General features: G+C 46.7%; 52 protein-coding genes, 1 pseudogene, 1 CRISPR repeat array and 2 riboswitches (1 of these 56 running past the window's edge). Of the genes and pseudogenes, 46 read left to right on the top strand and 7 right to left on the bottom strand.

Features of this window, described 5'->3' with window-relative positions:
- From H583_RS0124085 to H583_RS0124010, 15 genes are all read left to right on the top strand, one after another.
- A protein-coding gene (locus H583_RS0124085) for a carbohydrate ABC transporter permease (protein WP_081667572.1) crosses the window boundary here: on the top strand, nucleotides 1-780 show its 3' portion. Its footprint begins 54 nt before the window's first position; the window shows 780 of its 834 coding nt (coding positions 55-834); its start codon lies off the left edge, out of view; it ends in the stop codon at nucleotides 778-780.
- Nucleotides 764-1,618, top strand: a complete 855-nt coding sequence (locus H583_RS0124080) for a carbohydrate ABC transporter permease (protein WP_028562718.1) — start codon at nucleotides 764-766, stop codon at nucleotides 1,616-1,618. The genes H583_RS0124085 and H583_RS0124080 overlap by 17 nt, the downstream gene beginning before the upstream one ends.
- Before the next feature lie 18 nt (nucleotides 1,619-1,636).
- Entirely contained in the window at nucleotides 1,637-2,992 is a 1,356-nt protein-coding gene (locus H583_RS0124075) for an FAD-dependent oxidoreductase (RefSeq protein ID WP_036710894.1), read from the top strand.
- 245 nt (nucleotides 2,993-3,237) lie between these two features.
- Nucleotides 3,238-4,065 carry a hypothetical protein gene (locus tag H583_RS0124070; protein WP_028562716.1) on the top strand — a complete coding sequence of 276 codons (828 nt, stop codon included), beginning with the start codon at nucleotides 3,238-3,240 and terminating at the stop codon, nucleotides 4,063-4,065.
- Nucleotides 4,066-4,226: 161 nt separating this feature from the next.
- Nucleotides 4,227-5,129, top strand: a complete 903-nt coding sequence (locus H583_RS0124065) for a GIY-YIG nuclease family protein (protein ID WP_028562715.1) — start codon at nucleotides 4,227-4,229, stop codon at nucleotides 5,127-5,129.
- A 117-nt stretch (nucleotides 5,130-5,246) separates the two neighbouring features.
- On the top strand, nucleotides 5,247-5,963 hold the full coding sequence (locus tag H583_RS0124060) for a hypothetical protein (protein WP_028562714.1): 717 nt from the start codon (nucleotides 5,247-5,249) through the stop codon (nucleotides 5,961-5,963).
- 193 nt (nucleotides 5,964-6,156) lie between these two features.
- A complete protein-coding gene (locus H583_RS0124055; RefSeq protein ID WP_028562713.1) occupies nucleotides 6,157-7,125 on the top strand; it encodes an ABC transporter permease in 969 nt (322 codons plus the stop codon).
- A gap of 244 nt (nucleotides 7,126-7,369) precedes the next feature.
- Nucleotides 7,370-8,248: a carbohydrate ABC transporter permease gene (locus tag H583_RS0124050; RefSeq protein WP_028562712.1), complete on the top strand. Its 879-nt coding sequence runs from the start codon at nucleotides 7,370-7,372 to the stop codon at nucleotides 8,246-8,248.
- A 163-nt stretch (nucleotides 8,249-8,411) separates the two neighbouring features.
- A complete protein-coding gene (locus H583_RS0124045) occupies nucleotides 8,412-10,040 on the top strand; it encodes an extracellular solute-binding protein (RefSeq protein WP_028562711.1) in 1,629 nt (542 codons plus the stop codon).
- 207 nt (nucleotides 10,041-10,247) lie between these two features.
- A complete protein-coding gene (locus H583_RS0124035) occupies nucleotides 10,248-12,134 on the top strand; it encodes a cache domain-containing sensor histidine kinase (protein ID WP_028562709.1) in 1,887 nt (628 codons plus the stop codon).
- A gap of 105 nt (nucleotides 12,135-12,239) precedes the next feature.
- Nucleotides 12,240-13,805, top strand: coding sequence for a response regulator (locus H583_RS0124030; RefSeq protein ID WP_028562708.1), 1,566 nt, complete (start codon nucleotides 12,240-12,242; stop codon nucleotides 13,803-13,805).
- 174 nt (nucleotides 13,806-13,979) lie between these two features.
- Nucleotides 13,980-14,621, top strand: coding sequence for a ThuA domain-containing protein (locus tag H583_RS0124025; protein ID WP_028562707.1), 642 nt, complete (start codon nucleotides 13,980-13,982; stop codon nucleotides 14,619-14,621).
- Between the two features lie 23 nt (nucleotides 14,622-14,644).
- On the top strand, nucleotides 14,645-15,445 hold the full coding sequence (locus tag H583_RS0124020; RefSeq protein WP_154665973.1) for a sugar phosphate isomerase/epimerase family protein: 801 nt from the start codon (nucleotides 14,645-14,647) through the stop codon (nucleotides 15,443-15,445).
- 12 nt (nucleotides 15,446-15,457) lie between these two features.
- On the top strand, nucleotides 15,458-16,447 hold the full coding sequence (locus H583_RS0124015; RefSeq protein ID WP_081667516.1) for a zinc-binding dehydrogenase: 990 nt from the start codon (nucleotides 15,458-15,460) through the stop codon (nucleotides 16,445-16,447).
- A 61-nt stretch (nucleotides 16,448-16,508) separates the two neighbouring features.
- Nucleotides 16,509-16,919, top strand: a complete 411-nt coding sequence (locus H583_RS0124010; protein WP_028562704.1) for a VOC family protein — start codon at nucleotides 16,509-16,511, stop codon at nucleotides 16,917-16,919.
- Nucleotides 16,920-17,349: 430 nt separating this feature from the next.
- Here the strand turns inward: H583_RS0124010 and H583_RS0124005 are convergent, their stop codons facing one another.
- Complete coding sequence (locus H583_RS0124005) at nucleotides 17,350-18,264, bottom strand: TetR/AcrR family transcriptional regulator (protein WP_028562703.1); 915 nt, start codon at nucleotides 18,262-18,264, stop codon at nucleotides 17,350-17,352.
- A gap of 126 nt (nucleotides 18,265-18,390) precedes the next feature.
- On the opposite strand from H583_RS0124005, the gene H583_RS0124000 reads away from it, so the two are divergent.
- Nucleotides 18,391-18,966, top strand: coding sequence for an isochorismatase family protein (locus H583_RS0124000; RefSeq protein ID WP_028562702.1), 576 nt, complete (start codon nucleotides 18,391-18,393; stop codon nucleotides 18,964-18,966).
- A gap of 258 nt (nucleotides 18,967-19,224) precedes the next feature.
- Nucleotides 19,225-20,304: a hypothetical protein gene (locus H583_RS0123995; protein WP_028562701.1), complete on the top strand. Its 1,080-nt coding sequence runs from the start codon at nucleotides 19,225-19,227 to the stop codon at nucleotides 20,302-20,304.
- A 134-nt stretch (nucleotides 20,305-20,438) separates the two neighbouring features.
- Here H583_RS0123995 and H583_RS0123990 read toward each other — a convergent pair whose 3' ends face one another.
- A complete protein-coding gene (locus H583_RS0123990; RefSeq protein ID WP_028562700.1) occupies nucleotides 20,439-21,245 on the bottom strand; it encodes a phytanoyl-CoA dioxygenase family protein in 807 nt (268 codons plus the stop codon).
- Nucleotides 21,246-21,482: 237 nt separating this feature from the next.
- On the opposite strand from H583_RS0123990, the gene H583_RS34100 reads away from it, so the two are divergent.
- The 6 genes and pseudogenes from H583_RS34100 (at nucleotide 21,483) to H583_RS0123960 (ending at nucleotide 24,651) form a co-directional block, all read left to right on the top strand.
- Nucleotides 21,483-22,313: a helix-turn-helix domain-containing protein gene (locus tag H583_RS34100; RefSeq protein WP_245585993.1), complete on the top strand. Its 831-nt coding sequence runs from the start codon at nucleotides 21,483-21,485 to the stop codon at nucleotides 22,311-22,313.
- A 207-nt stretch (nucleotides 22,314-22,520) separates the two neighbouring features.
- Nucleotides 22,521-22,664, top strand: coding sequence for a phage holin family protein (locus tag H583_RS36820; protein ID WP_154665972.1), 144 nt, complete (start codon nucleotides 22,521-22,523; stop codon nucleotides 22,662-22,664).
- A gap of 42 nt (nucleotides 22,665-22,706) precedes the next feature.
- Nucleotides 22,707-22,802: pseudogene (locus tag H583_RS38180) on the top strand (phage holin family protein); the annotation flags it as partial.
- A 64-nt stretch (nucleotides 22,803-22,866) separates the two neighbouring features.
- A complete protein-coding gene (locus H583_RS34090; RefSeq protein WP_028562698.1) occupies nucleotides 22,867-23,217 on the top strand; it encodes an N-acetylmuramoyl-L-alanine amidase in 351 nt (116 codons plus the stop codon).
- Nucleotides 23,214-23,540 carry a hypothetical protein gene (locus H583_RS35630; RefSeq protein WP_028562697.1) on the top strand — a complete coding sequence of 109 codons (327 nt, stop codon included), beginning with the start codon at nucleotides 23,214-23,216 and terminating at the stop codon, nucleotides 23,538-23,540. The genes H583_RS34090 and H583_RS35630 overlap by 4 nt, the downstream gene beginning before the upstream one ends.
- 301 nt (nucleotides 23,541-23,841) lie before the next feature.
- Complete coding sequence (locus tag H583_RS0123960) at nucleotides 23,842-24,651, top strand: aminoglycoside adenylyltransferase domain-containing protein (RefSeq protein ID WP_028562696.1); 810 nt, start codon at nucleotides 23,842-23,844, stop codon at nucleotides 24,649-24,651.
- Between the two features lie 109 nt (nucleotides 24,652-24,760).
- Here the strand turns inward: H583_RS0123960 and H583_RS0123955 are convergent, their stop codons facing one another.
- A complete protein-coding gene (locus H583_RS0123955) occupies nucleotides 24,761-25,204 on the bottom strand; it encodes a GNAT family N-acetyltransferase (protein ID WP_028562695.1) in 444 nt (147 codons plus the stop codon).
- Nucleotides 25,205-26,195: 991 nt separating this feature from the next.
- Between H583_RS0123955 and H583_RS38005 the strand changes: the two genes are divergently transcribed.
- From H583_RS38005 to H583_RS0123920, 6 genes are all read left to right on the top strand, one after another.
- Nucleotides 26,196-26,576, top strand: coding sequence for a CRISPR-associated endonuclease Cas3'' (locus H583_RS38005; RefSeq protein WP_028562694.1), 381 nt, complete (start codon nucleotides 26,196-26,198; stop codon nucleotides 26,574-26,576).
- Nucleotides 26,577-26,735: 159 nt separating this feature from the next.
- Complete coding sequence (locus tag H583_RS38000; RefSeq protein WP_028562693.1) at nucleotides 26,736-27,086, top strand: hypothetical protein; 351 nt, start codon at nucleotides 26,736-26,738, stop codon at nucleotides 27,084-27,086.
- A 15-nt stretch (nucleotides 27,087-27,101) separates the two neighbouring features.
- Nucleotides 27,102-27,569: a hypothetical protein gene (locus H583_RS37995; RefSeq protein ID WP_028562692.1), complete on the top strand. Its 468-nt coding sequence runs from the start codon at nucleotides 27,102-27,104 to the stop codon at nucleotides 27,567-27,569.
- Nucleotides 27,559-28,041, top strand: coding sequence for a hypothetical protein (locus H583_RS0123930; RefSeq protein ID WP_028562691.1), 483 nt, complete (start codon nucleotides 27,559-27,561; stop codon nucleotides 28,039-28,041). Before H583_RS37995 ends, H583_RS0123930 begins: the two co-directional genes overlap by 11 nt.
- A gap of 200 nt (nucleotides 28,042-28,241) precedes the next feature.
- Complete coding sequence (locus tag H583_RS35610; RefSeq protein ID WP_081667512.1) at nucleotides 28,242-29,153, top strand: helix-turn-helix domain-containing protein; 912 nt, start codon at nucleotides 28,242-28,244, stop codon at nucleotides 29,151-29,153.
- Nucleotides 29,154-29,247: 94 nt separating this feature from the next.
- Nucleotides 29,248-30,315 carry a phosphotransferase enzyme family protein gene (locus tag H583_RS0123920; RefSeq protein ID WP_028562689.1) on the top strand — a complete coding sequence of 356 codons (1,068 nt, stop codon included), beginning with the start codon at nucleotides 29,248-29,250 and terminating at the stop codon, nucleotides 30,313-30,315.
- Nucleotides 30,316-30,492: 177 nt separating this feature from the next.
- Here the strand turns inward: H583_RS0123920 and H583_RS0123915 are convergent, their stop codons facing one another.
- Together H583_RS0123915 and mgtA are read right to left on the bottom strand one after the other, a co-directional pair.
- Nucleotides 30,493-31,050, bottom strand: coding sequence for a CBS domain-containing protein (locus tag H583_RS0123915; protein WP_028562688.1), 558 nt, complete (start codon nucleotides 31,048-31,050; stop codon nucleotides 30,493-30,495).
- 75 nt (nucleotides 31,051-31,125) lie between these two features.
- Nucleotides 31,126-33,768 (bottom strand): magnesium-translocating P-type ATPase, encoded by a 2,643-nt coding sequence (gene mgtA, locus H583_RS0123910; RefSeq protein ID WP_028562687.1) that lies wholly within the window; start codon nucleotides 33,766-33,768, stop codon nucleotides 31,126-31,128.
- 362 nt (nucleotides 33,769-34,130) lie between these two features.
- Nucleotides 34,131-34,303: riboswitch (M-box (ykoK) riboswitch) on the bottom strand.
- 263 nt (nucleotides 34,304-34,566) lie between these two features.
- Nucleotides 34,567-34,745, top strand: a riboswitch (M-box (ykoK) riboswitch).
- A gap of 393 nt (nucleotides 34,746-35,138) precedes the next feature.
- On the opposite strand from mgtA, the gene H583_RS0123905 reads away from it, so the two are divergent.
- The 6 genes from H583_RS0123905 to H583_RS0123880 all read left to right on the top strand — a co-directional run bounded on the left by H583_RS0123905 (nucleotide 35,139) and on the right by H583_RS0123880 (nucleotide 39,712).
- Nucleotides 35,139-35,840, top strand: coding sequence for an MgtC/SapB family protein (locus H583_RS0123905; RefSeq protein ID WP_028562686.1), 702 nt, complete (start codon nucleotides 35,139-35,141; stop codon nucleotides 35,838-35,840).
- Between the two features lie 41 nt (nucleotides 35,841-35,881).
- Nucleotides 35,882-36,661: a magnesium transporter MgtE N-terminal domain-containing protein gene (locus tag H583_RS34075; RefSeq protein ID WP_036710990.1), complete on the top strand. Its 780-nt coding sequence runs from the start codon at nucleotides 35,882-35,884 to the stop codon at nucleotides 36,659-36,661.
- 185 nt (nucleotides 36,662-36,846) lie between these two features.
- The gene (locus H583_RS0123895; protein ID WP_028562685.1) at nucleotides 36,847-37,248 is read left to right on the top strand and encodes an RrF2 family transcriptional regulator; all 402 of its coding nucleotides are present in this window, start codon (nucleotides 36,847-36,849) and stop codon (nucleotides 37,246-37,248) included.
- A gap of 94 nt (nucleotides 37,249-37,342) precedes the next feature.
- The gene (locus H583_RS34070) at nucleotides 37,343-37,621 is read left to right on the top strand and encodes an MBL fold metallo-hydrolase (protein ID WP_051236921.1); all 279 of its coding nucleotides are present in this window, start codon (nucleotides 37,343-37,345) and stop codon (nucleotides 37,619-37,621) included.
- A gap of 25 nt (nucleotides 37,622-37,646) precedes the next feature.
- A complete protein-coding gene (locus H583_RS0123885; protein WP_036710890.1) occupies nucleotides 37,647-38,750 on the top strand; it encodes an AbrB family transcriptional regulator in 1,104 nt (367 codons plus the stop codon).
- Nucleotides 38,751-39,043: 293 nt separating this feature from the next.
- A complete protein-coding gene (locus tag H583_RS0123880) occupies nucleotides 39,044-39,712 on the top strand; it encodes a hypothetical protein (protein WP_051236919.1) in 669 nt (222 codons plus the stop codon).
- Nucleotides 39,713-39,815: 103 nt separating this feature from the next.
- Here H583_RS0123880 and H583_RS0123875 read toward each other — a convergent pair whose 3' ends face one another.
- A complete protein-coding gene (locus H583_RS0123875) occupies nucleotides 39,816-40,397 on the bottom strand; it encodes a TetR family transcriptional regulator (protein WP_028562682.1) in 582 nt (193 codons plus the stop codon).
- A gap of 169 nt (nucleotides 40,398-40,566) precedes the next feature.
- Between H583_RS0123875 and H583_RS0123870 the strand changes: the two genes are divergently transcribed.
- From H583_RS0123870 to H583_RS0123845, 6 genes are all read left to right on the top strand, one after another.
- Complete coding sequence (locus H583_RS0123870) at nucleotides 40,567-41,199, top strand: histidine phosphatase family protein (protein WP_028562681.1); 633 nt, start codon at nucleotides 40,567-40,569, stop codon at nucleotides 41,197-41,199.
- A 303-nt stretch (nucleotides 41,200-41,502) separates the two neighbouring features.
- On the top strand, nucleotides 41,503-42,396 hold the full coding sequence (locus H583_RS0123865; protein WP_028562680.1) for an ABC transporter permease: 894 nt from the start codon (nucleotides 41,503-41,505) through the stop codon (nucleotides 42,394-42,396).
- A gap of 1 nt (nucleotide 42,397) precedes the next feature.
- A complete protein-coding gene (locus H583_RS0123860; RefSeq protein WP_036710880.1) occupies nucleotides 42,398-43,297 on the top strand; it encodes a carbohydrate ABC transporter permease in 900 nt (299 codons plus the stop codon).
- 121 nt (nucleotides 43,298-43,418) lie between these two features.
- A complete protein-coding gene (locus H583_RS0123855) occupies nucleotides 43,419-45,065 on the top strand; it encodes a type 2 periplasmic-binding domain-containing protein (RefSeq protein ID WP_028562678.1) in 1,647 nt (548 codons plus the stop codon).
- A 184-nt stretch (nucleotides 45,066-45,249) separates the two neighbouring features.
- Nucleotides 45,250-47,040, top strand: a complete 1,791-nt coding sequence (locus H583_RS0123850) for a sensor histidine kinase (protein ID WP_028562677.1) — start codon at nucleotides 45,250-45,252, stop codon at nucleotides 47,038-47,040.
- Nucleotides 47,037-48,650 carry a response regulator gene (locus H583_RS0123845; protein WP_051236917.1) on the top strand — a complete coding sequence of 538 codons (1,614 nt, stop codon included), beginning with the start codon at nucleotides 47,037-47,039 and terminating at the stop codon, nucleotides 48,648-48,650. The genes H583_RS0123850 and H583_RS0123845 overlap by 4 nt, the downstream gene beginning before the upstream one ends.
- Before the next feature lie 176 nt (nucleotides 48,651-48,826).
- On the opposite strand, the gene H583_RS0123840 is transcribed toward H583_RS0123845, so the two are convergent.
- Nucleotides 48,827-49,729, bottom strand: a complete 903-nt coding sequence (locus H583_RS0123840) for an ABC transporter substrate-binding protein (protein ID WP_028562675.1) — start codon at nucleotides 49,727-49,729, stop codon at nucleotides 48,827-48,829.
- Between the two features lie 410 nt (nucleotides 49,730-50,139).
- Between H583_RS0123840 and H583_RS0123835 the strand changes: the two genes are divergently transcribed.
- The 5 genes from H583_RS0123835 to H583_RS0123810 all read left to right on the top strand — a co-directional run bounded on the left by H583_RS0123835 (nucleotide 50,140) and on the right by H583_RS0123810 (nucleotide 57,518).
- Nucleotides 50,140-51,597, top strand: a complete 1,458-nt coding sequence (locus H583_RS0123835) for an aromatic amino acid lyase (RefSeq protein WP_028562674.1) — start codon at nucleotides 50,140-50,142, stop codon at nucleotides 51,595-51,597.
- Between the two features lie 12 nt (nucleotides 51,598-51,609).
- The gene (locus H583_RS0123830) at nucleotides 51,610-52,944 is read left to right on the top strand and encodes an aromatic amino acid ammonia-lyase (protein WP_028562673.1); all 1,335 of its coding nucleotides are present in this window, start codon (nucleotides 51,610-51,612) and stop codon (nucleotides 52,942-52,944) included.
- Nucleotides 52,945-53,186: 242 nt separating this feature from the next.
- A complete protein-coding gene (locus H583_RS0123825; protein ID WP_036710986.1) occupies nucleotides 53,187-54,200 on the top strand; it encodes an ABC transporter substrate-binding protein in 1,014 nt (337 codons plus the stop codon).
- Between the two features lie 115 nt (nucleotides 54,201-54,315).
- Nucleotides 54,316-55,440: an AraC family transcriptional regulator gene (locus H583_RS0123820; RefSeq protein WP_028562671.1), complete on the top strand. Its 1,125-nt coding sequence runs from the start codon at nucleotides 54,316-54,318 to the stop codon at nucleotides 55,438-55,440.
- Between the two features lie 579 nt (nucleotides 55,441-56,019).
- Nucleotides 56,020-56,315: direct repeats of the CRISPR family, unit length 32 nt; unit sequence GTTTCAATCCACGCACTCACGTAGAGTGCGAC.
- Between the two features lie 82 nt (nucleotides 56,316-56,397).
- Nucleotides 56,398-57,518, top strand: a protein-coding gene (locus tag H583_RS0123810; RefSeq protein ID WP_154665970.1) for an IS3 family transposase whose coding sequence is annotated in 2 segments (ribosomal slippage) — nucleotides 56,398-56,647 and nucleotides 56,647-57,518 — 1,122 coding nt in all. Because the reading frame shifts where the segments join, the coding sequence is not laid out codon by codon here.
- The last annotated feature ends 153 nt before the right edge of the window (nucleotides 57,519-57,671 follow it).

Raw genomic sequence — 57,671 nt, 5'->3', positions numbered from 1 at the left:
ATGAGCTTGACGGACTGGCCGCTGCTGGGTGAATACCGTTTTATCGGCTTGGATAATTACCGGCATATTTTATCTGATGCTATGTTTTGGAAGGTTTTCGGCAATACCGTTTATTTCACGGCCGGACTTGTCCCGTTCAATATCGTATTAGCCTTGCTGCTGGCACTGCTGTTGTCCAAAAGCATGCGCGGAATCGGATTGTTCCGTACCGCGATATTCGTACCGGTGATGACCTCCCTGATCGTGTGGGCCATTGTGTGGAAGTATATGTTTGCCACCGATTCCGGACTGATTAACCAGGTGCTGCTGCTGCTGGATATTAAGGGCCCGGCATGGCTCTACAACAAGGACTTGGCTATGCCGGCAGTTATTGTAACCAGTGTATTGAAAAATGTCGGCCTGAACATGATACTGTTCATTGCGGCGATCCAGCAAGTACCGCGTTCCCTGTATGAAGCCGCAACGCTTGATGGGGCAGGAAAAGCAAAGACGTTTTTCAACGTCACTTTGCCCATGATTACGCCTACCGTGTTTTTGACCGTTGTCATGACTGTCATTGGGTCCCTGAAGGTTTTTGGCCAAATTTATGTCATGACGCAGGGCGGACCGAACAATAGCACGAAGGTGCTGGTTTATTATATATGGGAAAAGGCGTTCAAAATGTTTCAACTCGGCTATGCATCATCGCTTGCATTCGTCCTGTTTGTTGTTGTGCTCGTATTGACCTTGCTGCAATGGCAGCTCCGAAAGAGGTGGGTGTTTAATGAAGGCGACGCATAAGCCGTCTTTTCGCATGACTTCCGGTGCTGTCGGCACATATAGCGTGCTCACGATCATTTCGTTTATTATGATTGTGCCGTTCCTGTGGATGATTTCCACTTCGTTCAAGGAACCGCAGAATATCTTTACGTACCCGCCTCAATTTATACCGGCCACATTCCGGTTTCAGAATTATATTGACGTATTTAATTTGATTCCATTTCACCGGTTTTATTTTAATAGTGTTTATATTGCCTTGCTGGTCGTGCTCGGAACGGTGTTTTTTGCCTCATTGTCCGGCTATGCTTTTGCAAAGATCCCGTTTAAAGGACGGAATGCGGTCTTCCTGGTGCTGCTCAGCGCCATGATGATTCCGCATGAAGTAACGGCCATTCCCATGTTTTTATTCATGCGGGAGCTGAACTGGATTAATACGCATTTGCCGCTCATTTTGCTGCCGATCTTCGGGGCTGGCGGAATATTCGGCATCTTCGTCATGCGGCAGTTTTTCATCACCGTTCCGGTTGAACTGGAGGAAGCGGCCATGATAGACGGCTGCAGCCGGTTCAGAATCTATGCGCAGATCATGCTGCCGATCGCAAAGCCGGGGCTGGCGACCCTAACTATCTTCACCTTTGTTACGGTGTGGAACGAGTTTTTTGATCCGTTAATTTTTATTAATTCCCGTGAGCTGATGACATTGCCGCTCGGTCTGTCGTTATTTACGGATGAAGTCGGAACGGCTTGGCACTACCTGATGAGTGCAACGGTAATGGCAACTGTACCGCTGTTAATCGTGTTCTTCCTGGCACAGAGGCAGTTTATTGAGGGTGTGGCCATGACCGGATTAAAAGAATAGGGAAGAGGAGTGATCGGATTGAGCAGAAGTAGTCACGCTAAAATCGTGGAAGCAGATGTTGTCATTGTAGGAGGCGGACCGGCGGGCATAACGGCAGCGATTGCCGCCGGAAGACAGGGCGTGCGGACCATTCTAGTTGAGCGGTACGGCTTTGTTGGCGGCATGTCAACTGCTGCAATGGTCTATCCTTGGATGACGTTCCATACTGACTCTGGTGAACAGGTAATTAAGGGCATCGCGCAGGAAATTGTAGACCGGTTGCAGGAGCGGGGCGGATCGCCGGGACATCTGCGGGATACGGTCGGATTTGTGCATACCCTTACACCTTACCACCCGGAAGTCTATCAGGTGGTGGCAACCGATATGCTGCGGGAAGCAGGTGTCAAGCTGCTCTTGCACAGCTTCGTGGATGGGGTGGAGATGACGGACAATACGATCTGTGCTGTACGGATTACCAATAAGTCCGGCCGGACAGAACTCAGGGCAAAAGTGTTCGTGGATACAAGCGGCGATGCGGACGTGGCCCACTTATCCGGGGCAGAAACGGTGCAGGGTCGTGACGGTGACCGGCAGTCGCAGCCGATGACCATGAAGTTCAGAATGCGCGGTGTCGATCTGGCCAAGGTGAAGGATTATATGCAGCAGCACCCGGAAGACTTTTATGAGAAAACGCCGGTTGATCAGCTTTCGGACATTCCGCTGACCGGGGTAAGCGGCTTCTACTCGCATTGGAAAAAGGCCAATGTGCCGGTCAATCGCGATCAGGTGCTGTTCTTCACAGGACCGGCTGAGGATGAAGTGCTGATCAACTGCACCAGAGTACAGGGGCTTGATGCGACGAATGCAGAGGATTTGACCCGTGCCGAGCAGGAGGGGCGCAAGCAGGTGCTCATGATAGCCGAATTTTTGCAGCGTGATGTACCGGGCTTCGAAAAGGCATCGATTTCGGCAGTTGCCCCGCAAATTGGGATTCGGGAATCCCGGCGCATCGTCGGCCATTATGCGCTGGCCAAGGAGGATGTCATTGCCGGCCGCAAGTTTGACGATGTCATTGCCAGAAGCGGATATCCGATTGACATCCATGATCCGTCAGGCAAAGGAGTTGTGGCCGCCTTTATTGCAGGAGACGGGGCTTATGACATTCCATACCGGTGTCTCATTTCCTGCAATGTACGCAACCTTCTGGCAGCAGGACGATGCATCTCGACTACGCATGAAGCGCTGGCCACGACCCGTCTGACACCAAGCTGCATGGCTACAGGCCAGGCGGCCGGAACGGCGGCTGCCTTGTCGGTGCTCCTGGAGGCTGAGCCGCTTCTTGTGCCGGTTGACCGGCTGCAGGAGGAACTGCGCAAAGAGAAGGCTGCGATTTAGCAGCCATGGTTGAAGCCGACTCTCGTGAAGGGGGTCGGTTTTTTTGTATCAAACTCAAATAGAAATGATAATGAAAAGACTCTAAGACACTTGGATGAACAGGATGAATTAATAGAAGCGAGCAGACCGTTAGAATGAAACTATTCAATAAAGTAAGTCTATGAATAAATAAACACGCCATGTACACCTGTCGGACACATCTTAATTATATACTCTGAGTATCAAATGACTTGGAGGAATTAATCATGACAAACACAAGCATGAAAAAAGCCGCAATTATTTTGAGTGCCACCGTTGTTCTAACTGCATTTTCGGGTCAAGCCTGGGCTGAGCAAGGCACAAAAGGTACAAATACAGCACCGGCTGTTTCAGTAGCGAAGTCAGCTAGCAAAAATCCTTATTATGTTGCCGGGATTGATGATCCGGCAGTATTCACAACCTATTTTGCAAAATTACAGAAAGCTGTCGAGGATAACAAACCAAAAGAAGTAGCTGATCTGGTTTCCTATCCTATGAATCTAAATAAAGATAACAAAACATTTGTGATTCATAACAAGAATGAATTTATTAAGAAATATGATCAAATCTTCACTTCCCGTGTACGTGAACAGCTGTCAGCTCAAAAGGCTGATAAGGTGTTTGTGAACTGGAAAGGGATTATGGTTGGTGAAGGTGACTTGTGGATCGGCATACAGAACAATAAACTTGGGGTTATTGCGGTAAATATTATTAAAAATCCATATGAAGCTGCCGGTATCAAAAATGCAATAGAATTTGAGCATTTCTTTAATAAGCTCCAAAAAGACGTTAGCAAAGGCAATAAATCCGAAGTAGCAAACACCATCGCATACCCGTTGAAAGTAAACAGCAAGGGAAAAAGCATAGAAATCAAATCTAAGAAAGACTTTATTGCAAAATACGATATAATCATCACGGCTAATGTTAAGAAGAAGTTATTAGCTCAAAAAGTTGATATAGTAGTTGCCAACTGGAAAGGTGTTATGATCGGTGACGGGGCTCTATGGGTTGGACAGTTTGGAGAGCAAATTGGGGTGTTTGCTGTGAATCAGTGATTGGCAATTCCATATACAATATGTTTCGAATTACCGCCTTGTCAGGCGGTTTTTTGTATTTATAGTTTTGATGAGATGTTTGTATGATTAAAGTTCATTATCTTCCATAATATAGTATAATGATTATTAGTAAGGCATTGCTAAATTTCGGGGGAAATGAAATGAGAGGTAAATCCATAAAACTTTATATCATGAGTGAAAAAGAAAAAAATCTGAAGACCGCTGAACTTAGTAACTGGACCGGTAAAGCATATATAGGTCAAAGGAAGCATGTTCAAGTATTTCAGAATTTTGAAGAGTTAACCGCCCCAGGTATATATTTTTTAATTTCTGAAATAGAGGATTCTTATCAGAAGAAAATTTATATCGGGGAGGCGGATGAAGTAAATAAGAGAATTGCCGATCAATTTAAAAGTAAAGACTGGTGGAGCGATGTTGTTATTTTTATTAGTAAAGATACTAATTTAACAAAATCTCATGTAAGATATCTTGAAAAAGATTTGTTTGAGGTCGCTCGAAGAAGCCAGACTTCTATAAAAATTAGTAATTCGAATAATCCTCCTGGCTCTAAATTGCCGCTCTCAGATTGTGACGATATGAAAGATTTTAGTGATAATATTATATTTGTTTTAAGTCATTTAGGTATTCTAGATTTTACAAAGGCTCAGGCACTAGAAGGTCAAAAAAATAATGAAATGAAACAAGAGGAAACAATCTTCTATTTAAGCGTTCCTGGAGTAAAAGGTGAGCAATCAAGACAAGCAAAGCTGATTATCATAGAGAATAGATATAGGCTTTTAAGCGGTTCTTTTATAAGAAAGGAACATGTTAATAGTTTTTCAAGTCATAATTATGTCAAGTTGAGGAAACAACTTGAAGCAGAGGGTTATTTTAAATTTTCAGACAACGATAGTTTTTTTGAGTTAACTAAAGATATTGATTTTACAGCCCCCTCGGCAGCAGCGGCTATTGTAAGGAATAGTTCCATGAATGGAAGAAAAGAGTGGAAGTTAAAAAATGGAATAAGTTTAGATGAATATGAGAGTAGAGATGATGTGCATTAAAGAATTATTAAGAAATTAACGTTTTTCCCTACATATAACAAGGAGGAAAAGCAAATAAAAGATATAACAAACGAACTAATTTCAAAAATCGGTATTTATGGAACTGTATTATCTTTCATGTTAATAATATTGAAGTTAAAACCAATTACTATACTATCTTCAGGAATAATAGAACAAAAATTATTTTCTAAGGAGAAGAGGTTTTTAATTAAATTTCTTAAAATTATTTTAGAAATATTTTTTACGATTATAACGTTGTTGGCATTTACTGTGACTTTATTTAGTAGTAAAAATTTATACAACAATATACTTGTTATAGTTTGGGTAATTATTTTTCTTGTTTATTTGTTTACTATTTTATGGCTAGTTGAAATTAAGAAGATGAACTTTTTTGATGTATTCAAAAAAAGGTCGTCCTCTAATATCCTTTTATATGTATTACTAAGTTTGTTTTTTTTAAGTTTATATTTGTTACCTAGTTATTTTGTTGGAACTACTTTTTACGCTGAAATCGTATCGCAGGCTCTTAGTTTTTCTGAAAGACTGGGAGTTTTATTAGGGTTATCAGTTATTTATCTTGTTACGTGCACAGTATTAATTCCAATATCTCATATTGCAACAAAATTTCTTAACTTTAGGGATTTAAATCCGATTAACAAAGCAGTATTTATTAAGTTAGGGGATGAAAAGTGGTTTTTATCTCATCAGGTAGGTCAAAAAACTTATTATTTAATGGATGATCCTAATCCTGATAAGAGTAGTAAATTCAAATTTATGAAAGAAGAAGAGCTTCTAACTCAAATTTTACAAGTAGAGAATTACGAAAATGTATAAAGCCTTCAAATATTTTTAACACAGGGTCCAGCGGCTTAAGCTGGACTTTTTCTTGCTCCTATTTATTTTCCCCTCCCCCAAACCCGAAATTTTGTTACCAATAACAAAATTCCAACCCTTAACCACCCCCCAGCGTCTGCCCTATACTAATTCTACTGGCAAGCACATCAGCAGAAATGGGGGAGAAGCCGCTATGGATTTAAAGATTCGTAAGCAGAAACAACCGCACACAGAGACGCCCGCCAAAAGCAGAGGCTCAGACTTCATCCGGCGGCTAAAGCAGCAAAAGCTGTTACAACTCATGGCTTTATCCGGAATGGTCTGGCTACTAATCTTTCACTACATCCCGATGTACGGCATTATCATCTCCTTCAAAGAATTCAATATTGTCCGTTCTATCGCGCAAGCTCCGTGGGTGGGACTGGAGCATTTCCGGGCATTCTTCGAGGATGACAGCCTGCCCTACGTCATCAAGAACACACTCGGCATGAGCCTGCTCAAGCTGATTATCGGTTTTCCACTGCCGATTCTGTTCGCCTTGTTCCTGAACGAGCTGCGTTCCATCCGATTTAAAAAAGCCGTGCAGACCATCTCGTATTTGCCGCACTTTCTGTCCTGGGTCATCCTCGGCGGTATCTTGACCACCTGGCTGGCCGATGTCGGGATCATCAACAAGCTGTTGCTGGCAATCGGGGCGATCAACGAACCAATCAGCTATCTCGCAGAGCCCGGTTACTTCTGGGCCATCGTCATCAGCTCAGACATCTGGAAGGAGCTTGGATGGTCGGCGATCATCTATCTTGCTGCCATTACAAGCGTGTCGCCAGAACTGTATGAAGCTGCCACAATCGACGGGGCAGGCCGCTTTCAGAAAATGTTTTACATCACATTGCCGATGATCAAGGGTACGATCACGATCCTATTCATTCTCGCCGTCAGCGGAATTTTGAATTCCAACTTCGACCAAATTTTTGTACTGAAAAACCAGCTTAACGAAATATCCAGCAACGTTATCGACACTTATGTATATCAGGTCGGTATTTCGCAAAGCCGTTATTCCTACGCAACAGCTGTTGGTCTGGTCAAGTCCGTCATTGCGTTCATGCTTCTGCTAGGTGCGAATTCCATTACGAAGAGAATGAACAACACATCATTATTCTAAATTTGGGCCAATCAAACAAATCGTGTTTAACATGAGCGAATAGACGGAAGTCGAACAGCCAGAGTGTGAAAGGATTCTGGAGAAGCAGAGCGTTCGCCTTTGTTCCCGGATTTTCCCTTTATCTATCGTTCATTCAAGAAAAATCCGGGAACAACAGCGATCGGTACCACACGGCGGCCGCACTTGAGTTCTCGAATTCATTTGTTTAGTATCATCATCACCACAATTCCAAGGAGGGAAAGATATGAGATTGCATCACCGCTCCACAGGGCTGTTTGATTGGGCTAACATCATCGTCATGCTCATCATCTGCTTCCTGACCATCTACCCGATCTGGTACGTGCTGATCAACTCCTTCAATGAAGGAACGGATGCCATGCGGGGCGGCATTTACTGGTATCCGCGGGTTTTCAGCCTGGAAAATTATATGGCCGTCTTCGCAAATGACGGACTCATGAAGGCTTTCGGCATTACGGTCGCCAAGACCGTGCTCGGGACTTCGCTGCATGTATTTTTCACAGCAATGGTTGCTTATGCCGTATCCAGAAAGGAAGTTATCGGGCGCAAGGTATATTTGCTCATCGGTACAATAACGCTGTTCTTTAGCGGTGGGCTCATTCCGCAGTATTTGCTTATCCGTGACCTGGGGCTGCTTGATACGTTCTGGGTGTACATTTTCCCGGCCATGTTCAGCTTCTTCGATCTTATTATCTTCATGACCTTCTTCCGTGAGATTCCTTACGGTCTGGAGGAGGCCGCCAAAATTGACGGGGCGAATGATTTCAGTATTTTCGTCCGGGTAATCATTCCGGTATCGATGCCGGTTGTCGCGACGATCGCCTTGTTCCACGGGGTTTATCAATGGAATGATTATTTCTCGGGTGTCATTTACATCAATGATCCTTCGCTGCAGCCGATTCAGACTTATCTGTACCGGATTGTTGCACTATCGGGCTCCAACCAGATTGCTTCAGCGGTCCCAAGTGTAGTGACCAAGACCGTCACGTCGCAATCCATCAAGCTGGCTACGATGGTGGTGGCTACACTGCCGATTGTATTTGTCTATCCATTTCTTCAGAAATACTTCGTCAAGGGATTCATGATTGGATCTTTGAAAGAGTAGTGCTACTGGTGAAAAGTTCTAATGTGGTGCAGGTTAACCGGTTCAAAGACAGGCATCTTGCTGGAGCGGCTATTCTGGGACAGTGGCATTTAACAGTTTGATGCTTGTCCAGAACCTGGTTGATCGTATAAAATTATGTAGAAGATGAGAGGGGTTAGAAAGCATGGTACTCATCCGCAAAATCATCTCGTTATCCCTGATTCTGAGCTTGATGTTAGCTGTAGTTGGATGCGCTTCCAAAGAGGGGGAGGAAGGTTCGAAGACGAACAAAAAGACGGAGGAAGAGGTCGTTGTCGACCCGAATACGCCAGGCTGGAAATCGGATACGGAGCCGATCACATTCGACTGGTACTTGAATTTCTCCTGGTTTCAGAAGAAGTGGGGCAATGATCCGACGTCGAAATATATTACGAAGAAGACCGGCGTCAATTTGAACCTGATGGTTCCGGCGGGTAATGAGAATGAGAAGATCAATACGATGATCGCATCGGGGCAACTGCCGGATTTTATTACGCTGAACGTATCGGACGATGCGGTGAAAAAACTGATTGAAGGGGAGATGGTACTGCCGCTCAATAAGCTTGCAGAGCAGTATGACCCCTATTTCTTCAAGGTTGTCGATCCGATGAAGACGGCCTGGAATACGGAGCCGGACGGCAATTTCTACGGCTATCCGAATGCGTCCTCATCCCCGGATGATTACAAAAAATACGGCCTGCAGTTCAAATCAAACCAGACATTCCTGGTGCGTAAAGATATGTATGAAGCGATTGGCAAGCCGGATATGCGGACGCCGGAGGGTTTTCTGAATGCCCTCAAGCTAGCCAAGGAGAAGTTCCCTGAAATTGACGGACAGCCGCTTATTCCGCTTGGCCTGCATGAATTCACAGATACCGGGAACTATTCGCTGGAGAGCTTCCTGCAAAACTTCCTCGCCATTCCGCAGCAGAAGGACGGCAAAATTTACGACCGTCAGTCAGACCCGGAATATATCCGCTGGCTGAAGACGTTCCGTCAGGCGAACAGTGAAGGATTGCTGGCCAAGGATATTTTCATTGATAAAAGACCACAGATGGAGGAAAAAGTCGCCCAGGGACGCTATTTCGCCATGCTGTTCCAGGCAGCGGATATGAGCACACAGCAAAGCATCATCTACCAGAAAGACCCTTCACGCATTTATATTGCGATCGACGGGCCAGGCAACTCGAATCTGGATCAGCCGACATTGTCCGGGCCAAGCATTGGCGGGTGGACGATTACGATGATCTCCAAGGACGTCAAGGACAAGAAGCGGGCCATGGAATTTATGACCTATCTGATTAGCGAAGAAGGGCAAAAGGATTTTGCGCTCGGTGAAAAGGGCGTGACCTACGATACGATTGACGGGAAAGACCAGCTTTTGCAGAAGGTCATTGACGAGACGGAGTATGACTATGGTGCGCAATTTGCGTTCTGGATGATGGTGGATACGAATCTGTGGACAAAATGGGCTCCGCCTTCCAAAGAGCAATACAGTGTGCTGGAAGACTGGACAAAAGGCAAGTCCTACAACTTCTCGGAATTTGAGGGTCTGAATCCAAAGGGAACGTCCGAGGAAGGAATCATTTCTACCAAAATCCGTCAGCTATGGGGCAAGACTTTGCCGAAGCTTATTCTGGCTAAATCTGATCAAGAATTAGACCAGTTGCTCCAGAAGTTCCTGGATGACCGCAACAAGCTGGGCAACGATAAAGTGGTAGCTTACCAGCAGAAGAAATATGAAGAGAATGTAGCCAAATTGAATCAAAAATAATTTGTGATTCAGGTTAAACTCACAGAAATGCTGATCTCAATGCGCAGAACGCTGCTGCTGTCCATGCAAGACAGCGGCAGCCGTTTGCGCTATATGACTATCCATTGCAAAATGTCACAGCTTTGCTTCAAAGGCAAGAATATGGATGACCATAACGGTGCAAGCCGTCAATGCTTGCTTAATCTACCTTTCGGATGTGAATGACGGATGAGGAAGCGGCTGTATGAACGAATATCCAGAGTCTCGCAATATATCGGCAATATGAAGCTGCAGACCAAGCTGGTTGCATCCTATATTTTGATTATTCTCATTCCGATTATTGTATTTTCTATTTATATGTTCAATGATTCTTACCAGTCAACGATCAAAGACACGATCAAATCCAATCAGTATATGATTGAAATGGAGTACAGCAGCATGATGAACAACATCGAGCTGATGGAACGCACCGCGCAGCTCATGCTGTCTGACGATAAAGTGATGGAGTATGTGCTTGTGAAGCAGGAGATGGCTACCGAGGCATTGATGGAATTTTCCAGAACGGTCATGCCGAATTTGATCCGCCTGCAGTTCAATAACCCCAATATTGCGCATATCAGGCTGTATACGGACAATGATCAGGTTAAGGAAATCTGGCCAATCTTCCTGCATGAGTCGCGCATCGCAGATAAGCCCTGGTATGACGAGGTCATGCAGCAAAATGGAGTAGAAATATGGGAGTTTGACGCCGAGGACAAGGATGTCATGAGGAGGGCCTCTACAGATATCGATCAGAACAAAGCTAAAATCTCGCTGCTCCGCGAAATCCGCTCCTCACCGTCCGGTCATGTCGGTATTGCGCAAATCGATATGTATTTGGAGCATTTTTTTCCGAAGGCGTTCAGCAATGTCCAAGACGGGCAGTCCCAGGTGCTGTTGCTGGATCGGCATTCCCGGTTTTATTACAATAAACAGCACCCGTTTCTGGCCGACATTCCGCTGGATGAGCTGAGACAGAGCTTTCAAAACCATCTGGCAGACAGCGGCCAGTCCTACTTCGAAATTGCCTTCGATGGTGTCCCTTATATTTGCATTTACAAAAAGCTGGATTTGCTGGATACCTATCTGATTAATGTCGTATCGCTTCAAGAGCCGCTGAATAAGATCCATGCTACACGCAATATGCTTATCGTAGTGAGCGTAATGCTGATTGCCATCCTGTCCCTCATTACGTATCTGACGAGCCGGATTTTGTTCAAAAGGCTGCGCAACCTGCAAAATTCGATGAAGCGTGTCCGCAGCGGCGACTTTCAAGTGAAAATCGACGTTCATGGAGGCGGGGAGGTCGGAGAGATTGCCTACCATTTCAAAATGCTGATGAAAAAAATCAACAGCCTGATCGCAGATGCCGTCAACAAGCAGGCTGCGGCCAAGGAAGCAGAGCTTAACGCGTTGAAAAATCAGATCGATTCCCATTTTCTCTATAACACGCTGGAAAACCTGAAAATGCTTGCTGAGGTGGAAGGGCAATATGCCATCTCCGATTCCCTGACTTCACTGGGCGGAATGATGCGCTACAATCTGCAATGGACGAGCAACTACGTGCAGCTTAGCGGCGAAATCAAGCATATCCGCAATTATATTGCCATCATGAATATTCGTTACGATGACCGGATCTCGCTTCAGCTCTACGTGCCTCCGGTTTATATGGACCAGGAAATATTAAAGATGTCGCTTCAGCCCATTATCGAAAATGCCGTCCAGCACGGCCTGCAAACCACTGAGCATGGCGAGGAGCTGCCTCTTGTGCTTTCAATTAAAGTGCATGATATGCAAAATGCCACCATTATTGAAGTTATGGATAACGGGAAGGGGATAAGCGCGGAGCGGGTGCATCAGGTTAACCAGATGATTCGCATGAATGATCTTGATTTTCGCCAGGTCAGCAGGATTAGCCAGGGCACCGCATATAAGGGTAACGGGATCGGACTTCGCAATGTGAACCAGCGCGTGGAAATGAATTATGGCCCTGATTACGGCATTCAGGTTCAGAGTGTTGAGGGGCAATATACGTCAGTCAGCATTAAGCTGCCCAAGCTTTTACTTGAAATTTGAGGTGTATGTGATCACCTTGATAATGAACTTCTATTTCTACGCGAAATGATGCTGTGCCTGATAGAGATGCACAGCTGTTTACGCTTGCGGGGGGCGGTATGGAGCATGCGCAATCTTCTGATCATAGATGATGAAAAAAATATCCGGCTTGGATTAAAAGCGATGATCGAGCGTGAGTTTCCCGGAAACTATGCAATTGCCTTCGCAGCCAACGGGTTAGAGGCGCTGGAAATCATGGAGCAGCAGCACATCGATCTGATGATTACGGACATTCGTATGCCGGTCATGGATGGGATCGAGCTGATTCACCGGGTTCAGAAGCTGGCACAGCGGCCCGAAATTATGATTTTGAGCGGGCATGATGATTTTCAATATGCCAAGGAGGCGATCCGCTGTGAAGTCCGGATGTACTTGCTCAAGCCGATTGTGCGCGGAGAACTTATCGAAGCGCTGGATCATCTGGAGAAGGGGCTCAACAGAAAGGAGGAACAGTCTCAGCAGTATGAGACTTACATCCGGCAACTAAAGGAACATGCCGAAGCTCAGCTCAATTATCTGTTTCTGCAGCCGGAGATGGGAAAAGCGGAGGTGGAAGAGCAGCTTCAGGCGTTGAGTTTAAGCGGATTTCAGGATGGATATCAGATTGCTTTGCTGCGTTGGCCGGATGGAAATTTGGACCGGCATGTGCAGCAGCAGCGACTGATCTGGTTCGACTCTATGCTGTCGCAGATGGGAGAAGCTTCGTGTAAGGCAACGCTTCGCTTTTTCGGAAAGGATAAGGATCTGATCGTATTAACCGGCTGCCGCGGCCTGCTGCTCCATCTCAATTCCATCTTGCAGGATCGGGGCGGCATGCGGATTAAGGCAGGTACAAGCGAGTGGTTCAGCAGACTTGGGGACTTGAAGGCATGCTATAACCAGGCGGAGGCGGCACTTAAATATACGATTTTCCACTCCTATCCTGCTTTTGTCGCTTACAGTACCATAGCCGGCAAGCAGAGCCATTATACCCTGCCGATTCCCACCATCCAAAAAATTGCGAATATGCTTGGGACCGACCGGCACAGGGAAATCAAGCAGTATTGCCAGGCTGTATTCGACCTTCGATTTGTAGCACTGCATGATATCTCCTACATCGAAGGAATCAGCCACGCATTCAATGAGCTTGTTTTTGATCATGTGTTCAATGTGTACGGGGAGGAATCCGTAGAGATTTTGAGGCTGTATAAACGGGTTGCCAATATGTACAGTTTCTTGGATTTTCATGATTACTACCATCATGTTGAAAGCCTTCTGGAGAAGCTGAACGCGTATGTCAACACCATGAAGCTGGTGCATAATGATCACCGGGATATGAAGCTGGCGATTCAATATATGCAGGACAACTACAGCAGGGATCTGAATATGGCGATGGTCTCCAATCACGTCTCCTTGAACTATACCTATTTCAGCCAGGCATTCAAGGAGTACACGAAGGAAAGCTTTGTTCATTATTTGAAAAAAATCCGTATCGGAAAAGCCAAGGAGCTGCTCACGACGACAGAATTGAAGGTGCATGAGATAGGCGGACGCACGGGATTCGAGAATGCAAAGCACTTCCACCGTGTCTTCCGTGAGCTGGAAGGCATTTCACCCAATGAATACAGGCAGAAGGAGCGTGTATCTTTGTAATGGTCTTGTATTCCCGGATTTACAGGGAATAGGTATGGGTTGCATGGTGTTGCGTGAATGCTACCTGAAATACGGGTACCGAATATAAAATCTGCTGCCTTAAATGCGGCGCCGGATTTCTATAGAATTGAGATAATGACCGTTTAAACATTGAAAGAATGAGGGGGAGCCGGCATGAAGAAAACCGTCTATATCATACGTGATGATGTGAATCACCCGAAGGAAATTATTGATCCGGTGATGGCCCAGGTATTCGACCCGCAGCAATGGGAGGTTGTCCTTACCGACCGGGCAAGAGATTTGATAGAGAATGGTGCCACAATGGAATTGGCTGTATTTTTCACAAATGGACGCCCTGAGGGTGAGACGAACTTGACTGATGAGGAACAGCGGCAAATCGTTAGCAAGGTAAGCAGCGGCATGGGAATTATGTTCATTCATGCCGGCCTTGTGCTGATCGAGCCGGACAGCCCGTTCTATACAGAGCTGAACTCAGGGCGCTTCGTTGAGCATTCGCCTGTGCATGTTCCGGTAACCAATACGCCGGCCTTGAGCTTCAAGCACCCGATTACCGAGGGCATTGAAGCATTTGTTGCTTCCGATGAGCATTATTATTGTCAATTGGATGCTGCCCGGACAGATATTATTTTGTTCAGTACCTCCCGTTATGTAACTGCTGCAGGCGGCTGGGCGCACAAGGTGGGAGCCGGGCGTGTGGTGGCCTTGACCCCTGGTCATACAACCGACGCGCTTGCAAACCCGCAGATGATTCAGCTTATGAGAAACGGCGCAGGCTGGGCCATTGGGTTGAACTAAATTCAATTTGAGGAAGCGAAGGAGTGATCGTGCAAATGGGTTCGATGTCAGTAGCATTAGGACTATATTCGGTATACAAAGAGCTTCAGCATGATCTGGAATCGACGCTGCGCAGGGTGAAGGCGATCGGCTATGAAGGCGTCGAGTTTTACGGTGAATTCACCCGGGAGCCGGAACAGATTCGCGAGCTGCTGCGGGAGACCGGACTGACGAATTGCGGCTGGCACACCGAGTGGAAGCTGCTTCAGCCGGATACGATTACGGCCACGCTGGACTATCATAGCCGCGCCGGGACGAAGAATATTATTATTCCTGCGCTTGGCGGGCCCTGGGAGATTGGACATAAGAGCAGTGAAGACAGCGCAGATATTTGGATCAAGCATGCCAGACGTATGAATGAAATTGCAGAACAGGTAGAGAACCTTGGCTGCCGGCTGGGATACCATACACATGCCCATGAGTTCAACACCGATTTTGGCGGGGCCACACCATGGTCGATTTTATGTGAATATACGAACCGGAGCATCATTTTGGAGCTGGATACAGGAAACTGTATTGAAGGCGGGGCCGACCCTGCCCAAGTCATTGCAGATAACTCCGGCAGGACACTGCTGGTGCATGGCAAGCCGTTCTCCCGCAAGGCCGGACATGAGACGTTTATTGGAGACAGTCTTGACGAAAATGACTGGCCATCCATTCTTGAAGCATGCAGCCGTTCGGGTACCGAGTGGTTGATCGTGGAGCATGAATCCGAAAGCAAGTATGCCCAGTTCGACGGGGCGGAGCGGTGTTTTGCAGGTATAACTCAGCTTGTCATACCATAAGCGGGAGATGTCATGATGATTCTACAAAATCAGGCAGTGCAGTTTACAGAGAAAAAGCAGGCTGCGCTCGTTCCTTGCGGTTGGGATCAAGCGCCGCTTGCTGCGGACGAAATCATTGGCCGTACGCTCGTTTCACTTATATCAACCGGCTCGGAACTGGGCGCTTATATGGATTACTTCGGCGGCACGAAGTATCCGGTAGAGACCGGCTATGCAGCTATTTTGGAAGTGTTGGATACGGGGGAGCGGGTTGCCAATTTAAAACCCGGGGATCGGGTTCTTGCGCTCGCCCCTCATCAGGCTTACAGCAGAGTGAAGCAGGATGAGGTGATCCTTGTCCCGGCAGGAATGAAGCCGGAGCATGCTGTCATTGGCCGGTTTCCCGCAGTTTCTATGACTTCCATGATTCATACCCGTATACGTCCGACTGAGCCGGTCATGGTAACCGGACTTGGTGTAGTAGGGCTGATGTGTGCACAGGTTATGCAGCATTGCGGCTATACGGTTTATGCTTTTGATCCAAACGCGGTGCGCAGGGAGACTGCAAGGGCCTGCGGCTTGAGAAATGTATATGCATCCCCGGATGAAGTGCCTGATCTGAAAGGCAGAGCAGGGCTGGCCATGGAATGCTCAGGCAGGGAAGAGGCTGCCTATGCACTCATAGCGAACCTTCGGAAGGGCGGGGAATTGTACCTCATTGGCGTGCCATGGTACCGTTCCACAGAGAAATTTGCGCATGATCTGTTGCTCAGTATTTTCTATGGCTTCATACAGGTCAATTCCGGCTTCGAATGGTCGCTTCCGCGGCATCCTCGTGAGTTCCAGCCAAACAGCAATCATGGCAGCATGGCCAAGGCAATGGAGTGGATTCGTGACGGTCTCATTCAGGTGGAAGGAATTTATGGCGTCTATTCCCCGGCAGCATGCAGGGAAGTGTATGCCTCCATGGCAGACGGCACGATGAAGCATACATGCGTTATTTTCGACTGGAGGACGGTATAGTACAGTGTAGTACAGCAGTGTTTTGAGGCTTTTTACCAAACAAGCCGGGAGCGTAGATGCTATGTATACGACTAATAAAAAGCAGGGCATTCACCATGTATGCCTGAAAACAAAGGATATTACAGGTACAGTCAAATTTTATATGGAAGGTCTGGGCGCGCGGTTTGTAGTGGAATGGGGCAAGGATGGAGCTGATGATCATGCAGTGCTGGTCGATGTTGGGGACGGGGATTTCCTTGAAATCTTTGAAACGAAAGAACAGCATAGCGACGGTATCTGGCAGCATCTTGCTATCCGTACGGCAGATATCGAGGAATCGGTACGCCGCGCGGCGGAAGCTGGCGCCAAGACGCTTGGAAGTCCGCGTGATGCGGACATTCCGGCGCGTTCCGGCGAGATTGTCAGCATGCGCTTTTGCTTCATGAGAGCGCCAGGCGGCGAATTGATTGAGTTCATTCAGGATAAGAATTAGGAGACTGGCTCGATGAGCCCGTTTTTTTTCGATTTACCTTGCATAGTCCGGAATTCGATTGTCCGTTTACATAGGCACGAATCACTTCCCGTGTTAATTGTACGACCATGGGGTCAGCAAGTATTTCACTAATCGGCCTGAACTGAATGCCTGTTACCTCCTGATTTTCCTCATTTTCAAAGGCGTATAGTGGTGCATAAAATTTAATTTTGATACTTGTGAAATTAAAATTGACTCTATGCTGCTATTTGTTAGGACATGCGGCAAAAGTCACTAGCGAAGAGATGAAGGGTTTCTGGAGAAGCGGAGCGTTTGCCTTTAAAGTCCGATTTTTACACTTGGCAAATAATAAAAAAAGAAAATCGGAATTTAACAGCAATCGGAAGAAACCCTTCATCTCGGAGCCTTCAGCTCTGGGATGCTTCACATTTTATGCCTTGCTGTCCAGATGGTCCAGAGGACTGAACACCACCGTCTTCAATTGTGCAACTAATCCTCTTAGCTCACGCTCCTGACCCAAATAAGACAAGTAAGCATTCACGACCGCGGATGAAAACACTGGCTTTGCAAGTTCCGCTTCCAGTAATCCGGCAAGCTCCTGTAATTGCTGACGATGGCTTTCTCCCGCAGGCAGGGAGGAAATTTCATGGCCAATATCGCGAATTAGCCGGATAATGACGGTTCCTCTCCCCAGTGCTTCACCGCTTAGCATCGTATTCATATAAGCATCAAATACAGACGGCGGCAGAAGCTGAATGACACTGCCCGAATTCATCATATGTCCGGCAAGGACATCAAGCTTTTCTACGATGAAGCAAGCTGTCTCCCGCACCGACAAGGCCCCGATCCCATTAATGAGCCAGCGCATACATTCCTTAAGTATAGCTCTGTACAGGACCACGAGGTCTGGGAGATGTGGTCCAATGTCAGGACCGTATGTATGACGGAGAAGATCGCGATGCAGCATCAACAGGCGGCCTCTGACCTGCATGCGAAGCGCATGGAAACGTTCATTTTGCTGAATAGGCAGCTCGGTAAAATCAATCAGAATGAACTTGTGATCCATAAAATATTGAAATCTCAGCATAATCTGCTGTAAAAATTGCTCCCGCCCCTGCAGTTCCAGCCGCTTCATTAATTCATCAACCCTTGCGAAATAATCCTGCTGACACTCATCGAAAACTTCGGCAAATAATTCATCCTTGGATGGGAAGAATTTATAGATGGACCCCTTTGAAATTTGGCAGTCGTCGGCAATCTCCTGGATGGAGACGGCCAAATAGCCGCGTTCTCTAAAATGTTTGGCGGCAGACCTGACAATCTCTTGTTTGGTAATACGCAGCATGACAAACTCCCCTTCTTGACTTCATATGACCCATGGTACATAATAATGAACATAAAGTCGAGTGACTTGATGTTTATATTATTAAACTAATAGTCAAATCCTATCAACTTAAGGAGCGAGAGCATTATGGAACGATTATTTGAGGCAGAGAAGACAGCTCTTGTCGTGATTGATTTGCAAAAGTGGATTGGCAATCAATATGCCCCGTACTCCGCGGATCAGGTAGTCAGCAATGCAGCAGCACTTGCGGATGCATTCCGCAACAAGGGTTCGCTCGTTTGTCTGGTACGGGTATCCACCAAGGATGGCAAGGATATGCCAAAGCCAAAGCTGGATAAATCTCCTCCGCCCCTCAATATGGTGGAAGGCTGGGATGAAATTTTACCGCAGATGAATGTTTCTCATTCGGACATTATTGTGACGAAGAAGCAGTGGGGCGCTTTTTATGGCACCGATCTGGACCTTCAGCTTCGCAGACGTGGTATTGATACAATTGTTATCTGTGGAATCGCATCCGGGATCGGAGTAGATACGACAGCAAGGGAAGCTTTTATGCATGGATATCAGGTTGTTTTCGCTATAGATGCCATGACTGGACTTTCGCAGGCAGAGCATGATCATGTCCGGGATATCATTTTCCCGCGCCTTGGGCGTATTCGTACGACGAAGGAAATATTGGATGTCACGAAGGAGCAGGCTTAACACTTTTCGAAAAAAGATATAAGCAAGAGCGATAATCCCGATCTCCTGGAGCGAGGCCATTTTTGGAGATGGGGATTTATTGCGCTTAGAGAGTTGTAAAAAGAACATCTGTTTGGGAGGAATACGTCGAAAAAGAGAGAATAAATATAAGTCCTGTAAAAAATAACCGTATTCTGTTGCAAAGAAAGGAGCACACAAAGAAGCACACAAAGAAGCACTAAAATTCGAAAACAACTCAATACAAGCAGGAGGGATAATATGATCCAGTTACCGGTTAACACCGCACCCATCATTAAAGGCAGAATGCATTATGCATTTATGCTTTCGATTATTACCACCTTCGAAAATTACGAGCCGTGGTTGTACAACCACTTTATAAATCTGCAGTGCAACAAGGAAGATGTGCTGGATAACATTGACAATGAGCTCAGATTTGTAAAATGTGACGCCCCCCATTACTATAAAGCAATTATTGATTACGAAATGATAAAAATCCCTACATTAAGGCAAATGGATATTGATATGCATGCGTTTATTCTGAATGCTTTGAAAAATGGGAAATACGTCTACATGAATGTCGATAAATTCTTTATTCCCGAGACCTTCTCTTACCAACATTTCAGCCATGTTCATGAGGTTCTAATCTTCGGTGCAGATATTTACAATGACTATTACACCATTCTTTTATATGATCATACACTCCAGTATGTAATCAAAAAAGTAACCTTTGAAGAGATGCGGCTGGCCACTCAAGATTTGGAGACAGGCTTTTGGAACGAGGATGTCTTTCTGGTCTGGAAGCCTGACGAAGATTTCAAATACCGTTCCCTGATTAAAGAACCGGACATCAAAATTATTCTCCAGGAATTAACCGACTACTACCATGAATCCTGCTCCTCAGAAGTCGTCAAGCTTCATCTCAACATGGACTTGTATGACTACGGAACCTCCATTTATCGTCTAATGAAATATAACAATGATCAGATGGCAGCTATTACACCTCAAGACCGTGCCTTCCGTTACCCGATTATTTCAATGAACACCCTGTGGGAACATAAAAAAATAATGGCAAGCCGAGTTGAGTATCTGATCCGTCTTGGTTATTTGTCTGCATCGGCGATTGACGTTCAGCCATTTCAACAGTTGGAGCAGAATGTGCTAGTTCTTAGACATCTTATATTGAAAATGCAGGTTAAAGGAGAATTTGATGCGGAGATAATTAACAGCCGCCTGGATACGATTGCCGAGCAGGAAAAGCCGTTGATTGCCCAGCTCATTGAAGAGTTGACTCGCACTGTAGAAGCGGGTAAGGCAGAGCGGCAGCAATTTATTTCGTAATGATCCTTGAGCTTAGCGTATAAATGTCCAGGTTTGAACAGCTGGATAGGGAGAAGGGGAGCACTTCCCCTTGCTCCATTGTGGACTGACTGATTGCAACTTGCAGAACCGCCGCTTATCCGGGAAATTAAAATTCAGTGCGGGTACAGGGTCTCGAACTCGGACCCGCAAGGTCCGCCATCCGGGTTGGATTCCAGGTAGACAATGGTACCGTCTTCTTTGAACAACGGACGATAGTGACTTGCAATACGGACGGCGGATTCATTGGCATAGTGGCAGATAAAGGCACGGCGGAATCGGTTTTTGGATCTGTTACGATAAGAGCCGTGAATCAGATTGCCATTGAAAAATAACACATCGCCTTTGCCCATAACAGCAGGGATTGCTGTTTTGTCCTTAGGAGGCTTGATATAATGGGTGGTGAAGGATTCCTGCTCATCAGCAGTCTCCGGGCATGAAATCTCATGCTGGCTTGTTTTTGGCACCACCAGCAATGCCCCGTTCTCCTCATCGGCTGCATCAATGGCTGTCCATGCCGCAATGCAGTTCCCCGGCTCCACCTTCAGATAAAAATTATCTTGATGCAGCGCCTGCCCGCGTGAACCCGGCGGCTTGTAATAGAACATGCTTTGTGCTGCCAGAGCAGGCTCCCCATACAACTCACGAAGCACGGCGAGCACTGGCTGATGCAGCATATAGCGCATCGCCTTGTCATTGAACCGGTGCGGGTGCATAACACGCGGATAGCGTTTAAGCGGATCATCTGCTGCCCGATCCAGTTCCGGTTCAAAATACCCTGGTACGGCCGTTTGGCTAATTTCCTCGAATACTTCTTCAATTTCCGCCAGTTCTTCCTTCCGGAACAGACCCCTGATGATCAGATAACCCTCTGTTTCAAATTGTTCCAGCTGCTCTGTTGTCAATACTTTTGCTTTACTCATGTTATCGCTCCTTTAAGTTGATTGTCTTTGCTGTATTGTCTCTCTTCCTTCTTCATTATGTTTGCTGGGTTTCCATGATCCTTGCCTTAAATAATAGCTTCAACCCTTCCTTTTCAGAAGTACAGATTCTATTAATAACTCCTGTTATTCTGCTGCGATAAGGGTGGTGACGAATAGCTGACGGAACGCTATAATGGAGGCATATTTGATCATGAAGCCAGAGAGGGGAGCACCCCTGTGAGTCAATATGACCGCTTTGAGAGCTATGCATCGCCTGCTTACGGTACAATTTTCGCCGGTCATTTCAATGAGACGGATCGCTATACGACCAGCCGGCCGGGCGGCATGGAAGATTGGCTTATGACCTATACGCTAAGCGGGGAGGGCTATTTTCATACGCCTTCCGGCATTAATCAATGCTATGAGGGGGATCTCGCACTGCTGCGCAGTGGTGTCCCTCACGAGTATGGGGCAGCCCCAGGCAAGCAGTGGAATTTCATATGGGCGCATTTTCCCGGTCTGAATGAAACACACTATTTGCCGGGAGAGGAGTTGATTGTGCAGCATTTGGGAAATGAGCATCTGCAAAATCGGGTTTACCGCGCTTTGCGAAACGTCCTGCTGGACTCGAGGGAGCAGCGCCCATTGTGGCGGGAGCTATGTGAAAATGAAATTCGCGGTATTTTGCTGCTGATTGCGGATCGTTCCCGGGACAAGCTCGATCCCCGGGTAGAGCAGACGCTTCATTATTTATCCAGGCATATGAGAGAGCCCATAAAAATTGAAACCGTTGCACGGGCTGTCGGCCTTTCCGCCTCCAGGCTGTCCCATTTGTTCAAAGCTACAACAGGAACCACGCTTGTACATATGCTCAGTGAAATGCGGATTCGCCAGGCTTCTGCACTCATTCGTCATGCAGGGCGGACAGCAAGCGAGGCGGCTTATGAGGTTGGCTTTCAGAACTATAATCATTTTGCATCACAATTTCAGAGACAGATGGGTACAAGTCCGAGAGAGTATCGGAAGCAATTTGTGAAAACAGTTGAACAGGGCATGAGAAGAGAATGAAATGAAAACGAGATAGTAGTTAGGAACTTTTTTGCCCCCTATCCAGCATAGGGATTGTGCGAGAATGCCGTTTGTGGACAGACAGGACTGAAGAAGTAACTTACTAAAGAGACCGGGGCTGCCTGGTCTCTTTCTAATTTCGGGAGGAACCCTCTCTTACCGTCTACTCTAGCATAGAGAACTGTTGCAGGAAGGGGGTTAGCGAAAATGCACAAAGACATGTTGCTGACTGCAATGCTCGGCTGGCTGGTATCATCAGCGGTATATCTTGTCGGCGGAATTGATCACCTGCTGATTGCCGTTACTATTTTTGTAGGGCTTGATTATACAACCGGCGTCTTGTCAGCCTGATACAGACGGGAGTTGTCCAGCCGGGTAGGCTGGTGGGGACTGATGCGCAAATCTCTGACGCTCGTATTCGTTATTGTAGCGCATCAGCTGGATGTGATCGCCGGCAACACGAATGACTTTATGAGAAATGCCATGCTTATGTTCATCATAGGCACAGAGGGAATCAGCATTTTTGAAAATATGGGCAAAATGGGGCTTTGTCATGCACTACACAGCGTCCCCCGGGGCTCCAGCCAAAAATATCAGCAGTTATTTCGCCGGGCTGTCCAAACAAAATCCCAATTACAAAACAAAAGCCCGGTACGCAAGCGCCCAGTTTTCCGTCGACCGGACTTCAATTTACAACAGTATTCCTGACGATGAGCTGGCTTACCATTGCGGCAGCAAAACGTATACCCGGGAGGCATTGGAGACGCTTGGGACCTATCCGAACAACAGTACAATCGGTATTGAAATGTGCATTGAGAAGGATGGAAGCATTCACGAGGATACATTTCATAATGCTGCTGAACTTGTCGCATATTTGATTCGGGAGCGTGTTTTCCGAATGTGATATTTACTCATAAAGGGGTTGTAGGATGGAAGTATTGCCCGCTGCCCTGGGTGAAGAACCCCGACGAATTCGAGAGATTCAAGAAACTCGTTCAAGCGCGGCTGGGCAAGGGCGAGCATACGGAGGAGGAAGATGATATGAATAAAGGGCTCGGTTATCCCGAGTGGGCATGGAGAGAGCTGGACGGATATGTCAGCAACGTCTTGGGCGATAAAATCATTACAGATAAGACCTGGGTGGAAAAAGTTCGGAAGAAGAAAAGCCAGCTCCAGTTAAATGAGAAAGGAATTACTGCCTGCATAGCTATTCTTTTACAGATGTAATGTTGTTCATCAATTCCTTTCTTATTAGAATGACTCCTTCCACTCAATATAAAATCAATCCGGTTTCGATTTAGTGATTCCCGGATGTATATGATATCAGAAATATCAATTCTATTTCCAACAGTTGTAAAAAGTTATAGAATTACAATATGATCTAGGGAAGTGTGCAAGGTCATTTTCTATAATTAGCATACATTTTATTTGTATGGTTGCTGTTACTTATGCAAAACTGGAGCCCGCCCAAAGACAGTGGTATGAAGGATGGAACGGGTGGGAGATAACAATGGAGAGGGAGATATAAATGCTGCCGGAACGGGTAGATTCGACAATGCGCACACTGTGCCGTTTATTGCAAGATCGCATGAGAGATAATTTGGAAGCGGTATATGTCTATGGTTCTACCGCATTGGGGGCGTATATTGAAGTCTCAAGCGATATCGATTTTGTGGCGTTGATCAAGCGTCCGCCGCTGCCTACAGAAATACAAGCCATTGCTGAAGTACATGAACAGATGGAGAGGGAAATACCCGGCACGGATATAATGGGAGCCTATATTTGCAGAAATGACCTGGGAAAAGCATACAGGGACATACCTGTGTATGCTACATATTTTAGCCAAAAACTTCATACAGACGGAACGGGATCAGATATAAATCCAGTGACTTTGTGGATGCTTAGAAAGAATAGTATCTGTGTATGGGGCGGAAAAAAGCCTTTGAACTATGAACCGGCATTAGAGGAATTATTGGCTTACGTAAGAGACAATATGGATACATATTGGGCTGGCTGGATCGGGCGGCTGGAGAATGCGTTGGAGACGGATGTGCCGGATGACTCAGCGAAGGATCATCTGGATGAAAGTATAGCTTGGTGTGCTCTTGGTATGCTCAGACAGCTTTACACCTTAAGAGAACATGAGATTACTAGCAAGATCGGAGCAGGCGAGTACGGACTTCAAGTGATGCCGGCACAATGGCATCGGCTTATTCGAGAAGCCATAGCTTTAAAGCGGGGAGAGACTGTACTTTCAAATTTGTCCCCAAAAGCACGTCTGCAAGAGCTAATTAATCTGCTTCGCCATATCCATGATGAATCTATAACACGAAAATAAAAGTGGGATTTCCGGGGTTGAGCAGGTAGGGCGGATGCTTATGCAAAGGTTATAGTATAAGGACTGGAAAGGGGGCAGGCTGCCATGTCGGCAGCCTGTTTGTATTAAATCACAAAGTAAAGCGATACCTTGCAACTTGTTCACCCCATGGAGCAATTTCTTCTTCTATGAAGCCGGCCTTGGCATACAATGCTCTGGCTTGACGATTGCCCGGATCATACCCCAATAAAATCACATCGGTCCGGTCTGCTTTGCTGCGGATATCTTCAATAACCTGTTGCATAGCTAACTGGCCGAAGCCTTGTTTTTGGAAACGCCGATCAATCATAAATCTATAAACCCAGTAATTCCCATCATCGGCATCGAGACCATACATTGCAAAGCCGATCATTTGATCCTCTTTGTAGATTCCCTTCGTCACAAACCCGTCCAGAAATTGCGCTTGCGCAATTGAATATAGATTAGAAGCAATGTAGGCTTCCTGCCCAGGCTCTACCTGAAGCTGAATACATGTCTCCCAGTTATGTTTGTTAATTTCTCTTAATGTGATCAAATTAGGATTCCTCCTCAAATTTCAGGGAATCCGCCAGTAAGCCGAATCCCCTGTTTAGTTCTTCAATGACCTCTCCGATAGTCTGATGTGAAATTTCATTTTAATTGTTGTATGCAAAATACATCACTCCTTTCAGGAAATTGGACTAATCGCTAAATGGGATTTTGAATTGAAATGAATAGAGTAGATTCCCGTAAAATCACGCACTCGTGTAGAGTGCGACGCGAGTTAGATGACGGTGACTTGCTATTGATGGTGTTTCAATCCACGCACTCACGTAGAGTGCGACCCGGTTAAAGTAGTGGGGGAAATACGCCTTCCCGTTTCAATCCACGCACTCATGTAGAGTGCGACCATAATGACCATCGACAATGACCGAAGTCTTTTTGTTTCAATCCACGCACTCATGTAGAGTGCGACAGCGAAAATGAGCAGAATTAACCCTTTAAAAGGAAGAATTCCAGAAATCCCTTCTAAAAACATTGCTTTTAACAACCCTAAAAACATTGACTTTTCTTATAATTTATGATTTTTCGTTGTTTTCGACAAGTTTCGAGGTGCGAAGGAACCGGGAAAATCATGGGAGCTTCACATTCGCACCAATTCAAGCATACGTATGCTTAACTTTTTTATTCTATTCTAATCTTTACTTTATATGTCTAAGCAAAGTGGTGTCAACTGCTGTTTATTCATTTTTTTGGTTTATTTTAAAATAACATACTGTCTCAGTCCTATAAAATAGTACATCGTTTCTCTTTCTTACGCTCCTTCGAAAATCTTTTTCCATAAGTAAATGCTCACTTACTTTTAATACCCGTAAACAGATATGAACTATGATCTCATATAGAACGCTATCCAAACGACAAAAAATTTACATATATTATATTTTATTGGTAGGAATATGTAACTTGATGTCGAATAAGTTAATTGATACTTTATACCCTTTATATGGGTAAATAGTTTAAGTTTATCAATGGATAAAGGAGGTCCAATGGATTATATCGCTCATATCCGCCAAAAGGATGGTCATATTCAAACGGTTCAGGAGCATTTGCTGGAGGTTCAGCAGCTGTGCGAACGTATTGGAGACAAAATTGGTGTCCGCTATTTAGCCGGGTTGGCCGGCATACTGCATGATTTAGGTAAATTTACAATGGGTTTCAGAACATACATTCAACAAGCAGTCGAAAATCCGGATAATCCTCCAGCCAAAGGATCTGTTGATCATTCCACAGCTCGCGGCAGGCTCCTCTATCTCCATTATCATAAAGATTCTGCTGCATATGACGATAAGCTGGCGGCAGAGTGGATTGCCAACTGCGTCATTTCGCATCATCAGGGACTGCGGGATTTTCTCGATCCCCAGTTATAACAGTCATTCATTAAGCGGGTAGATTCCAAAAAACTGGATGAGTATGAAGAGGCAGTCTCAGAATTTTTCAATCATTTTTCGGCGAAAAGCCTCGATGAATACTTTAACAAAGCCAAAAGCGAGCTCAAGCATCATCTGGCGTTTGTTCAACAGCAGGGCTTGCCTCCAGTTGCAATCTCCTTGCTTATTAAATATATTTTTAGCTGCTTAATTGATGCGGACCGGACGAACACCAGACTTTTTGAAGAAGATGAAAAGGAAGAACAGCCAATTGATCATCTTTCGTTCTTCAAAAGAAGCTATGAAGCGCTAATGAATCATCTTGAAGAGCTTAACACAGGCCATGCGGACACCCCGATCAATCGTCTGAGACGAGAGATGTCGCTTCAATGCGACACTTTCGCAGCTTATCCTTCAGGCATCTACACGCTGTCCATCCCGACAAGGGGAGGTAAAACACTCGCGAGCCTGCGGTATGCACTCAAGCATGCGATCACACACGGTAAATAACGAATTATTTATATCGTGCCGTACACCACAATTATTGAGCAAAATGCAGATGAGGTACGCAACATTCTGCAAGAGCATGATATGATCCTGGAACATCATTCTAATGTTGTGATTGAAAAGACGGATTCTGAGGATGAAGATTACGATGTCCGGAAGAAAAAGATCAGGATCGCCCGAGACAACTGGGACCGCCTGATTATTTTTACAACGATGGTTCAGTTTTTAAACACGTTTTATGCAAAAGGGACACGTAATGTACGCAGACTGCATCAGATGTCGAATGCGGTCGTCATTTTTGATGAAGTCCAATCTGTACCTGTAAAATGTATTTCCTTATTCAACGCTGCTCTATATTTTTTACAGCTTATTGGCCGTTCCAGTTTGTTGCTATGTACAGCCACCCAATCGGCTCTTGAAAAGCCAGAAAGAGGGCTGAATAAACCAAAATATTTCCTAGATGGGAGGAATTGTTATGAAAGCTAAAACGAAATGGATATCAATCATAATTTCACTATTAGTTATTTGTTCTATAATATTTTTGCTTAAATCGAATAACAGCAATGAAACGATTTTAAATAAAGCTTCCAAGATGAACTTATACGAGTCTGGAAATAAAATAGAAGTCATTAAAAATACCGAGAGATATAACAGAATATTAAAGTTGATTGTTATGGATTTCCCAGATAGTTATGGGTTTGACCCTCCAGTTTCAAATGAAGAGTTTGAAACAATCAAAAATTTCTCAGTAGAATTTGAATTAAATGAACCAGAAACAATTGAAGCAAATACTGCTGATGGTAGGAAAGAGTTTAAGGTCACTTCAATTATTTTCCCATTAGATGACAGGTGGGGATATCAAGCATATGTTACAACAGAAGATGATTTGAATTATTTTATAGGTTACAGAGATAATTTAAAGATTTTGGTTAGGAATATAGTTCCAACAACAAATTAATTATAAAGAATAATTGCTTCATAAAAACCGCCTCACTTCAAGGCGGTTTTTATATGGTCATAAATCAACATTGGAATTTAACATTCCTTTTCATTAAAAAGGGGTGTCGTTTGTTATTTGGCTGCATGTAAAATCTTTTTTCTCCATCATCTGTAAATTCCCCTATTGAATTTGCTATTATGTCTATATAGGAAACCAAAATATGCTGGGAGTGTGACATCGGTATCGAACCATACAAACTTTTATCTGAGCTCCTATTACGAATAGAGGACAATATTGCCGGCACCAGAGAGACAGAATATCTCGATGAGCTCCCGGTCTCCACCGTTCATTTACGTCGACTCTTCAAGTTCGTTTTCGGCGTGCCGATGCAAAGCTATATTCGCTCCCGCAAGCTGGCCGCCAGCCTGGAGAAATTGATGCTGACCGGGAAGCGGGTCCTCGACATTGCTATTGAATGCGGCTATGGGCATGAGCAAGCCTATATCCGCGCTTTTAAGCGAGAGTATGGGCTGACGCCTGGCGAATACAGACATTCTGGAACAAACATTCATATCACGCCTCCTTTTCATCTGTTCCCCGAAAACAATGTGTGCGAAAATGTGGTGTACGGGCCGAATATGGTCATGATTCCATCCTTTCATTTGATCGGGCGAAGGCAGCGCATCGAGATTGCTGAAGCGCCGACAGAAGCGCCCAAAGCGGCCAGGCAGTTTTGGCGGAACGACCGGCATCAAGTGCCTAATCCGGCAGAACCCCATATTTATTATGGTCTGAGAACAACACCTGACCCATCGCTTAGCTGGACGGACTATCTGCCGTCGATGCGCGTCCACAATCTGAACGATATTCCTGACGGCTTTACAGGCGACACCGTCCCGTCTTCTTTATGCGTCTATTTTCGCTCTATCGGGAACCATCATTATGAGGAAATTGACGAGCCGAGGGCAGAGGCGCTGTATACCGCTATCGATCGGCTTGCCAAGGAGCATAGTGGAAAATACGAGCTGTTGGATAGCGAGTTGTTTTTCGAAAAAGTCGATATGGATTCCTATGATGGGCAGTATTGTCAAATGGAATGGTTCGCGCCCATCATCGTGCGGAGCAATTAATATGATCAAAAAAGTTCATTGCCTGTGCCGTTGATATGGTACGCTCTTATTGCATCAAAACTAAAAATAGAGGCTTACGAGAAAGGAAGATCGAATGAATTATAATGAGGTCGTTTCACTTGGAGAATTGCTTACGGCAGCATCGGAGTTGTTCGGGTTGGAGGGCTATGCCATTCAACAGATTCCGCCACATGAAGGTGGCCGGAATGTCGTCTATACCTTTGAAAAAGAAGGTGAGGGCGCGAAAATACTCCGAATTTCTTTCCTGCCTGACAGGAGCCGGGAAGATTTTCTGGGTGAAATGGAATATGTAAGGTATTTATTTGAGCACGGAGGCAGCGTCTCAAATGTCATCAGCTCCCGGCAGGGGAATCTGGTTGAAGAGGTTAGGCATAATAATCACACCTTCTTTATCTGCCTGTTTGAAAAGGCCAAAGGAAAACTGCTGGTGGAAAATCACTATCAGTACCGGGAAGGCGCTCCGCTTTCCGAATATTTTTATAATTGCGGGAAAGTTCTGGGGAACATGCACCAAATATCGAAAGGCTATACGCCAGTCCATCGCCGGCATAGTTTTTTTGACAAAATCAATGCCGATTATATAGATAAACTGATCCCCGACTCCTTATCTCTGCTTAAGGAGAAGATGGTAGCGCTCCTGAATACCTTGGGAGAATTGGAGAGGAACCAGGAGACGTTCGGGTTGGTTCATTTTGATTACAATGACGGGAATTATTCCATCGATTTTGATAACGGGCAAATTACCGCATATGATTTCGATAACTCATGCTACTGTTGGTATATGTTTGACCTGGCAGATGTCTGGGGAAACGGCGTAGGGTGGATCCAATTTGAACCGGATGCCGCTAAACGCAAAGCATTTATGGACGATTACTTTGAAACCATCCTTGCGGGATACAGATCCGAGACCAGGCTCGATGATTCGATGTTGGATATGCTGCCCTTGTTTATCAACGTCAATATGCTGGAATATATTATTGAGGGATTTAAGGATATGCGTGATAGCGGCGAAGAACCGGAGTGTGATGAGGAGTTGTCGTTTCGCATAAAATGTATGGAAGATGATATCCCGTATAAGGGATTTTTCGATAAAATTTACTCTTTTGAAAAACCGTTTCAATATCAAAAACGAGACATCTAGTCTTTTGTAATGCCGTGATTTTGCCATAGCAAATCCAGCGGCATATCCTATTGCCAAAGGACAAGCAGCAACTGGCTGAACCTTGCCCGTGAAAAAGGAGGGAGGTTCAGCCAGTTGCGCAATTGCCGTTCTGTTGCATGGATATCCAATTTTCATAGTGTAGTTCTGCTCATGGACTCAAAATGAACCTGATTCATTGACCGCCATGCCCTGGTTTCCCTTGAAATATCCTGACCCCGATTTATCCGAAGCGGAAGACGGGACTAGCGTCCCTGAAAATCTGTACAAGTATTCAATGACATCGTTGCGGCCCACAATGCCAGTGACAGATTTGCCGTGCCCGACCAAAATATGGTCCACATGATCCTCACCGAGCATGGCGGCCACCTTTTCAACCGGGGTATGCTCCGGGATAATCGTTAACTGGCGTGAAGCGACGTCCATTACATTGCAGCGGATCAGATGGCGGATCTTATGCTTCAGATCAATCTGGTCCAACCAGACAATGCGCTGGTTGAATATATGCCAGGACGGTGCGGGAAAGAGAATCGGCTTATGCTTTCCGATATAACGCATCATATCCCGGGTGCTGATAAAGCCGATGGCTTCATTCCGGCTGTTTACGACAGGAGCTGAGCTAATGCCATGCTCACCAAACAGCTTTAATACCTGGCGGATGGAAGCTGTTTCTTTAATTTTTATCACGTTTCGTGTCATCAGCATAGAGATGTTCATGTGGGTAAACCTCCTTCTGGTACGGCAGGCGGGCTGATCTGCCCAAATGGCATGATCAACTGAACCTGTTAACTCTTACAACCAGCTGTTGAATTTGCGGATATACCATTTTTTAATGATTTGTGTCAGTACACAGTACGACAGTAATGTTACGACAAGCCAAGGGAAGTACGCCATCGGCAGCGGCTGCAGCCCGATGCTTGAACCGAATCCGCTGAATGGCAGGTAAATGCCAAGAGCCATAATGAGGCTGGTCAGCAGAATGACAGGTGCACTGGCACGGCTTTGGATGAACGGTATTTTCTCTGTTCGAATCATGTGCACGATTAGCGTCTGTGACAGCAACCCTTCAATAAACCAGCCCGACTGGAACAGCGTCTGGTGCTCCACAGAGTTGGCCGAAAATACATACCACATCAGCGCATAGGTCGTAATATCGAAAATGGAGCTGATTGGACCGATAAATACCATGAACCGGCTGACAGATTTTGCATCCCATTTTTGCGGCTTGCGCAAATATTCCTTATCCATCCGGTCCCACGGAATGGAGAGCTGGGAAATGTCGTAGAACAAATTTTGAATCAGCAGGTGAATCGGCAGCATCGGCAGAAACGGGATGAATGCACTGGCTACGAGCACGCTGAACATGTTGCCGAAGTTGGAGCTGGCCGTCATTTTAATATATTTGATCATGTTGCCAAACGTAATTCGCCCCTGAATGACCCCTTGCTCCAAAACCATCAGGCTTTTCTCCAGCAAAATAATGTCCGCTGATTCCTTGGCAATATCAACAGCCGTATCTACCGAAATCCCCACATCCGCTTCCTTCAGCGATACTGCATCATTAATGCCGTCGCCCATAAAGCCGACCGTGTGGTCTTTGCTCTTCAGTACCCGGACGATCCGGGCCTTTTGCAGCGGGTTGACTTTGGCGAACACGGTTGTTCTCTCTGCAACATCCGCCAACTGTTCATCGGTCATCGCTTCGATGGAGCTGCCGAGCAGAATATCGTTAACCTTGATGCCGACATCCTTGCATACTTTGCGGGTAACCGCTGCGTTGTCTCCGGTTATAACCTTGACGTCAATGCCGTTTTCCTTGAGTGCCCGAATAGCGGTTTTGGCGGTTTCCTTCGGCGGATCAAGGAAGGCGAGGTAGCCGACAAGCATCAGTTCTTTTTCATCCTGAATGCCATAAGCCTCTCCGCGTGCTCCAGTTCGCTTGATTGCAACAGCCAGCACACGCAGGCCGTCCGTGTTCATATTGTGGACCAGTGTCTGCACCTTCTCTGTCATTTCACCAGTCAATGGAACCGGATTTCCGTTCTCATCCGCAATATGAGAGCTAATGCTGAGCACTTCTTCCATGGCCCCTTTGCAGATCAGAAGATGATCATTGTCCTTCGTCTCCAAGACGACAGACATCCGGCGGCGATTGAAATCAAAAGGGATTTCATCCACTTTATGATAGTTCTTTTCCGCACCCAGCATAGAAGTGAGCTCGGCATGTTCCAGCACGGCGACATCGAGCAGGTTTTTCAGACCAGTCTGATGGTAGCTGTTCAAATATGCATACTCCAGCACCTTCTGATTTTCCTTGCCCCGCACATCGAGATGCTTCTCCAGAATAATCTTGTCCTGGGTCAGCGTCCCGGTCTTATCCGTACAGAGAATATCCATGGCACCAAAGTTCTGAATGGCATTGAGACGCTTGACGACGACCTTGTTGCGCGCCATAGTGGCTGCGCCTTTGGCCAGATTTCCTGCCACAATGACGGGCAGCATTTCGGGTGTCAAACCAACTGCTACCGACAAGCCGAACAGAAGCGCTTCCCACCAGTCGCCTTTGGAAAAGCCGTTAATGACGAATATGATCGGCACCATAATCATCATGAAACGGATCAGGACGAATGTAATGCTTTTGACGCCTTTATCAAAGCTGGTCAGAGGCGGCTTGCCGACTAGCGTACTGGCCATGGAGCCGAAGTACGTATTGGAGCCGGTTGCTACTACAACTGCTGTCGCAGATCCGCTCACGACATTGGTGCCCATATAGCACATATTGTTCAGCTCCAGCGCGTTTGAAGGCTTGATCTGTTTGCGTGCCAGCTTCAGCACTCCGCGCGGAAGGGTATCCATTTTCTCCACAGGCATGGCTTCACCGGTTAGCGCGGATTCGCCTACATGCAAATCTTTGGATACAAGCAGCCTCACATCGGCCGGAACCATATCCCCGGCAGACAGATGAATGATGTCACCGGGGACGAGAAGCTCCATATCGATCTCTTTGCGTCCGTCTATGCGGGTTACGGTTGAGGTCGTTTTGACCATCGCTTTCAGCTTCTCGGCTGTTCGTGACGAGCGGTATTCCTGTGTAAAGGTAATGATAATGCTGACGGAAACCATTGTCCCAATGATAATAACCGCCTGGACATCGTCATCCATGAAATAGGAAAAGGCCGCAAGGGACAGCAGGATGAGGATGAAAGGATTTTTGAAGCAGCTCAGCAGTTGAATGTACCAGGCTGGTGTTTTGTCATGGGTAATCTGGTTTTTTCCATATCGATCCAGCCTTGTTTTGGCTTCTGAGTCAGACAAGCCTTGACGGCTTGTGCCGAAATCCTCAAGCACATCCTCCTCCATCGCGACGGATGATTGAATGAGTTGCTCGGCAATCATTTGGGTCCATTTTTCTTTGTCTTTCGTTACTTTTTCCATGTGTAGCTCCTCCTCGGGCAGACTGCTGTCAGTCTGCAGGTCCAATAAAATGCATGCAAAAAAAGCTCTCCCTGTCGGCCAGAGAGAGCTTGAATTTGAACCGCACCGAGGCATTCACCGGTCAAAAGCGCATACTTAAATAAACCCGGCGGAAGTCGCTTTTTTCGCGGGGAATTAAGCAGGATAATGAACGGAGAGCATCGCGGATACGATTCTCTCTCTGGATTGAATTTCTAACGGTCAAACAGCATATATAACCGGGACTACTATCCATGCGGTTATTCCCCCTTTGCGAAATAAAATGGCAACAGAAAAACCCTCCAGCCGGCCAGAGGGTCAAAAAAGCGCACAAAAAAACACTTTCGATTCCCCCTAGTCGAGCTTTGGCACTATACAACGTAAAGAGATTTTGGATCTCTTAGCCACCTTATGAAAAGCCTTAACCCGGCAATCCCTGTTCTACCCATGGGCATCTTTCGATATTTCTGGGCAGTGGCCTGTGTTCGTATAGGAGCCTCACCTAACGAGGACATATTCAATTCCACTGCCATCGTACGCCTTGTTTTTTTGTTTGTCAAGAGAAAATTTTAATTTTTTGAAATGCGGCAAGCATCCTTATATGCTATGCATGTGCTGGATGAATGGATATCCATTTACAGCCCGAAAGGAGCTTGCACTCCGAATGCAGCGGTTGGGAATTCTGCGAAGTCTAATAAGGCGTGATAGCATAAGCAAGATTTTCACTGTCCAGACTATTGACAAGCTCTGTAGCCGCGGGTTAGAATCCTCCATGTACAAATCAGTCCTCGTTAGGTGAGGCTCCTATACAAACACAGGCTGCTGCCCAGCCACATCGAAAGATGCCTACGGGTAGAACAGGGATTGTCGAACTAAGGCTTTCCATAACGCAGCTAAGAAGTGGTTCCTTCATTTCTTTACGTTGTATAGTGCCAAAGCCCGGACCAGGGGAGACGGTGTGCGTCATTGACGCGCTCTTGACCCTCTTCGTATTTTGGAGGGTTTTTTATTTTGAAAAGGGGGGATATGCGCATGGACAGCAGCCGAAGTTCGCTAGTTGAATATTTCATAACTGCACAAGATGTAAAGAGGCATATACTGTACGGCTATTGCTGTCATGCGCCCCTTGTTTGATATGCCATCTGTTCCCTGGCGGAGCAAGTGAATGAGACAAGCTTATTTTGCCATGCGGACAGCCGAATACAGTATTCGCGATCAGCGCTCTTTTACAGGGGCGCTTTTTTTATGTGCAAATTGCATCGCTGGGCAGGTACACAGCTACTGAATCGGGACGACTGAAAATAAATGTCCCGTCCCTGCCGGGAGCAGGATGGAGGGAGGAGATTACGGTGATGATGGAAATGATGATGAAGCTTGGGTTGGCACTGGTCTTCGGGATGCTGATTGGCATTGACAGACAGATCAAGCACAAGCAGTTGGGGCTCCGGCCCAGTATGGTCATCTGTGTGGCAAGCTGTCTGATTACGCTGGTGTCTATTCATGCCTTTGGCAAATTCGGCGGGACGAATCATCCGAATATGGACCCGATGAGATTGGCAGCCCAAATTGTGAGCGGGGTAGGCTTTATCGGAGCAGGTGTTATTCTTCGCAGGAGCAACGAGGTTATTTCCGGGTTGACATCCGCAGCGCTGATCTGGTCGTCCTCGGCGCTTGGTATTGCGATTGGGGCGGGGTTTTATGCGGAAGCCGCAGTGGGTGTTATTTTACTGATTGCTGCTGTCAATGTAGTGCCTATACTGATCAAATCGATTGGCCCGGAGACGCTGAGCCGCCATGATGTAGCGGTCAAAATTATGGTAGAGCCCAACTACCGGATGACAGAGCTGATCAAAACGATTGAACGCAAAGGACAGGACGGTATAAATGCCAAGCGCGAGTTCAAAATCCGCTACATGAAGCTGAAGGACTTGGAGAACAATTGCCAATTGATTGACCTGACGCTTTCAGTTCCGGATTCCCAATACACCACAGAAATTTATTACTATATCAAGAAAATCGACCATGTTCAGAGCGTTGAGGTCGAGCAATTATAGCGGTCAAGGCTATATGGATGGCATGAGAGGAGGGAGCAGCAATGATGAAGCTGCATCAATATAAATTCAAAGAGGAATATACCTATTACATGCTGCAAGCGATAAAGGACGGGCGGCAGGATCTTTTTCGCAGGGATTTCCTGGACCTTCATCCGTCAGATCAGACAGAATTCTTTCTCAGCCTGGATCAGTTGAAGCGGGAGCGTGTCTATTCCTTTCTGTCTCCTGCAGAATTTGGGGAAATCTTCAGTGAACTGATTCCCGGAATACAAAAGGAGATGATTGTCGAGCTAAACAGGGACTATGCTGTTGCTATGCTCAATGAGCTGCCTTCTGATGATGCGGCGGATTTCTTCGGCCTGCTTTCACAGAAGGAAGCTGATTTCTTTCTCAACCGGATGGAGAAGGAGGAGGCGGACGATATTAAGCAACTGCTCGCATACGAAGAAGGAACGGCCGGATCACTAATGACCTCGGATGTATTCACCATTGCGGCTTCAGAACGGGTAACAGATGTTTTGAACCGTCTGCGATTAAAAAAGACGAACGCGGAGACGATTTATTATCTGTATGTAACGGGTGACGACGGCTGCTTGAAGGGTGTCGTATCGCTGCGCCAACTGATCATTTCCCCGGGAGACAGTCTGATTGCAGATATTATGAATGGAAAGCTTATTACCGTCCCGGCAGGCGCGCACAGACTTGAAATATTGGAGATTATTAAAAAATATGGCCTGCTGGCCGTACCTGTTGTGGAGGGAGAGGACGATGCACTCATCGGGATTGTGACGTTTGATGATCTATTGTCACTGGCTGATTAAGAAATGCATGAAATATTAAGGAGAGTAAAAAAGCTTTAAAAAAGCTCCGGAACGGCTGCTTCATGAGCGTAAATCCTGAGCTTTTTTACGTTGGCTATGCATGGGCGGGATTCACCAGAAGTTGAACTTGAAAATTTAATGTGCTAAAATTAGCACATTAAATCAAGGGAGAATATCCGTAACCTATGGCACAGATCAAACGTTTTGGATTTGGCGTGCAGGCGCTCATCGTGCTGGCTTCTGATTCGGAGCAGCGCTCCAGCACCGAAATCGCTGAGCATATTCATTGCGAGCCGACTGCGCTCCGCAAAATTTTATCCCAGCTTGCCGAAGCCGGGATTGTCGAGGTGAAGCAGGGACGAACAGGCGGCTATCAGCTTGCCCGCAGCCCGCAGCAGATTACGTTAAAAGAAGTATACAAGTCTTTGCATGAGGAAGATCCGCTATGGGACCGCATGCTGGACACGACAGGGAATCATTTGTTTGGCCGGAAAGTCAGAGTTTCGTTCCAAAAAATTATGACCGATATCAGTGTACAGGTGGATTATGTTCTTGGGACCTACACGATTGCGGATTTGCTGGACTGATTTTTTTGTCTAAAATGTGCAGAAATTAGCACATAAATAAAAATCCATCGATCTTGCAAACTAGTGGATAGGAGATGTTAGGGATGAAGATCAAATGGTTCGGACAATCGGCTTTTTTGTTTGTTACCGAGGCGGGTACCGTACTTTGGATGGGGCAGAGGCTGTGCAGGTCATGCACCAGCTTAAGCCTACGATTACCATCCCTATGCATTACCGGACAAAAGCGCTTGGCATTCCCGGCATGATTTTATTTGATAAAGTCGATAAATTTCTGAATGCATCCGGGCAACATGTCGAGGATGTAAGCGAGCTTCATATTACAAAAGAAGGTCTGAACGATTATAAAGGTATTGTTACCTTCCAATATCAATAAGCATGACCAGACAGGAGGTAAGGAAATGGAACCACTGGTGAAGAGGGGAAGCAACGTAAAGGGGATTCTCTTCACGCTTGTTACAGCAATTGCAGGCGCAGCCCTGTTTAAGCTGCTGCATGGTCCGATTCCATGGCTGCTCGGGCCCATGATTGCGGTTCTCATTGGCTCGTCCGTATTCAAAGTCAAGTATGTATGGCCCGGACAACTGCGCAATTCCGGCATGATTATCGTTGGATATACGATTGGCTTATCAATGACAGGTGCGGCACTTCGAGAGATGGCCGGGCTGCTTCCGTCCATGCTGCTTATGACGCTGCTGCTGTTGATTCTATGTGCAGGCATCGCATATATTGTATCCAGGCTCTCCAATATTGATTACAAGACGGCGCTTATGGGCAGCATACCCGGCGGTCTTACCCAGATTGTGGCGCTCGCGGAAGAAACCAAGGGTGTTGATCTGACCATTGTAACCGTCACACAAGTTATCCGGCTCATGCTCATTATTGTGTCTGTGCCGCTGCTTGTATTCAGCCCGATTTTCGGCGGCGTGCATAATCCGGCTGCAGCCGTTCCTGTACCTGTAGAGGCTGCAAGCTGGGCAGCATTTTTCCCAAACGGAGTTTGGTTTGCCATCGTCTGTGTAGTCTGTGCACTTGCAGGGAACCGGATTAAATTTCCGACGGCCTTCTTGCTCGGTCCTGCCATCGGAACTGCTGTCCTGCAAGGGCTCGGAATGTACGGTCCTGCACTCCCGCCGCTTCTGCTTAATGCCGCCCAATTGTTGATCGGCGCTTATATCGGCCTGTTATTAAAGCCGGGCAAGCTGACGCAAAAACTAAGAACGATAACGCTGGCTGCAACAAGCGGATTATTGCTTATTGCTGTTGCCTGCGGACTGAGTGAACTGCTGGCCATGCTGCACACGGTATCTCCAGCGACAGCGCTGTTAAGCCTGGCTCCCGGCGGAATGGATCAAATGGGCATCCTTGCTCACGAAATAGATGCGGATCTGTCCATGGTCGCGGGATACCAGTTGTTCCGGACATTTTTTATTTTCTTCCTGGTGCCGCCACTGCTGAGATTTATATTTCATTGGTCGGCGAAAAGGGTAAAACAGACCGGGTAATTGTGAAGGACGTTGCGCTAAGTTCTGCATTTGAAGCTAATTTCTCATTAATTTCGCATATCAAAGTTAACGTTAAGCTGCATATTATACGGATGATTTAGTACACGTTGAAATCGGCACCCGGTGCTCCCTAACAGGAGGCCGGGTATTTTTTCATAGTATAGGTGGATTATCTGCCTTAGCTAAAGCAGTCAACGGGCTAGTTAAAGCGTTTATTAAACTCCTCATTGACAAAACTAATATCATTAGTTTAAATTGAAGATATCTCAAATATAGTGAGGAGAAGATGAAATATGATTGCTCAGACTGGAAAATTCCTGCAAATAAATGAGCCGGCTGGCCGTGTACGTATGGCTGCTGTTCTGTTTGGTCTTGCCGGCTTGCTATTCATTCTGTACCCGGTGATTCGGCCATTTTCAGACGAGATTACATTATCTGGTGCGGAAGCGTTCGGATCGGTGAACTGGATTGTGGCTCATGTACTGGCAATGCTCGGATTTATGTTTTTAACCTTGGGTTTATTCGGCCTATATTTAAAGCTTCGGGAATGTGCTGTCAACCGTCTGGCTTACTTCGCCTTTATAATTGGTTTTTTGGGGACGGGATTGACTCTGCCTTACTACGGTGTTGAAGTATTCGGCCTTTACGCGATCGGTCAGGAAGCGCTCAAACAGCATAATGCCTCACTGCTCAGTCTTGCCGATGATATTCGTTTTGGCGCTGGCTTTATTCTGATCGTTCTTGGTTTGCTGCTGTTGGCCTCCGCTGCTATTTTGGCTGCTGCTGCGATCTGGAAGTCCCGGATGCTGCCCAAATGGAGCGGAATTCCGCTTGTGCTCGGCTTTTTACTCTATTTGCCGCAATTCCTTGCGGGGCAGCCGCTGCGTATTGCACATGGATTGCTTGTTGCCGTGGGGTGCATCTGGATTGCTTTTGTAATGTGGAAAGAAGAAAGAAATTAATGAATGGTCTTGAGCAAGGGGACTTACTAAAGCAATATAAAGCGCTAAAAAAATATGCAGCGAGTATTCGGAGCGATTATTCGCTGCATATTTTTACGGGGAATCATGTATGGTTTCCAGGTTCAGCTTGCGTGATGACCTTGACTGCTGTACCAATGGCAGTTCTCAAAGCATCCATATTTTGAACGGCTTCCGGATAAATAGTATTGCCAAAAGGGTTCGCAGCTGTCCATGCGGTAGCTAGTGTCATGGTGGTAGCCAGAATGAATCCGGGAGAGAAAGCCGAACCGATTTCCCCCGAATTTTGCGCCTCCAGCAGTGCTGCAAGCTTCTTGTCCTGCAGATCGCGGCGCTCGGCAGGATTCTCTATTTTTTGTTCCAGACTGAACCATGACATCAGCCGCATCAAATCGGGATTTGCCATCGTGTAATCAAATGCGCGCATAGCATAACCCGGCAAGTTCTCCGGTGTAAAGGCAATATCTTCATATACCCGTGACAGGTGCTTTTGCAGAAACGTACTAAATAGCGTTTCTTTGTTCTCAAAATAAATATAAATCAAATTCTTGTTGCAGCCTGCATTTTTGGCAATCCGGTCGACTCTGGCGCCAGCAATTCCAAACGCCGAAAATTCCGCCATAGCTGCCTCCAGAATACGTTCTTTTGTTGCATCTGAATTACGCAATCATATCATCCTCACTAAAATTCAAACAGATAAACAGCTTTTAATAGAAGTTTTGTCCGGAAAGCTGGCCCTTGAGATCAAAGTAATGTTAATCTTAGGGAGAAGCTGCTTATGAATGACTATGGATGCAGCAGCGAAATGGATTTGACCAGAGCGGGGGAGAGCGACCTTGACAACAACTACAATTTATCTGACCAGACACGGACAGACCGAATGGAACGTGCAGCACCGTATGCAGGGGCATCAGGATTCTGCACTCACACCGCTGGGAATCCAACAGGCGGAATGGCTGGCTCAGGGCATGCAGGGTACTGTACTGGATGCTGTCTATGCCAGTCCAAGTCTGCGGGCTTTTCGCACGGCCGAAATTATTAGGGGAGAACGCAATATCCCGCTTCATGCAGCGGAGGCATTTATGGAACTGGGTCTGGGAGAATGGGAGGGCCGCACATCGGAGGAGAACGAGGTGACCCATCCGGATCAGTACAGCTACTTTTGGGAAGATCCGATCAAGTTCAAGATTAAAGACAGTGAGACCTTTGAGGAGGTAAAGTTGCGGGCCTTGGCCAAGCTGCAGGACATAGTAGCGGCACACAGAGGGCAATCGGTATTGATTGTGACCCATACTGTCGTCATTAAGGTGCTGATGACACATTTGGAGGGCAGACCGCTTCATAAACTATGGGATTTGCCGTATATTCACCCGACTTGCCTGAATCGGATCGACTTCAAAGACGGGTCTCATGAGATTGTGCTGCATGGGGATATCAGCCATTATGAATCGGATGCAGATGAAGTGTAATATTCATTGAAGCGATGCGCATGATCCCAGTAGTGAGTTCTGGAACAATGAGTTCACACTTTACAAATTCTTCGTCCCTTCCGCTATCAAGAGTGACTATTAGTGGAGGAAGGACTTTAACACAAGCCCCGGAAGCTGCTTTCCGGGGCATTTTCTTTTGTGATTCACTTGCTTGGTCAAAGGATGAATTCATCATTTTTTTGCAAGCGCTTCAAAATCTCCAATCAAAACGATAAAAAACCAATCGTTATAGTATGGTTCCGCTTTCATCCGGGTTCTATAATAAAGGCCAGGGGTGATAACATGCTAGCCAGACTAACAAAATACCGTTGGCAGTATCTGATGATTTTACCGGCCGTCGTCCTGCTGTTCTTATTCAGCTATATTCCGATGATCGGCATTCAAGTGGCATTCAAGGATTTTCATATCGGGCTTACGATGTGGAACAGCCAGTGGGTGGGCTTTGAAAATTTCGCTTTTTTGCAGGATGAACAATTTTGGATCGTGGTGAGAAATACAATCTACATTGCCGTGCTGAAATTCATAACCGGCTTTCCGGCACCGATTATTCTTGCCCTTATGATTAATGAAGTGAGACATGGCGGCTTCAAACGGTTCGTGCAATCCGTGAGCTATCTGCCGCACTTCTTCTCTTGGATTGTAGTCGCTTATATCCTTCAATCGTTGTTAACACTTGATGGGGGTCTTGTCAACCAGCTGATTGTGAACATGGGCTTCGAGCCAATCTTCTTCCTCGGCTCCACCGAGTGGTTCCGTCCGATGGTTGTGGCGAGCGGCTTGTGGAAAGAGGTCGGCTGGAATACAATTTTGTACTTGGCGGCAATTACTTCGATTGATCCGCAGCTGTATGAAGCAGCCAAGGTAGAGGGAGCCGGCAAGCTGGCGCAAATTCGCCATATTACGTTTCCGGGCATTCTCCCGACAATTTCAATCGTACTGATTCTCAGCATGCCGAGCTTGATTACAGTGGGCATGGATCAGATTTATCCGCTGATGAACCCGGCCAACCAGCCGGTCGCAGATGTACTGGATACGTACATATTGCGAAGCGGCTTGCAGCAAGGCTACTTTGGCATGGCAACGGCAGTCGGTCTGCTTTCCTCGGTCATAAGCCTGTTACTGGTGCTCTTCACAAACCAAATGGCGCGGAAATTTAACGGGGAAGGACTGTGGTAGCATGATTAAGACTTCAACAGGAGAACGCATCGGCCAGGCCATTATTATTGTACTTTTGCTTGCCTTGTGTTTGTCGGTCATCTATCCGTTCCTGTATATGCTGTCTATTTCTCTGAATGTCGGGAGCGACGCAGCAAAGGGTGGCGTATATTTGTGGCCGCGCGAGTTTACACTTTATAATTTTGAGATTGTATTAGGCAACTCGGTTATCCAGCATGCGTATCTGATTACAATTGCCAGAACAGTTCTGGGCACATTCATCGGACTGATGGTTACGTTGCTTATGGCGTTCGGACTGTCCTATCGGCTATTGCCGTTCCGCCAGTCGCTGCTTACTTATGTATTGATTACAATGCTGTTCAGCGGCGGCCTGATTCCGTTCTATATCCAGCTTAACAACTTGTCACTGCTAAATTCGTTCTGGGTCTACATTATACCGACTGCTTTTTCCGCCTGGAACATGTTCGTTATGATGAAATTTATTCAGGGGATTCCTGATGCTCTCGTCGAATCGGCGGAGATTGACGGGGCCAACCCGATCCGCATTCTGTTCTCGATTATTCTGCCATTGTCGAAGCCGATGCTGGCGGCGCTCGGATTGTTCACCGCTGTCGGACATTGGAATGACTGGTTCGCGGGCGCCTTCTATGTATCCGATCAGAATCTGATTCCGGTACAGACATTCCTGCAGCAGTTATTGTCTGCACAAGACATCTCGACGGTACTGGGCTCCAATAACAACCAGGAAGCACTCGCCAGGGGAACGATGTTGTCCAACGTCACATTGATGTCGATCAAGATGGCGACCGTTATGGTTAGCGCACTGCCGATCCTCTGCGTTTATCCGTTCCTGCAAAAGTATTTTGTCAAGGGCGTGCTGATCGGTTCTGTAAAAGGCTAAGCAGCAGGAACAGCCAGTGGCAAGGATTTGCTTCTAACAGGAGATTGTACTGGCAAGAGCTTCAATTATCGGGTATAAGGAAAGTTCACATACCAAAACAGAAGTAGAAAGGGGAAGCAACATGAAGCTGCACAAATGGGGAGCAAAACGATTAACCGCATTATCTCTAACGCTTCTAATGGTAGGGTTGACTGCCTGCTCTGGCGGGGGAGGCAAAGCCGAAGAAGCATCCGGCGGGTCCAATTCATTCAAGCTGTGGCTCGGCTGGACGGCGATGGTCAACAATGACAGCATGGTACAGAAATACTGGAGAGAAAAAGAACCCGGTATTGATGTCAAGCTGGAATCTACGCAAGGCGATGCCATTACGGCATTGAACCTGAAGCTGAACACGGGAGGCTTTGAGGACGCGGCAATCTTCTCCCGCAGTGATGTAGTCTCTTCTGCAATGACCCGTTCCCAGACGATTCTTCCGCTGGAGCAGTATTTTGATATGCCGGACAAATATCCGGGCCTTGCTTCCATTCCGAAGGTCTACCTGGATGCCATGAAGGATAAAGACGGCCATATCTGGTCGATTCCGACCTGGTTTGACCAAAACCCTGAAGATCCATGGCCGGGCTGGGCTTCCGGAGGATGGATTGTACGCAGTGACGTTGTAGAGAAGGTCGGCATGAAGCTGGAGGATTTGGCTACGCTCGAGGGTCTTGAGAAGTATCTGAGAGCAGCAGCCAAGCAGACCGATGCATCCGGCAAGCCGCTTATTCCGCTGAGCTTCCTGTCCGATGTGAATGATGAGAGCGTTATCCTGAGCACATTCGGGGTTACAACGAGCTCTGCCGGCGGCGTCATTCCAGTCGCCAAAAATGGCAATGATATTCAATTTATCTATGATGATCCGCAGTACAAAACAGCCTATCAATGGATGAATAAAATGTACCGCGAAAACCTGATCGACCACGAAGCGATCACCGATAAGAAAGAACGCTACAAAGAGAAAAACAAAACCGGACGTATTGCTTTGAACGCCGGCGGCTTCTTCAATATGGATGCTTCGCTGTGGGAAGTACTGGACGGACCAACAGAGCCGGCCTGGTTCTATGAAGCCATTCCATATCCGAAGGTACCGGGTGTCGAACATATTGGTGCGAATCAATTGGTTAACCCTTATCCGGGCAATGATGTATACATTAGCAAAAACACGAAAAACCTTGAAACGATTCTGGCCTTCTTCGATTACACATTGACGAACAAGCCTGAGCAGCAGCAAGTGGTCAATGAAGGACCTCCGGGCGTATTCTGGGATTGGGTCGATCAGCCGCTTGGCAAATGGGTATATACCGATGAGAAGTACAAGGAGCTGCATGATTCCGGCGACCAGGCGAAAAAAGCAAGCACAACGCCTGAGCTGTACGGAACCTCCTCCTACAGCAATGATTGGTATCCTTGGTGGAACTACGGTGTAACCGATCCAAAGGGCAGATTCAAAACGATTGAGTTCACCGAGAAAATTGGTAAAATGGGCGGCGTTCGTGTAGCGGAGCCTCAAGATATGATCAAAGCAAGACCAGGCGGCCAGTGGGAGAAATATTTGCCGGAGCTGGAGAATGTACGCAAGGAGTACAAAGCCAAGCTCATGATGGCAAAAGATGATGCAGCGTTTGAGCAGGCATGGACCGATTTCCAGGCCGCTCTGGAGAAGCGCGCACACTGGACCGATCTGAAAAAAGAATGGCATGAGGAGTTCCAAAAGCAGCAAGGAGCTTAAATATCATAGTCAGGCAAGCAGAAGGGGAAGCCGCACATGGGCTTCCCTTTCAGGTTCGTCTGTGCAGCGCAACATTCCGGGAGACCGGTGGACATCTATAAGGAATTCCCTTCATTGGCGTCCTTATTATCCCTGTTTCACCATGCCTATGATATACTTTGTGTGGGTGAAAGGAGTGCTGGACTTGCGGCTAAGGCTGGAGAAAATGATTATCTGGTTCACACGCGGAATGAATCTGCGCAGCAAAATATTAATTCTCTACGGCCTCATTTTACTTGCCCCGACGCTGATTCTGGGCAGCGGAGCGATCTATATGGTCATTCGGAGCTTTCATCACAGCTATCTCGTTACGGTAGACGAGGCTGTGCGGCAGACTGCCCGCAATGTGGATTTTGGCAAGCAGAGCTATGATTTTCTGGCTGTCCGGACAGCCACCGACGGAGAACTGATTGCCCGCCTGGGCCGGGAATATACAGAGATGTCCGAGAATGTGGACACGGTCAATTATGTGGACCGGACGTTTCTGATTACGAGCAAATATTTGCCCGGAATCGCGGACTTTCGCATTTATCATACGAATCCGACACTTGTTCAGGACGGCCAGTTGCTGTGGCGTCCCGAGGACCGGAAAGTATCCGGCATGGATGAGCGTACCTGGTACAATAATATTATGAAGTCTTCGCGCTCCCTTGAATGGAGCAGTGTGCCGGGCAATCCGGATCAGCTGATTATTACGCGTAAAATTTTAAGCTACAGCGGTGAAATGCTTGGGGTTGTCTATATTCTATTGAACTATGATAACGTATTCGGAGAGATGCTGAACCACCCGTTCAGCGGTGACGGCAGCTTGTATATTGTAGATGATTCGCGGCGCATTCTTGGAGCGACCGACCGGACCCACATTGGAGCACGGATGGTGACCAAGGACTGGCCGGACATTGGGATGGACGGTGAAGGTGCCTCTGCGTATAATCCGGTGTCTTCCAAGGATCTTATGATCTCGAAGCCGCTGTCTTCCGGTTGGCATGTCGTAGCCGCCATTCATATGAAATACATGGACCATCAGAACCGCAGTGTCCTGTATCTGATCGTCGGCATTACGGCATTCTTCCTGCTGCTGTCGATCTTCCTGATGATGACGATAGTCAAAAACATTGTGTGGCGGATTCGCAAGTTGGGGACACGAATGAGCGATCTGTCCCGCGGTGAATTCGATGTCAGTGTGCGCCACCAGCAGAATGATGAGCTTGGGGATCTGGAGAACATGTTCAACTCCATGTCCGGGCGGATCGGCAAACTGGTCGATGATATTACGAAGACCTCCATAATGGAGAGGGAGCAGGCATTCAAGGCGCTGCAGGCCCAGATCAATCCGCATTTTATATATAATTCCCTGGGGCTTATCCGCTGGCGGGCGCTGGATGTGGAGGATGACGAGCAAATTCGGATTATTGACGCGCTGACGACCTTTTACCGGTTGACACTCAATAATCAGATCAGTGTGATCCCGATCCGGGATGAACTGGAGCATGTACGGGCTTATCTGGAAATTCAGCAATTCCGCTATCACGGACGAATTCAGATTGAATGGGAGATTGATGAGACCGCTCTCGGCCTCTATACGCTCAAGACGGTGCTTCAGCCAATTGTAGAAAACTGCTACCTGCATGGGGCAATTACACGCAAGAAGGGTGCCATTCTTCGCATCACCGTAATGAAAGAGGGCGGGCAGGTGCGAATGTCGGTCTACGATAATGGACAGGGGATACCGTCGGATACACTGCAGGCGATTGAAGAAGGAAGCTATGTCGGGCAGGGGAACGGATTTGGAATGACCAATATTAAGGAACGGCTGGCGCTGTATTTTGGGGATCAAGCGAAATTCACAATGGAAAGCGCTGCCGGGGAATGGACACTTGTTTCGATTGTATTTCCGGCTTGTACAGAGGAGCCGGTGCTCAGGAGGGAACAATGAATCTGCTCAAGGTGATGATTGTCGATGATGAACCCTCAAATGTGATGGGGCTGGTCCGGTATATCAAGTGGCGGGAGCTCGGCTATGATGAGCCCGAGACGATGGAATCGGGAGAAGAAGCACTGGAGGCAATGCAGGATTCGGTCTTCGACGTTCTGATCTCGGATGTCTCCATGCCCGGAATGAATGGTATTGAACTGGTAGGCAAAGCGAAGACGCTTCATCCGCATCTGCAGGTGCTGATGATCAGCGGGTACAACGAATTCGAATTTGTACAGGATGCGATTCACGTGGGCGCCCAAGCCTATGTGTTAAAGCCGCTCAAACTGGACGAGGTATCGAGCCGTCTGGAGGGTTTTCGCACGACGCTGGAGAAGATGCGGCATATTGTAGAGCAGACCAGTGAGCTGGAGAAGAAAATTTCCGGCAGTCTAAAGCTGGTCAAGGAACGCTTCGTCACCGATCTGATCTGGGAAATTGCCATAACGGATGAGTTGCTGGCATCGTGGCAGAGTCTAGTGGAGCTGCCGGACCGGCTGCGAGGCCTGCAATTGTTCATCTTCGGACTGGACCGTTTTCAGACATCGGGCAAGGATGCCAAAGAAAGAATGCTGCTAGGCAGCGGATTCAGACAGACCGTGGATGTCGGACTGCCTGAGCTGGATTCCATTTTTGTAGCACAGACGAGCACAGATGAAATTTTGGCGATCCATCTTGATCCTACGCCGGAAGAGCAGGCGCGGGTAGAGAAGCAGCTGGTGTTTATCCAGTCAATGATGCAGGAGCAGCATGGCTTGACCGTAACGATCGGCTGCAGCCAAGTGGGGCAGCAGTGGCAGGATGCCGCGACGTTCTACAAGGAAGTCAAATTCATGATGGCACAGGCGCGGCTGATCGCGGACGGGCAAATTGTCCGTCATGATCATATGAACGCCCATGAATTCAAGGATTACCGGCTGCGAGAGGAATATATGCCGACAATTGTCAAGCTGATGGAGGCCGGGGAGGCAGCCAAAGTCAGCGAATATATGAACCGGATACTGGAGCTGCTGCTGTCGCAGGAGCCATTCTCCTTTTCCTATGCCCAGGCATTTGGAATGAGCTTCCTGAGTGAGTTGATCCGGTCGCTGAAATGGAAGAACAGCCCTGAAGGCGATATGAACATTCTGATGTGGCGGCGAATGCTTGACTGCGGCACGACTGCGCAAATCATTGAGCTGCTGACTGAATATGTGGACCGTTATATGCGGGTCGAGAAGAAGGAACATATGAACCAGCAGCACAATCTGATCCGCAAGGTGGCGGCTTTTATCGAAGAGCGGATTCAGGAAAACTGGACAGTGAAGCAGCTTGCAGAGCAGTTTAACCTGAACGCGAGCTATCTGAGCGTACTGTTCAAGAAGGAGACGGGCAAGACTATCTCCGAATTTGTGCAGGAGACCCGGATTCAACTTGCCAAGAAGCTGCTTCAGGACCCGAATATCAAAATCTACGAGGTAGCGGACCAGGTCGGCATCCAGACCTCGGCGTACTTTACCTACCTGTTCAAAAAAATGGTCGGCTCTACGCCGCAAGAATACAGGGACTATCATTATTCCAATTCACAATAATTAAAATAGTGGCCATAATGAAATACCCGCCCGCAGAAGCGCTCCGGAATGGAGGATTTACTTCTGCAGGCGGGTATTTTGTCTGTTCCCCGTCAGCATGATGACAGGATCAATTGTGAGGGATAAGGCTATTGGCAAGGCTTGATTTTATTCGGATACTGCAACTATGGCTTCCATTATTTCAAAAGTCCGTTTTCTTTAAGAAATTGCTTGGCTACATCTTTATATTCCTTTTTATTGATATCTACTTCGGCATTCAGCTTCTGCATCGTTTGATCATCCAGCTTCGCAGATACCGCATCCAGCAGCTTTTCTACTTCCTTGTTTTGATCCAGTGTTTCTTGGCGGATTACCGGCGCAACATTGTAAGGAGGCCATAAATGCTTGTCATCCTGCAGTACCAGCAGATCCGGGTTGAGCAACTCGCCGTCTGTTCCGAATGCGATTGTAGCTTGAGCCTCGTCATTCAGCACTGTCCGGTACTTGATCCCATAATCGAAAAGCTTAAGGCTTTTGAATTTGAATTCCCCATATACCCGATTCATCCCAAGCAATCCGTCTTCACGCTCTTCAAACTCGGGCACGGCTGCAAAGTCAATTTCACTTGCTTTGGCCTGCAAATCTGTAAGCGTCGTAATGCCGTATTTCTCGGAAGCTGCACGGGATATCGCTATCGCTTGAGTGTTATTGGCCTGGGAAGGAGCCAGCCAGGTCAAATTAAATTGCTTCTTATAGAAATCGGAGACAAGATCGAATACCTGCTTCGGATCTGTGAGCGGCTTCTCGTTCAAAATATTAAGCAGAGCGGTACCTGTATACTCCGGATAGACGTCGATGTCTCCTTTTTTGAGCGCTTCATGCGCAATAAGTGTACCGCCAAGATTAAGCTTTCTGTCCACTTTTAAGCCGGCATCCTCAAGCACGAGCGCATACATTTCACCCAGCAAGAGCGATTCCGTAAAGTTTTTGGAGCCTACGGCTATTTTTTTCTGGGATGAGCCGTTTCCGCAAGCAGTAGCAACTCCCATTACAGTAATGATCAATGCAAGCAGCAGCAATACAGTTTTGTTCTTCTTCATCTTTTTCCCCCCGGAACTCAATATTAGTTTAGTCTGTTGAACATTTTTGTTCTGAATACGCACTGCCTGAAGTTTCCTAAAACCGGGGAACTATCAGCTTCTGATAGGCCGCGATTTGCATGTCGAATGGCCGCCTCCTTAATTATCAATTGTTGATAATGAATTATTATATAAATTCGATAGAGCTAATATAGCATCTTATGGAATTCATGTCAATCCTACTTGTTTACTTGGGATATAATTTGTAATAAACTGTATCTGTCGCTTAAAGTTGTGTTTGAATAAATCCTATAGGAATTATAGAAAAAAGATTGACAATAAACAGAGATGCAATCTACTATTTAATTAATAAATCGTTATCATTATATAATAATTTATTCGAACAAATAACATACAAGGAGTATGAGAAGATGAATGCTCCACTACAATTAAATGGTTCCAACCTGACAATGGAGGATATGGCTGCAATATTGGCAGGTTTGAGAGCAGAAATTAAAATTGCCGCACATCATCATCAAACTCCGGTGGACTCGATCCAGTCGGATCGCAAACCGGAAATCTTTGAAGGAAATGAGAAAAGCTTGCCAGATGTGCTAAGGGACTATGTACGATATGATGGCGAGTTATGGCCTTCGGAAATCGGTCTTTTGAGTTTATATCTGCTGTTGAATCACTCGATCAAGCATTCCGGGTTAGTAAGTGAAGCATTTGTGGAAAGAGTTTTATATTTTGTGAACGATCGTATCGCTCCTTGCTTGCATAAGGAAAATATGACGGAGTTATCCGCCATGAGTGAGCTTGCCTTAATCCTCTATGGGGAAGAAGATCTGGTATGCCATCATGACGGCAAAATAAAAACCGTCGGAGAATTGTTTAGAGAGACGGGTTTGAACAAGCTTTCATATAGCAGGGAAGAAGCTTCATTTATTACGAATCTATGTTGTGTTTCCACGGCCATGTCTATTTATGCGCTGTCCGCGGCTTCGAGATTGACAAAAACAGCAGATATTTGTGTTGCGATGCACCTCGAAGCGATACGTGGAGAGACCGGGGCCTTTGATCGGCGACTGCATGAGCTTGGCAGACCCTATACCAGCCAAATTGAGGTCGCGGAGAATGTAAGAAGAATGATTGCCGATAGTGAATTTACGACGGAAAGAGGCCGGGAAGCATTCGGCGGGGACAATGGTCCGCGCTGTCAAGATGCGATCAGTATCCGGGCTGTGCCCCAAACGCATGGAGGTGTCCGGGATACTGCCCTATGGCTGAAAAGGCAGCTCGCCGAGGATATCAATGCCATACCAGAGAATTTGAATCCCTTGCCGGGGTACTTATTGGATTTGTTAACGATAGGTCTGATTGACCTGGGCAACATTAGCGAGCGAAGAAGCTTCAGACTTTTAGACAGCAAATTGTCCTACGGGCTGCCGATGAATCTGGTCGGGGAAAACCCGGGCTTTAATCATGGATTCCCTGTCATTCAGGCCTCTGCAACGGGCATATTGGCGGAGTTGAAATTGCTTGCCGTTCCGAATGCATCCTTTTCAAAATTTGATTCCATAACAAAAAAATATATGTGCACGACGTTTGCGTCTGCTATAAAGGTGCTGAATGCCATTTCATTGCTTGACAAGATTTTGGGAATCGAGATGTTCATGTCTGCTCAAGGGATGGATCTTGCAAAGGCCAAGCTGGCAGACTTCGAATTTGGCGTTGGTTCCAGAGAAGCGCTGCGTGTATTTAGAGAACATGTGCAACTGGTGACGGTAAACCGCTTCGCGTCGCCCGATATGGTCACTGCTGAGAAAGTCGTCAGGGAAGGCATTGTGCTTCAGGGCGTTGAAAATAGGATTGGAGAATTAAGGTAGGGTGGGGAGGCAATGAAGAATACACATTATGATATTGATGGTTACAGCTTAACCGTTGAACATATTATTCAAGCTGTGCGCGGGGAATTGGGCATGGTTGGTCTGGAGCCTGCAGCCAAAGCCAGGTGTGACAGCAGCAGAGAGCAGATTACACGCTGGCTTGGGGAGGATGCGCCAGTTGTTTATGGTGTGAATACGGGACTTGGCAATCTGAAAGATACGGCATTATCGCCGCAGGAGCATCTTGAATGGAATAAAACCATTCCATATCCCCATGCAGCAGGTATGGGGGAGTATCTGAATCCTGTCATCACAAGAGCCTCAATGCTCATTCGTGCCAACGTGTTAAGCCGGGGGTACTCGGGGGTGCGACCCGAGCTGATTGAAAGAATGCTAGATATATTCAATCATGGCATTGCGCCAGCGGTCCGCGGGTTAGGGTCTACAGGCTTAAGTGACCTTGGCCCGCTAGCCCATAATGCGATGGTCGTCAGCGGGCTGGAAGAAGCGGAAGTGTTTTATAACGGCAGACAGATGCGTGCCCAGGCTTGTTTTGAATCGCTTGGTATGGATACTGTTTTCTCATTGGAATGTAAAGAAGTGCTTGCCCAGATGAATGGGTCGACGATGACACAGGCTATCGCTATTTTTGCCTGCCATAATATGCAGCAGCTGCTGTCTATTGAAGAGAAGATCGGGATAGTTCTGAATCAGGGCAGACAGATTCGGATTGACTCCAAAGAGCATATAGACAGGGCTGTTGATAAGGCCTTCGCCATTATTTTGAATACGGTAAACTTTGAGAACAATATTACTTGCGACAACCCGCTTTTATTCGAAGTGGAGGATGGATATGAGGCCGTGATGGGGTGTAATTGCAGCAATACACAAGTAGGCTATGTAATGGATCTGCTTAACATCCTCATTGCCGACAAGGCGAACTATATCATGGAGTTAATTGATTGCCTGGAACGGGAGGAAGGCATAGGCATACGTGCAATCAGGGAGATTGCCTTGGCAAAAGTCAGAACCATTCAATCCTTGTGTCTGCCCGCAAGTGCAGATTCGATTCCTACCAAAGGCAATCAGGAGGATCATGTAGAGTTTAGTTTTGGAGCTTCCCGAAAAGCATTGAAAGCGCTGAGTGCTTACCAATTTCTATTGTCATGTCTTCTTGGTGCTGCTGCTAAGGCGAATAGGGTTCGCGGAAACGAAATGAAGGTAATGGAAGTGTTTCCGGATTTGAATGTCGATGCGGCAGGCGGAAGTGCCGGTCTGGCAGCCGGCATTAATCATTATTTGGCCGAAAAGTTCTTTTTGGTTTCGTTAATCTCTGAACTGAAATAAGCTATAATGTCCATCCATAACATGAAGCTGTCCTTCGGGAATGTCTCATGTGACAATAACTGAATAGGCGATTGTATACTGGAATTCCCCGCCCGCAGAAGGTTACAACACTTCAAAGTTATGAAGGTGCTTCTGTGGGCGGGGAATTTTTTTGTCCATATCCGACATGGATTGTTGCAGCATTCTTTTTTATAATAATTGATAATGATTATTATTCTAATAAAAAAGGGGATCCATTTATCATGCTTCATGCAAGAAACAGAATTCATTGGTTTATCATGTTGATCGTTCTTACCGTGGTGTTGTCCGGATGCGGCAGCTCGGCAGTGTCACCTAACAGCAGCCCGCAGGCAGGTACAAATGGTGGAGATACTGCACAACAGCCGAATGCCGCACAAGAAGCCGCCACTACAACTTATAAAGACGGACTGGGCAGAGAGGTCGAAATTCCAACTCATCCGCAGCGCATTGTCGTTTTGCAATATTTGCCTGAGATGCTGGCTGTAGGCGTTAAGCCGGTCGGTGCAGCGACGCATTTGCTGAAAAACTTTGTCTCCATTAAGGATCAGGTTGGCGGAATCGAAGATACTGGTGCTGCCAATGACCCGAATCTGGAGAAAATACTGGAGCTGCAGCCGGATCTGATTATCGGGGCAGACTGGCACGAGGAGCAGCTTGACAAATTAAGCAAAATTGCGCCTACAGTAATCGTTAAATGGGCAGGCAATGACGCTTTCCAGCATTTCAAGGATACCGCTGACGTGTTGGGAATGTCTGAGCAGGCAGAGGAATGGGTTCAGAACTATAACAAGAAGGCTGAAGAAGCAAGAGCCAAGCTGTCCTCATTTGTCAAGGAAGGGGAGACATTCGGGACCGTTGTTATTGGAGGCTTCGACAAAGGCCAATTGCGGGTATATGGTAATGGCAACGTAGGTTATGTGCTGTTTGAATCGCTTAAGTTCCCGATGACGGATGCGGTGAAGCAAGCCTGGAACAAGGATGAGCATGAGCTTGGAATGAACATTTCCATGGAGAAGCTGCCGGAGTTTGCATCGGCTGACCGCCTCTTCGTCGTCAAGTTTGATAATGATCCGGACTTCCTGGAGAAGGTAGGCAACAGCAGACTTTGGAGCAACTTGCCAGCTGTCAAAAACCATAAGGTATATACGCTGGACTCCAATCTTTGGTTCTCTTATGATGTCATGTCCTTTAGCGCCCAAATTGACGATGCGGTAAAATTGTTGAGCCAGCCATAGCTTCTGTCAGCTTGTCCAAACGATATTTGACCGTGTACAATATAAGCATGTGAAAATCATTCAGGTTCTCCGGCGTTAGCCGGGGAACCTTTGGTATTGATAGGGGAGAACTCTGATGGTGATGGATAACGAACAGGATGTTATTGAGGCAGTAGAGCGAACAATCGGTATTTTACGGGAAAATCTCTCTCAACCGATGACACTTGATGAATTATCCAGGGCAGCAAGCCTCTCGCCGCGGCACTACTCGCGGATATTCAAGCAGTTGACAGGGCGCAGTCCAATCGATTACCTGATTGCCCAGCGTGTCAGCCGGGCCAAGCAGCTGCTGGTATCCTCGGACAGCTCCATTCATGAAATTGCCGGCAGCATCGGGTTCCGTGATCCATTTCATTTTAGCCGCAGCTTCAAGCAGCATACCGGAGTATCTCCGAAATTGTATATGAAATTAAGAAGAAACCATGTACGCATTGCATCCCTGCAATTCCTGGGCGAGTTGCTTGCACTGGGCATCAAGCCCGTCGGAGCACCAAGCCAGCTCATGAAATGCGGCTTTTACCGCCATCAAATTGAAGGTATCGAGCACATTGCCCAAACTGTTGTCACCCCTCATATAGACAGGCTGTCGGCGTTAAAGCCGGATGTTATTGTGACCTTTAACGGCCATCACTATGAGAATTATGCCAGAATCGCGCCAACGCTTGACGTTGCCTGGTCGATGCCATTTTTCGACCGTTTCCGATTCATAGCTGATTGGGTAGGCAAGAGTGATACCGCGGAGGCTTGGGTGGAGAGTTACCTGCGCAACGTAAGCGAGAACAAGCGCATGCTGCAGGAGGTCATTCGTGACGGTCACACCGTATCCTTCCTCTGGATGAGGGGGCTGCCTGCAACATTCGATGTCTACTATGATATGGGCGTGTTATACCGGGATTTGGGCTTGCGCGCACCGGAACCGGTAAGACGGGTACAGCTCAGGAAGGATCATATGTTCAAGGAAGTTGTCCCGGTAAGTGAACTGTCCATGCACACGGGGGATTATATGTTTGTTGTTGTTTCGCCCGATGATGAGTCACAGGCAGAGTTCGCAGCGCTATCCCGTACTTCGAAGTGGCAGGAGCTTGAAGCGGTCAAGAATGGACGGTGCTTCCTGATCGGCGAGGATTGGCTGCGGGAGGACCCTGTGTCCATGATGGGACAAGTTCAGGAGGCTGCAATGACTATTCGTTCTTCTGGTTGAACGGTAGGAATGACTGTGGAGTAAGGCTGCCGTGTATAATGTTCTTTCGTTCGCTGTTGTTGCTGGGTTTCCGGAATGAAGCCCAGTAAGGAGGAAATCCGGCAACAAAGGCGGGCGATTCGCTTCTCCAGAACCATTTCACACTATGTCCGCATTCTTTTGTTTCTTTTGCTCAACTTATATAGAACTTTAGAATAAAAGAAGTGGGCAATCCAGATGTTATTTCTGGATTGCCCACTTCTTTTGCTCTAGCTATTGTTCGGCTTAGTGATTGTTGTTTCTGACTTTGCCGGAGTAGGTAAATCATCTTTTTGGACTAATACTTTACTGTAACCCCACAATGAGAAAATGATGAATAGTACGAAAACTGCTGAAATCCACATAATAAATTTTTTAATTGGAATCCCTGCTTTCTTTTTTCATTGTAAGGTAAGTAAGCAGTTGTTTTGTTTGATATAAGAAGTAATGTACCATTTAGTACTTACATTTAAATAAGGTTAAGACAAGAGGTGTTTAAATCAAGTACTCACATAGAGTGCGACGACTGAAGTTGGGCGGCAGCTCGATACTGGAACATTAGTTTCAAACCACGCACTCACATAGAGTACGACTTTTAATGGAGAATTACAAAAGGGAGGTCATCATGTTTCAATCCACGCACTCACGTAGAGTGCGACGACTCGAACAGGTTCATATTGCTTTTGCAGATGATGTTTCAATCCACGCACTCACGTAGAGTGCGACGTATGAGGATTTGGCAGACGATCCGTCGAACAGGGTTTCAATCCACGCACTCACGTAGAGTGCGACTCTTCGGTTCGCTCCAAAATACCCCTTCTGCCAGTTTCAATCCACGCACTCACGTAGAGTGCGTGGATGGATCGGCTACACTTAGTTGGACAATAAAAATGAGGGCTTGTAGAATAGACCTATCATGCGAAGGAGCGGATCTCTACAATGCCAAAACAACAACGACGTACCTTTACCACAGCATTCAAAAAACAAATGGTGCAGCTCTATGAGAACGGGAAGTCTAGGGCAGCGATTGTGGAGGAATATGACCTCACAGCCTCGGCTCTAGACCGTTGGATCAAGCAAGCGAAGACAACGAGCTCCTTCAAGGAAAAGGACAATCGATCAACCGAAGAGAACGAGCTGATCGCCCTACGTAAACAAGTTCAGCGTCTGCAGATGGAGAATGATATTTTAAAGCAAGCCGCGCTGATCATGGGACGAAAGTAGCTATCATTCGGAATAACCTTGATAAATACTCGGTATCAGCAATGTGTGACGTCCTGCAAATCGCAAGAAGTACGTTTTATTATGAAGCGAAAGAACAACCGAAAGAAGATGAACGAACGGAAGCGATTGTGCAGATTTTTCACAAGAATCGAAAAGCCTACGGTACACGAAAGCTCAAAACCAAACTCCAGGAACAAGGGCTCATCGTGTCTAGACGCCGTATTGGCCGAATCATGCAAGAGCAGGGCTTGGTCTCCACCTATACCATCGCCCAGTTTAAGCCTCACAAAACGGCATGTAATGAGGCGACAACAACGAATGTGTTAGATCGTGCGTTTGAGCAGACCGAAGCCAAACGCTTCGTAGTCAGCGATCTGACGTATGTGAAGGTTGAGCACCGGTGGCACTACGTTTGCGTGCTCATCGACCTGTTCAATCGAGAGATCATTGGCCACAGTGCAGGTACGAATAAGGACGCTGCTCTGATTTCCCGTGCCTTTGCTACGGTACAAGGTGATTTGAGCCAAATCCAGTGGTTTCATACGGACCGCGGAAGTGAGTTTAAAAACCAAAAAATGGACGAGCTTCTGGGAACCTTCGAAATCGGCCGATCGCTAAGCAGGAAAGGCTGTCCTTATGACAACGCTGTGGCTGAAGCCACCTACAAGGTCATGAAAACGGAATTCATCCACCAAATGGACTTCCAAAGCCTTCATCACCTGGAATTGGAGCTATATGACTACGTCAACTGGTTTAACAAGCATCGAATTCACGGATCGCTGGGATATATGACGCCTGTTCAGTATCGTCAAGCAGCCCTTAAAAAAGTTGTCTGATTCAATGTTGACAATCCAACTCAACCGCTACACTAGCCAAGATGGGTAAAGGGGTTTCAATCCACGCACTCACGTAGAGTGCGACGAGAGGGTAAGCGTGAAGGTTTAAATCCGTTAGAAGTTTCAATCCACGCACTCACGTAGAGTGCGACC

It is taken from the genome of Paenibacillus pinihumi DSM 23905 = JCM 16419 (assembly GCF_000422505.1).
Taxonomy (GTDB): domain Bacteria; phylum Bacillota; class Bacilli; order Paenibacillales; family Paenibacillaceae; genus Paenibacillus_D; species Paenibacillus_D pinihumi.
Note: the sequence above shows the minus strand (reverse complement) of the source record. Positions and strands in the feature narration are given on the sequence as shown.

Bases quoted from the DNA above. Each gene is read 5' to 3' on its own strand.
- H583_RS0123885 (WP_036710890.1), top strand. From the start codon at position 37,647: ATGGAACCACTGGTGAAGAGGGGAAGCAACGTAAAGGGGATTCTCTTC.
- H583_RS0124005 (WP_028562703.1), bottom strand. From the start codon at position 18,264: ATGCTGCGTATTACCAAACAAGAGATTGTCAGGTCTGCCGCCAAACAT.
- H583_RS0124030 (WP_028562708.1), top strand. From the start codon at position 12,240: ATGCGCAATCTTCTGATCATAGATGATGAAAAAAATATCCGGCTTGGA.
- H583_RS0123860 (WP_036710880.1), top strand. From the start codon at position 42,398: ATGATTAAGACTTCAACAGGAGAACGCATCGGCCAGGCCATTATTATT.
- H583_RS0123830 (WP_028562673.1), top strand. From the start codon at position 51,610: ATGAAGAATACACATTATGATATTGATGGTTACAGCTTAACCGTTGAA.
- H583_RS0123895 (WP_028562685.1), top strand. From the start codon at position 36,847: ATGGCACAGATCAAACGTTTTGGATTTGGCGTGCAGGCGCTCATCGTG.
- H583_RS0124060 (WP_028562714.1), top strand. From the start codon at position 5,247: ATGTTAATAATATTGAAGTTAAAACCAATTACTATACTATCTTCAGGA.
- H583_RS0123835 (WP_028562674.1), top strand. From the start codon at position 50,140: ATGAATGCTCCACTACAATTAAATGGTTCCAACCTGACAATGGAGGAT.
- H583_RS0124050 (WP_028562712.1), top strand. From the start codon at position 7,370: ATGAGATTGCATCACCGCTCCACAGGGCTGTTTGATTGGGCTAACATC.
- H583_RS0124015 (WP_081667516.1), top strand. From the start codon at position 15,458: ATGATGATTCTACAAAATCAGGCAGTGCAGTTTACAGAGAAAAAGCAG.
- H583_RS0123845 (WP_051236917.1), top strand. From the start codon at position 47,037: ATGAATCTGCTCAAGGTGATGATTGTCGATGATGAACCCTCAAATGTG.
- H583_RS0123960 (WP_028562696.1), top strand. From the start codon at position 23,842: ATGCTGCCGGAACGGGTAGATTCGACAATGCGCACACTGTGCCGTTTA.
- H583_RS0124080 (WP_028562718.1), top strand. From the start codon at position 764: ATGAAGGCGACGCATAAGCCGTCTTTTCGCATGACTTCCGGTGCTGTC.
- H583_RS0123820 (WP_028562671.1), top strand. From the start codon at position 54,316: ATGGTGATGGATAACGAACAGGATGTTATTGAGGCAGTAGAGCGAACA.
- H583_RS0123865 (WP_028562680.1), top strand. From the start codon at position 41,503: ATGCTAGCCAGACTAACAAAATACCGTTGGCAGTATCTGATGATTTTA.
- H583_RS0123930 (WP_028562691.1), top strand. From the start codon at position 27,559: ATGAAAGCTAAAACGAAATGGATATCAATCATAATTTCACTATTAGTT.
- H583_RS0123840 (WP_028562675.1), bottom strand. From the start codon at position 49,729: ATGAAGAAGAACAAAACTGTATTGCTGCTGCTTGCATTGATCATTACT.
- H583_RS0123915 (WP_028562688.1), bottom strand. From the start codon at position 31,050: ATGAACATCTCTATGCTGATGACACGAAACGTGATAAAAATTAAAGAA.
- H583_RS0124055 (WP_028562713.1), top strand. From the start codon at position 6,157: ATGGATTTAAAGATTCGTAAGCAGAAACAACCGCACACAGAGACGCCC.
- H583_RS38005 (WP_028562694.1), top strand. From the start codon at position 26,196: ATGGATTATATCGCTCATATCCGCCAAAAGGATGGTCATATTCAAACG.
- H583_RS0123990 (WP_028562700.1), bottom strand. From the start codon at position 21,245: ATGAGTAAAGCAAAAGTATTGACAACAGAGCAGCTGGAACAATTTGAA.
- H583_RS0124010 (WP_028562704.1), top strand. From the start codon at position 16,509: ATGTATACGACTAATAAAAAGCAGGGCATTCACCATGTATGCCTGAAA.
- H583_RS0124070 (WP_028562716.1), top strand. From the start codon at position 3,238: ATGACAAACACAAGCATGAAAAAAGCCGCAATTATTTTGAGTGCCACC.
- H583_RS0123905 (WP_028562686.1), top strand. From the start codon at position 35,139: ATGATGGAAATGATGATGAAGCTTGGGTTGGCACTGGTCTTCGGGATG.
- H583_RS0124025 (WP_028562707.1), top strand. From the start codon at position 13,980: ATGAAGAAAACCGTCTATATCATACGTGATGATGTGAATCACCCGAAG.
- H583_RS34075 (WP_036710990.1), top strand. From the start codon at position 35,882: ATGATGAAGCTGCATCAATATAAATTCAAAGAGGAATATACCTATTAC.
- H583_RS0124000 (WP_028562702.1), top strand. From the start codon at position 18,391: ATGGAACGATTATTTGAGGCAGAGAAGACAGCTCTTGTCGTGATTGAT.
- H583_RS0124065 (WP_028562715.1), top strand. From the start codon at position 4,227: ATGAGAGGTAAATCCATAAAACTTTATATCATGAGTGAAAAAGAAAAA.
- H583_RS0123880 (WP_051236919.1), top strand. From the start codon at position 39,044: ATGATTGCTCAGACTGGAAAATTCCTGCAAATAAATGAGCCGGCTGGC.
- H583_RS0124035 (WP_028562709.1), top strand. From the start codon at position 10,248: ATGAGGAAGCGGCTGTATGAACGAATATCCAGAGTCTCGCAATATATC.
- H583_RS0124045 (WP_028562711.1), top strand. From the start codon at position 8,412: ATGGTACTCATCCGCAAAATCATCTCGTTATCCCTGATTCTGAGCTTG.
- H583_RS0123855 (WP_028562678.1), top strand. From the start codon at position 43,419: ATGAAGCTGCACAAATGGGGAGCAAAACGATTAACCGCATTATCTCTA.
- H583_RS34090 (WP_028562698.1), top strand. From the start codon at position 22,867: ATGCACTACACAGCGTCCCCCGGGGCTCCAGCCAAAAATATCAGCAGT.
- H583_RS34070 (WP_051236921.1), top strand. From the start codon at position 37,343: ATGGTTCGGACAATCGGCTTTTTTGTTTGTTACCGAGGCGGGTACCGT.
- H583_RS0123920 (WP_028562689.1), top strand. From the start codon at position 29,248: ATGAATTATAATGAGGTCGTTTCACTTGGAGAATTGCTTACGGCAGCA.
- H583_RS36820 (WP_154665972.1), top strand. From the start codon at position 22,521: ATGCACAAAGACATGTTGCTGACTGCAATGCTCGGCTGGCTGGTATCA.
- mgtA (WP_028562687.1), bottom strand. From the start codon at position 33,768: ATGGAAAAAGTAACGAAAGACAAAGAAAAATGGACCCAAATGATTGCC.
- H583_RS0123995 (WP_028562701.1), top strand. From the start codon at position 19,225: ATGATCCAGTTACCGGTTAACACCGCACCCATCATTAAAGGCAGAATG.
- H583_RS0123825 (WP_036710986.1), top strand. From the start codon at position 53,187: ATGCTTCATGCAAGAAACAGAATTCATTGGTTTATCATGTTGATCGTT.